The sequence below is a fragment of the Streptomyces sp. NRRL S-350 genome, from assembly GCF_000719705.1.
Classification (GTDB): Bacteria; Actinomycetota; Actinomycetes; order Streptomycetales; family Streptomycetaceae; genus Kitasatospora.
Map to the genome: position 1 here is coordinate 1 of NZ_JOHO01000060.1, position 42,649 is coordinate 42,649.

Genomic DNA, 42,649 nt, shown 5'->3' on the forward strand with positions numbered 1-42,649 from the left:
AGGCCGGGGATGTCAACATATCTGGCGTTGACTTTTGGCACGCTGTTGAGTTCTCAAGGAACGGACGCTTCCTTCGGACCGCCTTCCAGCGGACCCTCCAGGCTTCGTTCTTTCGTGTTTCCAGCTTACCAGATCCATTCGGCCGTTCTTACCGGCTTCGTTTTCCTGGATTCCCGCTGGCGGGATTTCCTGCGAACTTCGTTCCGAAGCTTATCAAAGCTTTCGGAGTGTTCTGTCCGCGGGATTTGCTTCGTCGGAGAGGGTGCATTTCGCTGAAATGCACTCGCCTCGATTCGGCGGTGTCGTAGACACTAGCGCCCGGGACCGACCGTTGTCCAGTCCGTCCCAACCGTTCAAACCTACTAGTCCGCCCCCACCACGTCAATGGTTTGGCCGGGTTGGGAGGAGACTACCAGGTCAGAGGGCTGTTGATCACATCGGCTCAGGCTGCGACCGGCTGCAGGTCCGCCCGATCGGCCGCATCCACATCGCCGAACTCTCCGTCTTCCGCCGCCTTGCGGCCCAACACCAGGGCGTACAGCAGGAAGGCCGCCTCGGCGAGCACGCCGATGGCGATCCGGGCCCAGGTCGGCAGACCGGAGGGAGTCACGAAGGCTTCTAGGACACCGGATACGGCCAGCACCGTCGCCAGCCCCATGGACATTCCGATGATCGAGCGGCCCTGTTCCGCCAGTGCCACCGCGCGGGTGCGCGGTCCCGGGTCGATGACGGTCCAGCCGAGGCGCAGTCCGAGACCGCCGGACACGAAGACGGCGGTCAGCTCCAGCAGGCCGTGCGGAATGAGCAGGCCGAGGAAGACGTCGAGGCGGCCGGCGGAGGCCATCAGCCCGACGCCGATGCCGAGGTTCACCGCGTTGGTCCACATCACGTAGATGACCGGGATGCCCAGTGCGATCCCGTACAGCAGGCACTGCACGGCGATCCAGGCGTTGTTCGTCCAGACCTGGGCGGCGAAGGAGCCGGCCGGCCGGTCCGAGTAGTACGCCTCGTACTGTCCTCCGGGGCGGGTCAGGTCCCGCAGACGGTCGGGGGCGACCAGGCTGTTGCGGACCTCGGGGTGGGTGGCCATCCACCACGCGAGCAGGGCGGTCGCGAGCAGCGAGACGATCGCGACCGGCACCCACCAGCGGCGCGCGCGGTAGAGCGCCGCGGGGAAGCTCACCGTGTAGTAGCGGGCGACGTCCTGCCAGCCGTTGGTCCGGGCGCCGGTCACCGCGCTGCGGGAGCGCGAGACCAGACCGGTCAGCCTGCTGAGGAGTGCCGGGTCCGGCGCCGCGGCCTGGACCTTTGCGAGGTGGCCGGTGGCGCGCTGGTAGAGGGCGACGAGCTCGTCCGCCTCCTCGCCGCTCAGTCGGCGCCTGCGGGCGAGGGCGTCCAGCCGGGCCCACTCCCCCTGGTGGGTGGCGACGAAGACGTCCAGGTCCATTCGGCGGCTCCATGGTCAGCGGTGGGCACTAGGTGCGTGCGCACGGGTGGGCGGCGGGCAGTTCCGGGCGGGCACTTGCGGCCGGACGGGTACGGGTCGGCAGTGACGGCCGGACAGGTACGGCCGGACAGGTACGGGTGGACAAGTACGGGCGGACAAGTACGGGCGGACAGGTGCCGACCAGCATGCCAGCAGCGGCCGAAGCCCCGGCCTCCGGGGATCTCACTTCCCGTGTGCCCACCGGGAGTCGTATGTTTGCGGCTGCGGATCAGACTGCGGAGAGCGGGTCCTGGGGGCCGATCCGGACCGAATCCCTCCCCCGGCGCTGCCGCCCTCGGCGGCCCCGGATCTCCATGGGTGAGCCGTACGGGCTCCAAGAGCGTGAACGGACAGGTGTCTTGAGCGACCTGGTGACGGGTGAGGCGGTCGTCCTCGGCCTGCAGACGGCGAAGCTTCCGAGCCGGGCGCTCGCGATCGTGCTCGACCTGCTGGTGGAGTTCGCCGCCTTCCTGGTGTTCACGCTGCTGCTGAGCGTCGCCCTGATCGACCTCGACGGCGCGGCGCTGGCCGCCACCATGATCGGCCTGATGGTGTTCTTCCTGGTCGCCGTCCCGGTGATGGTGGAGACCCTCAGCCACGGGCGCTCGCTCGGCAAGGCCGCGCTCGGCCTGCGGGTGGTGCGCACGGACGGCGGTCCGGTGCGGTTCCGGCATTCGCTGGTGCGCGGGCTGGTCGGCTTCTTCGAACTGATCGCGCTGTCCGGGTCCCCGGCCTTGATCACCTCGGCGGTGAACGCCGAGGGCAAGCGGCTGGGTGACATCTTCGCCGGGACGGTGGTGGTCCGCGAGCGCACTCCGGGCGGCTCCGGTTCCCCGCTGCCGCCGGTGCACCCGCACCTGCTGCAGGCGATGGGCCGCGAACTGGTCGCGATGGACCTGTCCGCCGTTCCGGAGCCGCTCTGGCTCGCCGTTCGCCAACTGCTCGGCCGAATCGGCCAGTTGGATCCTTCGGTGATGAACCGGATGACCGCGCGGCTGGCCGGGGACCTGTCCGACAGGATCGGCCACCCGATGCCGCCGGGGCTGCACCCGGCGGCCTACCTGGGCGCGGTGCTGACCGAGCGCCAGCGGAGGGAGTGGGTGCGGGTCCAGGAACAGCTGTGGGCGGCAGGGCCGATACCCGGGCAGGTGCCCGCGCACCGCCCGGCCTTCGGCGCGGCGCCCGGCGCGGCCCCCGGTCCCGCACCCACCGCACCCACCGTCCCCGTGCAGTCCGCCCCGGCCCCGGCCGCGCCGGCATCCCCGGTCACACCGACCGCCCCGACGGCACCGTCCCTCCACAAGCCCGCCGCCGACACCGGCTTCGCCCCGCCCGCCTGAGGACCGCCCGCCTGAGGACCGCCCGACGAAGGCGCCGCGGGCCCGCCCGCGACCGCCCCGCCGACCCCGGCCCCCGGCCCCGCCCTTCGGCCCCGCTACTCCTCGGCCCCCACCCGCCAGGCGTTCGGCGGCGACTCCAGCTCCTCCAGCTCGATCCCGCCGGCCGCGAGCACCACGTCCCCCGCCAGGTGCACCACCTGCTGCTCCCCGGTCTCCAGGTCCGCGACCTGGTACCGCTCGACGAGCAGCGGCCCCGAGTCCGTTTCGTGCGTGTCGGCGCCCTCCAGCAGCCACCCCTGGTCGAGGGTGCGCGGCGCCAGCACCGGCTCGGTGAACGCCACCAGCCGCACCCGCGCGCTCGCGCCCTCCCGCAGCCGGAGCAGCCGGGCGGTGGCGACCAGGAATCCCGGCGAGCGGCCGGTGAAGGCGTGCGCCCGGTCGTGCCCCTCCACCGTGTGCTCGCCGCCCGGGTCGGCCGCGTCGGTCCGCACCCAGGCCACCCCGTCCACCGCACCGCCGCGCACCTGCCAGCCCCCGGCCCGCAGTTCCATCCGCAGCGGCCGGGCCCGCGAGTCCAGCGTGAGGTCGACGCTGCCGAGGACCCGGCCGTCCGGCGCGTAGGTCTTGGAGACGTACCGCCAGCCGGCCGGCCCGGGCGCGCAGCTGAAGCGCTCCTCGCCGAGCAGGACGTGGTCGTGCGTGTCATGGAGCGAGTACCGGCCGTTGGGCATGCCCGAAAGCCTACGTGCGCGGCCCCGCACGACGGTCCCTGGTGGCCCGGTCGCACCGCCCGGAGCCACGCCGGTGGTCGGCACCCGCGGGCATGCCGGTGGCCGGCGCCTCCGGACACGCCGGTGGCCGGCGCCTCCGGACACGCCGGTGGCCGGCACCCCGCTCGGGTGCCGGCCACCGGTGTTCGTGCTCGCCGCTCCGGCGGCGGGTCACCGCATCAGTAGCGGTACTGCTCCGCCTTGTACGGGCCCTCGACCGGAACGCCGATGTAGTCGGCCTGCTCCTGGGTCAGGGTGGTCAGCTTCACGCCCAGCGCGTCGAGGTGCAGGCGGGCGACCTTCTCGTCGAGGTGCTTCGGCAGCACGTAGACGCCGATCGGGTACTGCTCGGTCTTCGTGAACAGCTCGATCTGCGCGATCGTCTGGTTCGCGAAGGAGTTGGACATCACGAAGGACGGGTGGCCGGTCGCGTTGCCGAGGTTCAGCAGGCGGCCCTCGGACAGCATGATGATGGTGTGGCCGTCCGCGAAGCGCCACTCGTGGACCTGCGGCTTGACCTCGGTCTTCACGATGCCGGGCAGCTTCGCCAGGCCCGCGATGTCGATCTCGTTGTCGAAGTGGCCGATATTGCCGACGATCGCCTGGTGCTTCATCTTCTCCATGTGCGAGGCAAGGATGATGTCCTTGTTGCCCGTGGTGGTGATGAAGATGTCCGCGATCGAGACGACGTCCTCCAGGGTGGTGACCTGGTAGCCGTCCATCGCCGCCTGCAGCGCGCAGATCGGGTCGATCTCGGTGACGATCACGCGGGCGCCCTGGCCGCGCAGCGACTCCGCGCAGCCCTTGCCGACGTCGCCGTAGCCGCAGACGACCGCGACCTTGCCGCCGATCAGGACGTCGGTGGCGCGGTTGATGCCGTCGATCAGCGAGTGGCGGCAGCCGTACTTGTTGTCGAACTTCGACTTGGTGACGGCGTCGTTGACGTTGATCGCCGGGAACAGCAGCTGGCCGTCACGGTGCATCTCGTACAGGCGGTGGACACCGGTGGTGGTCTCCTCGGTCACGCCCTTGATGGTGGCGGCGACCTCGGTCCACTTGTTCGGGGTGTCCTTCAGGGTGCGGTTGAGCAGCTCCAGGATGATCCGGAACTCGTCGTTGTCCGCGGTGGACGGGTCCGGCGCGGCACCGGCCTTCTCGAACTCGACGCCCTTGTGGATCAGCAGGGTGGCGTCGCCGCCGTCGTCCAGGATCATGTTCGGGGTCTTGCCGTCAGGCCAGGTCAGGGCCTGCTCGGTGCACCACCAGTACTCGTCCAGGGTCTCGCCCTTCCAGGCGAAGACCGGCACGCCCTGCGGGTTCTCCGGGGTGCCCTCCGGGCCGACGGCGATGGCGGCGGCCGCGTGGTCCTGGGTGGAGAAGATGTTGCAGGAGCACCAGCGGACCTCGGCGCCGAGCGCCGTCAGGGTCTCGATCAGGACGGCGGTCTGCACCGTCATGTGCAGCGAGCCGGTGATGCGGGCGCCGGCCAGCGGCTGCGCCTCGGCGTACTCGGCGCGGATCGCCATCAGACCGGGCATCTCGTGCTCGGCCAGCTGGATCTCCTTGCGGCCGAACGGCGCCAGGGAAAGGTCGGCGACCTTGAAGTCACCGGTGATCTCGGTCGACATGCGTCTGCTCCTCGCTGATGGGGGGTTGGGGCCGAAGGTCCGGGCGTGCGGCGTCGCGTGTGGCCGGCCGTACGGGTGCACGGCCGCGCCGGGGCAACCGGATCCCGCGTGACGGACCGGTGCCCTGCTGCGCAGCACAAACCGTCGGAGGACCTCTCTCCCTCGACCGGCGCACACCCCGCGGATGCGGACCGCCGATCGACCGCCATCAGCAGCGACGTTCTGGCTCTGGTGACGAATCTACACCGATGGCCCCGTCAGTCGTCTGTCGATGCCCGATTTCGGCTCCCGATCCGACCCCTCCTCCAGCCCTGCTCCAGCCCGGCCCGAGCCGGCTCCGGGCCGAGCCCCGGGGCCCGCGTCAGTGCGCGGCGTCGGGGCCCGGCCCGCCCGGGGTGGCGGCCGGGTCCTCGCCCGCCGCGGCCTTCTCGGCGCTGTAGACGTCGGGCTCCAGGTAGATCGCCCGGGCGATCGGGACGGCGGCCCGGACCCGCTCCTCCGCCGCGTCGATCGCCTCCGCGACCTGTGCGGCGCTGTCCTCCGCGTTGACCGCGATCTTCGCGGCGACCAGCAGTTCCTCGGGGCCGAGGTGCAGGGTCCGCATGTGGATCACCCCGGTGACCGACCGGCCGTCCACCAGCGCCTCGCGGATCCGCCGCACCGACTCCTTCCCGGCGGACTCGCCGAGCAGCAGCGACTTGGTCTCCAGGGCGAGCACCACGGCGATGACCACCAGCAGGACGCCGATGCACAGGGTGCCGATGCCGTCCCAGACGCCGTCCCCGGTGATCACGGTGAGGGAGACGCCGAACAGCGCGAGCACCAGACCGACCAGCGCGCCGGTGTCCTCCAGCAGGACCACCGGCAGCTCCGGCGCCTTGGCGGTGCGGATGAACTGCACCCAGTTCTGGGCGCCCTTGACCTTCGCCGACTCGCGCATCGCGGTGAGGAAGGACCAGCCCTCCATCGCGATGGCGAAGACCAGCACGCCGACCGCCCAGACCCAGGACTCCAGCGCCTCCGGGTGGTTGACCTTGTGCCAGCCCTCGTAGACCGCGAACAGGCCACCGACGCTGAACAGCACGATGGCCACCAGGAAGCCGTACACGTAGCGCTCGCGGCCGTACCCGAACGGGTGCTCCTCGTCGGCCGCCCGGCGCGCCCGCTTGCCGCCGACCAGCAGCAGCACCTGGTTGCCCGAGTCGGCCACCGAGTGCACGCCCTCGGCCAGCATCGAGGAGGAGCCGGTGAAGCCGAAGGCGGCGAACTTGGCCGCCGCGATCGCCAGGTTCGCGGACAGCGCCGCCACCAGTGCCTTGGTGCCGCCTTCGGTACTCATGCCAGCAGGTCCTCACGGAATCGGTCGGAGTCGGTCGGAGTCGTCGAGCGCCTACCGTACCGGCCGGGCGCCCGGGCCCGGCCCGGCCGTCTCAGGCCTGGGCCGCGGCGAGCCCCAGGTAGACGGCGGCGAAGTCGGTCAGCGCGACCAGGTCGGCCAGTGCGTGCAGCGCGTCCGGCCGGGCGCTCGCGTACTCCGTCAGCCGGACGTCGTGCGCCGCGGCCAGCCGGTGCGCCCGGGACACGCCGAAGCTGCGCGGGCCGGCGTCCTCCTCCGGCACCTCGGCCGGGCCGTCCTGCCCGTCCGGCGATCCGGCCGGGCCGGGGACGTGCCGCAGCAGCAGGACCTGCAGGTGCAACGGGTCCGGCTCGTCGACCCGGTCGCGGAAGAAGTCGTCCGGGTCCGCGCCCGCCCCCAACTGCCCGGTGAACATGCCGCGGTGGGCGGTCAGCACCTGCGGCAGCTCCCCGGCCAGGGCGGGGCGCCCGGCCCGGTCGGCCAGCTGGGCGGCGAAGCGGGCGGCGGCGGCCCCGGCGATCGGGCCCTCCGCCCACAGCAGCGGAACCGTGCCGGCCAGCCGCGCGGCCAGGCCCTTCCCGGGGTTGGTGTACGCGGCGGCGTCCGGGCGGCAGCGCACGGCGGTGTCGTCCAGGAGGTCGGCGACGCCCGGCAGCGCGTCGTACGGCAGCTGGGTGAGGCCGATCTTCTGGGCCAGCGCCAGCAGCGGGGTGAGGTGGGACCAGAGCGCGGCCGGGTCCTCGGCCGGCAGGTCCGGCTCGGCGGCCGCCACCGGCGGGGCGTCCTCGGGCGGCGCCGAGGGCACGTACGGCAGTGGCAACGCCCGGACCTGCAGCGCGGCCCCGGCGAGCGCACTGCCCGTCGGGGCGGTGACGACGATCGCGCAGCCGCGCGCGTAGGCCTGTTCGGCGAGGGTGACCAGGCCCTGCTCGCCGCCGTCGGCGGAGCTGATCACCAGCAGGTCGAGGGGGCCGACCCAGCCGGGCAGCTGCCAGCCGAGCCCGGCGGTGAACACGGGCGGGGCACCGGCCCGGTCGCCGCGCGGGGCGGCCGCCTCGGTCGGTGGCAGCGGGACGACCAGGCTCGCGGTGCCGGCCAGCGCGGCCAGCATGTCGGCCGCGGTCAGCGCACTGCCGTGCCCGGCGACCAGGACGGCGCGCGGACGGCCGTCCGGCCGCAGCCGGTCGAGCCCGGCCGTGTCGGCCTGCCGCAGCGCGGTGCGGACCCGGGCACCGGCACCGGCCAGGGCCAGCAGGGCGCGGTCCTGGTCGGCGCGCTGGAGGGCGGCCGGGTCGTCGAGCAGGGTGTCGTCGAGCATGCGGCGGGCCTCCGGCTGCTGTCCTGGGGCGGCTGGCGGGGTGGAGCGGCTGGCGGTTCGGGCGGCGGGGCGGGGCTTCGCCCCAAGGATCAGGCCGGGCGGCGCGCCTCGTCCACCAGGAGGACCGGAATGCCGTCGCGGACCGGGTACGCGAGCCCGCAGCCGGTGCCGGTGCAGACCAGCTCGGGCTGCTCCTCGGAGCCGCTCTCGGTGAGCGCGGCCCGGCACTGCGGGCAGACCAGGATCTCCAGCAGGAAGGATTCGAGCTTCATGGGGCTCTCCCAAAGTTCGGTGGTGGCACGGAGGTGCCCCGGCCGATAGGCAACCCTACCGGCCGGGGCACCGGGCGCTTCGGTCAGGCGCGGACGGCTCAGGGCCGCCCGGCTCAGGCGCGGACGATGGCGAGCACGCCGTCGCGCACCTCGGCCATCTTCGCCGGGTCCTTGGCCTCGACGTTCAGACGCAGCAGCGGCTCGGTGTTGGAGGCGCGCAGGTTGAACCACCAGTCCGGCCCGGCCACGGTCAGGCCGTCCAGCTCGTCCACGGTGGTGCCGTCCAGCTCCGCGTAGGCGGCGCGGACGGCCTGGGTGCTGGCAGCCTGGTCGGCGACGGTGCTGTTGATCTCACCGGAGGCGGCGTAGCGGTCGTACTCGGCGGTGAGCGCGGACAGCGTGCCCTCCTGCCCGCCGAGCGCGGCGAGCACGTGCAGCGCGGCCAGCATGCCGGTGTCGGCGCGCCAGAAGTCGCGGAAGTAGTAGTGGGCGGAGTGCTCGCCGCCGAAGACGGCGTCGGTGACGGCCATCTCCTGCTTGATGAAGGAGTGGCCGACCCGGGTGCGCACCGGCTTGGCGCCGAGTTCGCGGACCACCTCGGGGACGGTCCAGGAGGTGATCAGGTTGTGGATGATCGTCGGCTCGGCCTCGCCGGCGGCCTTGGCCCGGGCGATCTCGCGGGCGGCGACCAGGGCCGTGATCGCGGACGGGGAGACCGGCTCGCCGCGCTCGTCCACGACGAAGCAGCGGTCGGCGTCGCCGTCGAAGGCCAGGCCGACGTCGGCTCCGACCTCGCGCACCTTGGCCTGGAGGTCGACCAGGTTCTTCGGGTCGAGCGGGTTGGCCTCGTGGTTGGGGAAGGTGCCGTCCAGCTCGAAGTACATCGGGACGAGCTCGACCGGCAGGCCGTCGAAGACGGTCGGCACGGTGTGGCCGCCCATGCCGTTGCCGGCGTCCACCGCGACCTTGAGCGGGCGGATCGCGGTGAGGTCGACCAGGCCCAGCAGGTGGTCGGCGTAGCCGCGCAGGGTGTCCTGGGCGGAGAGCGCACCGGGCTGCACGTCCTTGGTCGGGACGGTGACGGTGCCGTCCTCGGCGCTCCAGGACTCGACCAGTTCGCGGATCTCGGCCAGGCCGGTGTCCTGGCCGACCGGGGCGGCGCCGGCCCGGCACAGCTTGATGCCGTTGTACTGGGCCGGGTTGTGGCTGGCGGTGAACATCGCGCCGGGCAGGTCGAGCTTGCCGCTGGCGTAGTAGAGCTGGTCGGTCGAGCAGAGCCCGATCTGCACCACGTCGGCGCCGTAGGCCGCGGCGCCCTCGGCGAAGGCCAGGCTCAGCGACGGGGAGGAGGGCCGCATGTCGTGGCCGACCACGATCGCGGTCGCGCCGGTGACCTGAACGAACGCGGCACCGAAGGCCCGGGACAGGCTCTCGTCCCACTGGTCCGGGACGACGCCTCGGACGTCGTACGCCTTCACGAGCTGCTTGAGGTCGCGCACTGCGGCTCCACCCTGGTCTCTGGACTGGTCACGATACGTCGGAGCCACCGCCCGTCCGGTGGACGGGTGGCGGCGGTAGACGGGCAGCGTACCTGGGCCGGACGAACGCCCCGTGCCGGGTGCGGCGTCAGTTGTCGGGCGAGCGCAGGACCCGCAGGTGGCCGCGGCGGCCGGCCTCGGTGGACTCGCCCTCGGGCGCGCGGCCCTGACGGGGGGTCTGCGGGCGGGCGGCCTCGCGCACGGCGTTGGCGAGCGCCTCCAGGTCGTCGCTGCTGCGGCGCAGCGGCCCGGCCTCGGCGGCGAGCCGGACGACCTCCCAGCCTCGCGGGGCGGTGAGGCGCTCGGCGTGCTCGGCGCACAGGTCGTAGCAGTGCGGCTCGGCGTAGGTGGCGAGCGGGCCCAGGACTGCGGTGGAGTCGGCGTAGACGTACGTCAGCGTTGCGACGGCCGGCCGGCCGCACGCGGTCCGCGAACAACGACGTACAGAGCTCACGAGGGTGGACGGTACAGCACTCCTCCCCGGGGAGCGAAGACCGCCTGCCCGGAGGGTGTGCCGTGTCGGTCTCCGGGCGCCGGGGGCGCGTCCCGGCCGCCCCGGGCGATTCCCCGCCGGAGTGGTCCACTTCCGACCGTCCAAGGACTACTCTCGGCAGTGATATGGACAGCTCCGCACCGCAGTCATCGACAGGCCCCGCGCGCCGCCCCCGGCACCGCGACCGGCACGGCAGGGGGCTGCGCGGCCCGCTGGCACCGCCGCAGGTGCCGATCTCGCTCACCCGCTCCGAGCTCTTCGACGACTACGTCCGCGAGTCGGTGGAGCGGCTGGAGCGGCGGTGGCCGCAGCTGATCGAGGTGGAGTTCGCCGTCCAGGAGGTGCCGCTGCACGAGCCGGACGGCGCCGACGCGGAGGACGGCGTGCCGCTGGGCCGGGTGTCGCCGGGCAAGCAGGGGCGCAAGAGCCAGATCGTGGTGTACCGGCGGCCGGTGGAGATCCGGGCGAAGACCCGGGAGGACCGGGCGGCGCTGGTGCACGAGATCCTGATCGAGCAGGTCGCCGAGCTGCTGGGGCTCTCGCCGGACGCCATCGACCCGCGCTACGACGAGGACTGAGGCCGGGGCCGCGGCGAGCGGTCGAGTGGTCGAGCGGTCGGGGGCGGTGCCCGGAGAGGCGCCGCCCCCGTCGGCTGCTCAGCGCAGGACGACGCCCGGGTCCTGGGCGGCCTGCGGGACCTTGACGGTGCTGTGGTCGTCGCGCAGCGCCTGGACGGTGAACATCGGCACGTCCTTGGCGGGGATGGAGAGCATCCGGGCGGCGACCACCGGGCCGCCGGAGACGGTCTCCACGGTGAGCGCGAAGACGCCGTTCAGCCCGGCGGGCTCGGGTGCCGGGAGGGCGACCGTCCCGCCGGCCGGGAGCTGGACCTCCTTGGTGGCCGGGGTGCCGCCGCCGCTGCCGGCCGAGGCGGTGACCCGCACGGTGGCGGCGTCGCCGGTCGAGGTCAGGTAGAGCGTGGAGGCGCCGGCCCGGTTGTCGGCGACGCTGGCCCGGGCGCCGACCGGGGCGCTGCCGGTGAGCCAGGCCGCGTCGGACTTGCCGTTGCCGCCCGCCCGGTCGACCCGCAGCCCGGCCACGATCGGCGTGGGGTGCTTGTCGTCGCTGGGCGACAGCCGCAGCCCGGCGACCTCGTCCCGGGTGATCTTGCCGAGGTCGACGGCGGCCACCATGCCGGCCTTGACGTGGATGGACTCGTTGCCGGCCGGGGAGAACCAGCCGTTCTTGCCGGAGAGCTGGATCTTCAGGTCGGCGTCGTCCTCCGGCGGCGCCCAGACCACCAGGCGGGCGGCGGAGGTGTCGGCGGGAAGGCCGGGCATCACCTGGGTGGCGGCCGGGGCGGCCGAGGCGGGGATCCAGTCGGCGCCCTTGCTGCCGTCGGCGGCGTGCAGCGCGGCACCGATCCGGCCGGAGCGGACCACCACGTGGACGGCGAGATCGGTCACCGCGCCCTTGGTGAGGGTCGACAGCAGGACGGACTGGGAGCTGCCGGGGGCGACGGTGAGGCCGTTGGCGGCGTCGTTCTCGATCAGGCCCTTGTCGCCGTACATCTTGATGTCGACCACGGCGGCGGAGGACTCGGTGTTGACCAGGCTCAGGTAGTCGACCCGGTCGCCGGCCGTGCTGGCCCCGGCGAACCAGAAGCCGGTGCCGGCCGGGGTGCAGGTGAGGCCGGACAGGCCGAGACCGCGCTGCTCGGTGACCACGGTGGTCTGGGTGACGGTGAAGCCGGGGGCGAGGGCGCCGGTGGCGACGGCCCCGGTGCCGGACGCGGTGTCCCCGTTGGCCGCCGGGCCGGTGGCCGGGGTACCGGGCTTGGCCACGGTCAGCCGGGCGTCCGGCGGCGCCGCGTTCTTGTCCTGCACCGGGGCGGCCGGGCCCGTTGCCGCCGGGGTCGCGGGCGCGCTCGCCGGCGGCGGCGCGGGCGTACCGGACGGCTGCGCGGCGGGCACGGCGGGCGCGGCCGCGTCGGACAGCCAGCCGGCGCCGCCGGTGGCGGAGCCGGTGCCGGGCGGGGTGTAGGCGCTGAGCGTGGTGGAGCCGGTCAGGCCCTGCAGCGGCTGCGGGCAGACCGCCGCCGTCCGTTCGACCTGCGCGGTGGTCGGGGCCGCTGCCCCGTCCGCGTCGGCCGGGGAGGCCGGCGGGCGCGACTGGGCGATCCCGAACACCGCCGCGAGCACCACGGCGGCGGCCAGCAGCGACTGGGTGGTCTTCGTTCCGCCGGCCTTCCCGGCGGCCGGGGCGGGCGCGGCGGCCGGGGCGGGCGCGGCCGGATCGGCCCCGAAGGCGGCCTCGACCGGCTCGGGGGCCTCGTCGGCGCCGGACTTCTTCCTGAATGCGGGCTTCTTCATCGCGGGTCAGCTCCCCGATCCGGGCTGGTGCGGGTACCGGCCGGTGCCGTTGGGGTCGTTCGGGTCGTAGTAGGGCTGCTCGGCCTGCTGTTGTCCCGGCACCCAGGGCTGCTGGTGCTCCGGCTGCCGGTACGGGTCGTAGCCGTACGGCTGCTGCTCCGGCTGGTACGGCTGTTCGTAGCCCTGCTGTGCCTGGCCCTGTTGCTCGTGGCCCTGCTGGTCGTATCCCTGCTGGGGGTAGGCCTGCTGGTGACCGTCGTACCCCTGGCCGTCGTACCCCTGGCCGCCGTACGGCGTACTTGCCGGCTGCTGGGCCGCGTACTGGTCGTAGCTGTACGGGTCGCCCTGCTGGTACGCCTGGTACGGGTCGGTGTACGGCTCGGCCTCCTGGACGGCGGCGGCCGCCTCGACCGCCTCGGTCGCCGGCTCGCCGGCCGGCTGCGCCGGGACGGCGCCCGGGCGGCCCTCGTAGACCCCGGCCTCGTCGGTGCCGGGCTCGCCGCCCTCGCCGCGTTCGGCCATCCGGCGGGCCCGGCGGCTGCCGGGGAGGGGGGCCTGTGCCTGGGCGGCGGCGGCCAGCGCGGCGGCGGCGACCACCTCCTCCGGCAGGTCGTCGTCCTTGTGGCTGCGGCGGCCGGGCAGGGCCAGCACCAGGACGGTCAGGCCGAGCAGCACCTGGGCCCAGATCCAGCCGGTGTGGGCGAGGCTGCCCTCACGGGTGACGGTCACCTTGCCGCCCCCGGCCGGGAGCTTGAAGCCCTGCGCCCAGCCGTCGACGGTGGTGGGCTCCAGCGCGGCGCCGTCCACGGTGGCCTTCCACTCGGGGGCCGCGGACTCGGCGAGCCGCAGCACCCGGCCGTCCGGGCCGGCCGGGACGGTGGCGGTGAGGTCGCGGGTGCCGGACGGCACGGCCACCGGGTTGGCGCCCGGCGCGGTGATCACCGCGCGGACCGCGGGGGCCCCGTTGACCTGCCAGAGCGCGGTGCCGTTGTCCTGGTTGGCCTTGACCAGGCCGGGGGTGGTGTCCAGGACGTCCTTGTAGGTGTCGATCACCGGCTGCCGGACCAGCACGTAGGCGATGCCGTAGCCGGCCAGGGCGTCGGCCTGGTCCGCGCCGGAGCCCGCCAGCAGGCTGCCGACCATCCGGTTCAGGCCGTCCTGGGTGCCGGTCGCCGGGTCGACGGTGGACTCGGCCTGGCCGAGCGTCAGGCCGGCGCCGCGCAGCACGGTGTAGCGGACGGCGCCGCCGCCCTTCTCCCCCGTGACGACGAGGGTGCGGGCCCGGTCGGTGGTGCCGGCCTCCTCCGCGATGAACGCGGGCACCTGGCCGGCCGCGGCGCGGTGCAGCGGCTTGCCGGCGCCGGTCAGCGCCCACCACAGGCCGGTGCCCAGCGGCGCCAGCACGGCGGAGACCACCACCAGGGCGGCGACCGGCTGGCGCCAGCCGAAGGCGATCCCGGCCACGCGGGCGTTCGCGCCGTCGGCGCCGATCGCGGCCGCGGCCAGCAGGGCGATCCCGGCGATCAGGGTGGCCGGGCCGGCCCAGGCGGGCACCGTCGGGCCGCCGGAGGCGGGGGTGACGGCGGTGCCCGCCACCACGACCGCGAAGACCAGGCCGGCGGCGGCCGCGCCCCACGCGACGAGCACCGCGCGGCGGCGGTCGGCGCGCAGCAGCGCGGCGAGCGCGGCGAGGACGACACCGGCCGACAGCCAGACCGGCGGCACTCCGGCGCCACCGGGGTTGACCAGCAGCAGGCCGGCCGCGCTCGCGCCGGTGCCGTGCAGGCCGGGCAGCCCGGCCTCCAGCAGCAGCGACTGCGGGTGCGAGAGGACCTTGAGCGACCACGGGGCGAGGACGCCGATCGGGGCCGCGAGGATCACCAGGACGCGCAGGCCGAGCAGCCGCAGCGCGGTGGCGCCGGTGCCGAAGGCGCCGCCGCGCAGCACCGCCACGACCAGCATCGCCAGGCCGAGGGGCACCGCGAGGGCCCAGGTCAGCGGAACGAAGGCGGTGGCCAGGGTGAGCAGCAGGACGGCCATCCAGACCGGCCGCCAGCCGGGGCGGGCGCCCTTGGCGGCGCTCTCGTCCCGGATGCCGAGGCCGGCCGCGATCGCGGCGGCGCGGGCCAGCGGCGGCAGCAGGACGGCGAGGACGGCGGTGCCGATCCGGCCCTGGGCGAGCGCACCGGTGGCGGCGGGCAGCAGCGCGTAGGTGGCGCTGGCCCAGGCGCGGACCAGCTTGGAGTCCAGCAGTGGCCGGGACACCAGGTAGGCGCTGACGGCGGCGAGCGGGACGGTGAGCACGACGAGCAGGGTGAGCGCGAAGTCGGCGTTGCCGAACAGCAGCCAGGACAGCACGGCGAGCACGCCGAGGTACGGCGGTCCGGCGGCGGCCGAGCCGGTGCCGACCGGGTGCCAGGCGTCCGCGTACATCGACCAGAGGCCGCCGGCGCCGTCGGAGGCGGGCAGCAGGGCGCCGCCGAACAGCTCGCCGCTGCCGAACAGGCCGCGGCAGGCGACCAGGGCGAACACCAGCAGGGCCGCGAACAGCACCGGCGCCGGGCGTCGGGCGAGCTTCTTGATCAGCGCGAACTGCTCGACGACCAGGTCCTCGGAGTCCTCGTCGCCGCCGGCCTCGACGGTGCCGTGCCGGCCGCCGGTGTCGTCGCCGCCCCCTATGCCGAGCGAGCCGATGACGCCCTCGACGGCCAGCCGGGTGGTGGCACCGGGCGCGGGGAAGAGCGTGCGGTCGTCCAGGGCGTCCGCCGCCCTGGTCCGGGCGCGGTGTTTGCGCGCGGCCAACAGCCGCGGGAACCGGACGAGTTCGTGGCCGAGGCCGGCGAGTTCGTCGAAGGCCTGGCGCGGGTCCTTGCCGAGCAGGTTGGTGACGGCCCGCACCAGGGTGCCGAGCACCAGCCGCAACAGGACGTAGGGGAAGAGCAGGCCGCGGCAGTTGGCGAGCAGGGTGTAGACGGCGCCGGCCTTGTCCACCCGGTGCGGGTGGGAGGGGCCGCAGTCGATGGCCCGGCGCTCGCGGGCGGCCGCCTCGGCGTGCCGCAGCACGGCGTCGGGGGCGATCACCACGCGGTGGCCGGCGGCGTTGACCCGCCAGCAGAAGTCGGTGTCGTCCCGCATCAGCGGGAGGGCCTTGTCGAACCCGCCGAGTTCCTCGAAGACGTCCCGGCGCACCAGCATGCCGGCGCTGGAGACGGCGAGCACCGGACGGACCTGGTCGTGCTGGCCCTGGTCCTGCTCCCGGCGGTCCAGGCCGGTCCAGCGGCGGCCGGAGCGGGCGATGGTGACGCCGACCTCCAACAGCTGGCGGCGGTCGTACCAGCTGCGCAGCTTGGGGCCGACCACGGCGGCGCTGGGGGTGGAGTCGGCGACCTGGAGCAGTCGGCGCAGCGCGTCGGTCTGCGGCTCGCAGTCGTCGTGCAACAGCCAGAGCCACTCGACCGGCTGGGTCTCGCGCGGGCCGCCGCGGCCGAGGTCGTCCTCCTGGGCGAGCGGGTCGCCGAAGTCGTCCCAGCCGCCGGTGACCGGGTCGTAGCCGGAGGGGTCGAGCCGGTAGGGCAGGTCTTCGGGGCGCAGCGGCGGGCTGTTGAAGACGGCTTCGGCGACGGCGGTGCCGAAGCCGGCCCGGCGGCCGAGGATCAGGGGGCCGCTCTCGGGCATCCCGTCGGCGAGGCCGAAGTCTTCGAGTGCCTTGGCCAGCAGTTGCGGGGAGTTGTCGGTGGAACCGGTGTCGACCGCGAGGACGCGCTGGACCTGGCGGTCCTGTCCGAGCAGGCCGGCCAGCGCCTGCGGGAGCCAGCGGGCACCGTCGTGGGAGACGATCACCGCGGTGACCAGGTGGCGCGGATAGGCGGGCGGCCTGGAAGCGGTGAAGCCGCTCTGGTGGCTGTAGACGGTCATCGAGTGCGCGGGCCCCAGTTCTCGGTGGACACAGCCGGTGAACGGCAACCGGATGGCGCACCACACTAACGGCTCCGGGTGGACGCTTCGTCCGGGGTGCCGTGCGGAGGGGGTGAAGGAGGGCCCGGGAACACGAAAGCGCCCCACCACCGCGGTGAGGCGCCCGTACAGCTGTGCGGTTGTCCGTCGTTGTCGAGAAGTCAGCGGGGGCCGGGGCCGCCGCTCAGACCGCGCTCTTCTTGAGCCGACGGCGCTCGCGCTCGGAGAGGCCGCCCCAGATGCCGAAACGCTCGTCATTGGCGAGGGCGTACTCCAGGCACTCCGAACGGACCTCGCAGGCGAGGCAGACCTTCTTGGCCTCGCGAGTCGAGCCGCCCTTCTCGGGGAAGAAGGACTCGGGGTCGGTCTGGGCGCACAACGCGCGCTCCTGCCAACCGAGTTCCTCCTCGTCCTCCGCGATGCCGTCCCCGATCAACAGCTCAAAGAGCTCGCTCATGTGGCGCGCCTCCTCTGCCCCTACTTGGCGTCCCCGTGGTTGCCGTTGCCTCGTGCGGCCGACGACACGAGTGAAATTACAGTTGCGTCACTCTGGCCCCGTCAAGCCGAGCTCTGGTATTGGGGCCAGGATTCACTCCCCGGCACCAAGCCGTTACGAATAGTGTGCATATCCGGACACATCGGACCATTCGCCTCAAGGCCCTGAACCGTGCCCAACCATCCGCAACCAATCGCCGCGTGACGCGCGGTCACCGGAACAGGCCGGTCATCGGGCTCCCTTCCCGGCGATCTTCCCATCGAAACGTAGAGAGTGATGAATCACCCCATCCGGGAAAGATCCGGCTCCAACCCACTCGAATGCCGCATCCTCCGGTTTGACACCGGCCCTGCGGATGCGGTGTCCTTTTCCCTATGTCAGAGTTCGCCAGCCCCCGGAGCGGTTCCACGTTCCGCCGTGCCGTGAACTTCTGTTGTCGCCTCTGTTCCTGCTGTATCTAGGCGCCCGCGTCCCACCGCGCGCCGCCCCAGGAAGCACAGAGGCCGCCCGCGAGTCCCGTCCCAGGACATCCCGGATCCGGCTGATCCCACGAACCGGCCGACTCATCCGAGGACGACTCCCGTGCGCATGATCCGCATCCGCAAGCGGAACCGCGACCGCAACAAGCTCACCCGCCGCGGCCTCGCCACCGCCGCCCACCCCGTGGGCGCCCGCACCACCGCCGGGGCCGCCCGCTGGGCCGACGGCCTCAGCGACGTCTCCATCGCCGGCGACCCGCTCGCCTTCCCGCACCTGGCCCGCACCGACCTGCCGCGCCACCCCGCCACCGTCGCCGAGTACGCCCGGCTGGTCCGCGAGATCGCCGCCGACCGCGCGCGCTGGGAGCCGCTGGTCCGCTACGACGCGCTGACCCGCTGGTACGCCCGGCTGGAGACCGGCCCCGGCTACGAGGTCTGGCTGCTCAGCTGGCTGCCCGGCCAGAGCAGCGGCTTCCACGACCACGGCGGGTCCTCCGGCGTGATGACCGTCGTCAAGGGCGAGCTCGTCGAGCGCTCCCTCACGCGCGCGGGCGAGGGTGCCCGGGCCCTGAAGCCCGGCGGGCAGCGCGTGTTCTCGTCCGGCTACCTGCACGAGGTGGTCAACGGCGCGCTCGAACCCGCCGTGTCCATCCACCTCTACACCCCCGGCCTCACCGAGATGAACCAGTACGGTGCGAGCGCCGTCCCCAGGCAGCACCCGGAACCGCACGCGGAGCAGCACCAGGGGCGGCACCGGCACGCGCAGGCCGAGACGCACTGAGCCGGGCCCGGCCCGGCCGGACCGCGCTGACGGGCAGTCGGGCCGTGGCAGGATGAACCCCATGCGCATCGTGGCACTGGCAGGCGGAATCGGCGGAGCGCGCTTCCTGCGCGGACTCCGCGCGGCGGTCGGCCCGCAGGACGAGATCACCGTCATCGGCAACACCGGCGACGACATCCACCTGTACGGCCTCAAGGTCTGTCCCGACCTCGACACCGTGATGTACACCCTCGGCGGCGGCATCCACGAGGAGCAGGGCTGGGGCCGGGCCGACGAGACCTGGTCGATCAAGGCCGAGATGAAGGAGTACGGCGTCGGCCCCGAGTGGTTCGGCCTCGGCGACCGCGACTTCGCCACCCACCTCGTCCGCAGCCAGATGCTCACCGCCGGGTACAGCCTCAGCCAGGTGACGGAAGCGCTGTGCGTGCGCTGGCAGCCCGGCGTGCGGCTGCTGCCGATGAGCGACGACCGGGTCGAGACGCACGTGCGGATCACCGACGAGCAGGGCACCCGGGCGGTGCACTTCCAGGAGTACTGGGTCAGGCTGCACGCCGCCGTGGACGCCGAGGCGGTCATCCCGGTCGGCGCGGACACCGCGAAGCCCGCACCCGGGGTGCTGGAAGCGATCGCCGAGGCCGACGTCATCCTCTTCCCGCCGTCCAACCCGGTCGTCTCGATCGGCACCATCCTCGCCGTCCCCGGCATCCGGGAGGCCGTCGCCGCCGCCCCGGCGCCGGTCGTCGGGCTCTCGCCGATCATCGGCGGGGCGCCGGTGCGCGGCATGGCCGACAAGGTGCTCGCCGCCGTCGGCGTCGAGGCGACGGCCGAGGCGGTGGCGCTGGACTACGGCGGCCGGGCCGCGCTGCGGAGCGGCTCGGACGAGGGCGACGCCGGGCGGCGAGCGGGCCTGCTCGACGGGTGGCTGGTCGACACCGCCGACGAGGCCTCGGTGGCCGCGGTCGAGGCCGGCGGGATCGCCTGCCGGGCCGTCCCGCTGCTGATGACCGACGTCGAGGCCACCGCCGCGATGGCCCGGGCGGCACTGGACCTGGCGGAACAGGTCCGCAGGTGACGGCGCGACTGGAGGTCCTCGGCGTCGCGGGGATCCCGGAGGTCGAGGCCGGAGCGGACCTCGCCGAGCTCATCGCCAAGGCCGGGACCTACCAGGACGGCGACGTCCTGCTCGTCACCTCGAAGATCGTCAGCAAGGCCGAGGGCCGGCTGCTGCACGCCGCCGACCGCGAGGCCGCGATCGACGCCGAGACCGTCCGGCTGGTCGCCCGGCGGGGCGCGACCCGGATCGTGGAGAACCGCAACGGCTTCGTCATGGCCGCCGCCGGGGTCGACGCCTCCAACACCGCCCCCGGCACCGTGCTGCTGCTGCCCGAGGACCCGGACGCCTCGGCCCGCGCGCTACGGGCCCGGCTGCAGCAGCTCACCGGCCGCCGGCTCGCCGTCGTCGTCACCGACACCTTCGGGCGGCCCTGGCGCAACGGGCTGACCGACGTGGCGATCGGCGCCGCCGGGCTCCGCGTCCTGGAGGACCACCGCGGGCGCACCGACGGCCACGGCAACGAGCTGGCGATGACCGTCACCGCGACGGCCGACGAACTCGCCGCCGCCGCCGACCTGGTGAAGGGCAAGGCCACCGGCGTCCCGGTGGCCGTCGTACGCGGGCTCGGGCACCTGGTCACCGTCGAGGACGGCGAAGGCGTCCGGCCGCTGGTCCGGCCGTCCGCCGACGACATGTTCCGGCTCGGCACCTCGGAGGCACTGCGGCAGGCCGTCACCCTGCGGCGCACCGTCCGCTCCTTCACCGCCGAACCGGTCGACCCGGCCGCCGTCCGCCGCGCGGTCGCGGCCGCCGTCACCGCGCCCGCCCCGCACCACACCACGCCGTGGCGGTTCGTCCTGCTGGAGTCGGCCGACACCCGCACCCGGCTGCTCGACGCGATGCTCGACGCCTGGCGGCGCGACCTGCGCGACCTCGACGGCTGGGACGAGGCCCGGATCGCCCTCCGCACCGCCCGGGGCGACGTGCTGCGCGACGCGCCGTACCTGGTGGTGCCCTGCCGGGTGATGGACGGCTCCCACGACTACCCCGACGCCCGGCGCGCCACCGCCGAGCGGGAGATGTTCACCGTCGCCGCCGGCGCCGCGGTGCAGAACCTGCTGGTCGCCCTCACCGGCGAGGGCTACGGCTCCGCCTGGGTCTCGTCCACCATGTTCTGCCGCGACACCGTCCGCGCCGCCCTGGACCTGCCCGACAGCTGGGACCCGATGGGTGCCGTCGCCGTCGGCCGGCCCGCAGAGGCACCGAGGGAGCGGCCGGAACGCGGCGCCGACGCCTTCATCGAGGTGCGGTAGGGGATCCGAGTCCCGGTCGCCCGGGCGTGCGCGGGTCCGGGTCCGTCCGGGTCCGTTCGCGGTCAGCGGTGGCGGTGGTCGTTGGGGGTGAGGCGGGGGCCGTAGCGGGGGGCGTGGCCGGCGGTGGCCAGCAGGAGACGGCAGATCCGGTGGCGGTGCGGGCGGTAGGGCTCCAGCAGGGCGAGCATCTGGGCGTCGTCGCTGCGGGGGCGGCCGGCCAGGGCCCAGCCGACCAGGTTGGGCAGGTGGAAGTCGCCGACCGAGACCGCGTCCGGGTCGCCGTTGCTGCGCTGAAGGGTCTCGGCCGCCGTCCAGACGCCGATGCCCGGGACGGCGGTGAGGCGGTCGAACGCCTCCTCGTGGCCCATCGCCGAGGCCTCCTCCAGCCGCGGCGCCAGCCGGACGGCCCGCAGGACGGTGGCCGAACGCTTGGGGTCCACGCCCGCCCGGTGCCACTCCCAGCTCGGTATCAGCGCCCACTCGCGGGCCGACGGCGCCACCCGCAGCCCCTCGGCGGGGCCCGGCGCCGGGGTGCCGAAGTCCCGCAGCAGGATGCGCCACGCCCGGTAGGCCTCGTCGGTGGTGACCTTCTGCTCCAGGACCGCCGGGACCAGGGACTCCAGCACCAGGCCGGTCCGGACCAGCCGCACCCCGGCGGTACGGCGCTGGGCGTCCCGCAGCGGGCCGGGCGGCAGCACCAGCGCCTGCGGCTCGTCCTCCGCGCCCAGCAGCGCGGGGAGGCGGTCGAGCAGCCAGTCCGCGCCCGGGCCCCAGGCCGTCGCCTCGACCTCGCCCGCACCGGGGCGCGGCAGCACCCGCAGGGTGCCGATGCCCGCAGGCGTGCGGGAGGCGCGCCAGACGGCGCCGTCACCGGTGGTGCGGTACGCCGGATCGGCGGGGCCGCGGCGCAGCGGCAGCAGGGTCCGGGCCGTGTCCAGCGGGAAGTCCGGCCGCCAGCGCCGTACCGAGCCGCTGCCGCTCGTCCCGTTCGTCCCGCCCGTCACTGCCGTCGCCTCCTTCGCTGCTGTCACCGACCATGGGGATATGAACGATACGCGGCTGCCGGAGCTGTCCTCCGAGGACGAGATCGCGGTGCGGGGGCTGTACCACCGGGTGCTGGAGGGGTGGAACCGGCGGGACGGGTCGGCCTTCGCCGGGCCGTTCGCGACCGACGGGGAGGTGATCGGCTTCGACGGCACCGGGCACCGGGGGCGGTCGGCGATCGCCGCCGAGCTGGGGCGGATCTTCGTGGACCACGCGACGCCCCGGTACGTGGCCGCGGTGCGGCGGGTGCGGGCGCTGGGCGCGGGGGCGGCGCAGCTGGAGGCCGTCGCCGGGATGGTGCCGGACGGCGCGCGGGAGCCGGACCCGGGGCTCAACGCGGTGCAGACGGTGATCGCGGTGAACGCCGGGGCGGGGTGGCGGGTCGCGCTGCTGCAGAGCACCCCGGCTCGCTTCGACCTCCGGCCGGACCTGGGGGCGGCGCTGACGGAGGAGCTGCGGGGGCTGGCGGAGCGGGGTCTGGTCGTGGGGTGAGCCGGGGCAGGGCGCCGGCCGGGCCCGCCGGCCCCCGCACGTGGGTCCCCGCGCCCCGGGGAGGGCGCGGGGAGCGGGCGTCAGGAGTTCTGGAGCCGGGTGGCCGCCGCGCGGAGGTCGGGGAGCCGGGCGTAGAGGGCGTTGCCGGGGCATTCGGTGTTGAAGCCGTCGCGGTGGCCGGAGACCGCGTCGAAGTCGACGACGGTGCCCTTGGGGTAGCGGCTGGCGTCCGAGCCGGAGGTGAGCTTGGTGCGGCCGTCCGCGGGCTGGCCGGTGAGGCCGAGCTTCCAGGCGGCGATGGCGGCGAGGCCGTCGAGGAGGGGCTGGGGCGGCTGGTCGTTGACGAAGGTGCCGATCGCCGCGACGCCGGAGGAGTCGGTGTTGAAGCCGAGGGTGTGGGCGCCGTGGACGGGCAGGTCGACGCCGCCCGCGCGGCCCTCGTAGATCGTGCCGCAGCGGTCGACCAGGAAGTTGTAGCCGATGTCGCGCCAGCCGCTGGTCTTGACGTGGTACTGGTAGATCGCCCGGATCACCTGGGGGGCGTCGCCGCAGGCGTAGTCGGTGGCGGTGGCGGTGTGGTGGACGAAGACCACGCGGACCGGGCCGGTGTACTCGAAGGACTGGTCGCGCAGCGACTCGTCGGCTCCCCAGCCGGCCCGGGTGACGATGGCCGGGCGCGGGGCCTGGTTGCCGTCGGCGGGCCGGGCGGGTTCGGCGGGCCGGGTCCGGTCGGCCGGTGCGGCGACGCCCCGGCCGGGGTCGACGAGGTGGAGCCGCAGTCCGGGCGGCGGTCCGGCCGGGCCGGGCCGGACGTCGACCGCGACGCCGTCGCTGCGGCCGGTCCACAGGGGTGCGGTGGCGCCGTGCGGAGCGTGGTCGGGGCCGTCCTCGCCGCCGGTCTCCAGCAGGTGCCAGGCACCCCAGCGGCCGGTGGCGGCGTCCCGGGTCCGGACCCGGGCGACGGCGCCGGCGAGCGCGTCGGGCGGGCCGTCCCAGCCGAGGCCCAGGAGCTCGAACGGCCGGGTGCCGCGCGCGGCGAGGCCCGGGCCGGAGCCGGTGGCGAGGTGGCCCGCGACGAGCGGGATCGAGGTGGTCGAGCCGCCGCCGGCGAAGTCGCGGCGCTCCGAGCCCGGGGGGTCGGCGGCGGAGGCCGCGGTCGCCACGGCGGCGACGGAGGCGGGTTGGAGGAGCAGGACAGCGGTGCAGCCGGCGAGCAGCGCGGCCGGTAGTGAGAAGCGCATAAACCGGATCGTCGCCGCAAACCGGACCGCTCGCCACGCCGCCCCGCACCCGTTCGGCCGCCCCTCCCGACCTGCCACCCGAAGGCCGTAGGCTGGGGCGCACCATGACTGCGCCTTTCGCTGCCGATGCCCGCACCCCCGTCGAGCTGCTGCACGCATTCCTGCGCGGCGGCACCCCTTCGGTCGATCCCGCGGCCCCGCTGGTCACCTTCTACGACGACGCCACCGGCGAACGGGTGGAGCTGTCCGCCCGGACCTTCGACAACTGGGTGGCCAAGACCGCCAACCTCCTGCAGGACGAGCTGAACGCCGGCCCGGGCGACCGCGCGGCGCTGCTGCTGCCCGCCCACTGGCAGAGCGCCGTCTGGCTGCTCGCCTGCTGGTCGGTCGGGGTGACGGCGGTGCCGGGCGGCGACCCGGCCGCCGCCGACCTGGTGGTCAGCGGCCCGGACGGGCTGGCGGCCGCCCAGGCGTGCGAGGGCGAGCGGGTCGCGCTCGCCCTGCGCCCGCTCGGCGGCCGCTTCCCGCAACGCCCCGACGGCTTCCTCGACTACGCCGCCGAGGTGCCCGGCCAGGGCGACCGCTTCGCGCCGTACTCCCCCGTCGCCCCGGACGGGCAGGCGCTGGAGACCGCGGTGGACGGGCTGCCGCTGAAGCTGACGGGCGAGCAGACCGTCGCGCTGGCCCGGGAGGGGGCCGTCCGCCTCGGCCTGAAGCCCGGGGACCGGGTGATGTCCGCCCTCTCGTACGACGACTGGGCGGGCCTGGAGGCCGGCCTGCTGGCGCCGCTGGCGGCCGGCGCCTCGGTGGTGCTGTGCCGCAACTCGCAGGGGCTGGACGCCGGGCAGTGGGAGAAGCGGGTCGAGTCCGAACGGGTGACACTGCGCCTCGGGTAACCCCCGGCCCGGGCCCGGCGGGTAGGGATCCCCGCCATGGCCGAGGACGACACCGAGCACCCCCCGACCGAAGTTCCTCCGACGAACCGTCCCCCGAAGGACGTTCCCCCGAACGAGCCCGGACGCCCGCACCGGCGCCGGCGGTGGCTGATGATCACCGCCGGCGCCGTCGCGTTCCTGCTGGTCGCGTCGGGGGCGCTGCTCTGGATCGCCTACCGCAAGCTGGACGGCAACATCCGGACCGACTCGGCCACCGACCGGCTGCTCGCCAAGCTGGAGGCCGACCGGCCCAGCCGTACCGCCGGTGCGAAGGGCGCCGAGAACATCCTGCTGATCGGCAGCGACGACCGCTCGGGCGCGAACGGCTCCTACGGCGGCGAGGCGGGCACCCAGCGCTCCGACACCACGATCCTGCTGCACCTGTCGGCCGACCGCCGGCACGCGACGGCGGTCTCCGTCCCGCGGGACGTCATGGTCACCGTCCCCGCTTGCGAGAAGCCGGACGGCACCCGCAGCAAACCGGGACTGGAGCAGTTCAACGCCGCCTTCGAGACGGGCGGCCCGGCCTGCTCGATCCGCACCGTCGAGCAGCTGAGCGGGATCCGGATCGACCACTACGTGATCCTCGACTTCAGCGGGTTCAAGACGATGGTGGACGCGATCGGCGGGGTCGAGGTGTGCGTGCCCCAGCCCGTCCACGACAAGGACGCCAAGCTGGACCTGGCCGCCGGCCGGCAGACCCTGCACGGCGAGCAGGCGCTCGGCTACGTCCGGGCCAGGGAGACCCTGGGCGACGGCAGCGACACCCAGCGGATGGGCCGTCAGCAGCAGTTCCTGGCCGCGCTGGTCCGCAAGGTGGAATCGCAGGGGGTGCTGCTGAACCCGACCCGGCTGTGGCCGGTGCTGAACGCGGCGACCTCGTCCGTCCGGGCGGACGGCGGGCTGTCCTCGCTCGGCGCGCTGTACGACCTCACCCAGGACCTGCGCGGCGTCCCCGCGGCGGACGTGGTCCTGCTGACCGCGCCGCGCCGCCCCTACCGCTACGACTCGGACCGGGACGAGTTCGTGCAGCCGCAGACCACCCAGCTGTTCACGGCGCTGCGGGACGACCGGGCGGTCGCGGTCCGACCGCCCGGATCGGCGCCCTCGCCGAGCGCGGGGGCGGGCCCGGGCGACGCGGGTGCGGGCCCGGGTGCCGGGTCGGCCGAGGCGGCGATCGCGGCGGCGTCACCCTCGGCGGGCGGCTCGCCCACCTTCGAGGGACGCACCGCCGACGTGGACGCCTGCGCGCAGCACTGAGCGGGCCGCACGGGGCCGCACGACGCCGCACGGGGCGCACCGAGGCCGCACGAAGCCGCACGAAGCCGCCCGGACCGCGCCGCAGATCGGCGTGGGGGCTTGCGACAATGAACGCCATTCAACGGAATTTGCCTGCGCTTTGTCCGGACATGGCAGATGTCACACCCGGCACGATTACTCCGTTCGGCTCGTTTACTGTGTCCGGATCGGCCCGTCAGTACGGGTGGGCCGGATCCGTGACGGTCGAAGGCAGGGGATCCCCGTGCACGAGGAGCAACCGGAAACCGGCCGGTCCCGGGTGGAGTCGGCTCCGGGTGTCCCGCGACAGCACGGCCGCCGGGCCGCCGAGGCAGCCGGGGCCCCGGCCGGGGAGGGCCGCGGGGAGGGCCGCGGGGAGACCCGCGGGGAAGGCCGCGGGGAGACCCGCCGCCGGGCGGCCGCCCTCGCCAAACGGCACCGGCGCCGACGGGTGCTCAAGTGGACGGCCGGGACCGGTGCCCTGGTCATGGTCGCGGGCTGCGGCGGGGCGTACTACCTGTACCGGCACTTCAACGACAACCTGACCTCCGTCAAGGTCCAGCTGGGCGACGAGGCACAACGCCCCCGGGCCGCCGGGGACGCGCTGAACGTCCTGGTGATCGGCACCGACAGCCGGGAGGGCCTCGGGCGCGAGTACGGCGACGAGGGCAGTGCCGGGCACGCCGACACCACGCTGCTCTTCCACATCGCCAAGGACCGGTCCAACGCGACGGTGGTCAGCCTCCCGCGGGACCTGATGGTGCCGATCCCGGAGTGCCAGACTCCCCAGGGGAAGAAGATCCCGGGCTCGTCGCGGGACATGTTCAACAACAGCCTCGGCCAGGACGGGCGCGACGCGGGCTGCACCTGGAAGACCCTCGAGAAGGCCACGGGGATCCGGGTCGACCACTTCGTGCAGGTCAACTTCGAGGCGGTGAAGACCCTCTCCTCCGCGGTCGGCGGCGTCGAGGTCTGCGCGGCCAAGAACATCGACGACGAGGGCTCCCACCTCAAGATGACCAAGGGCCGGCACGTCGTCCAGGGTGAGGAGGCGCTGGCCTTCGTCCGTACCCGGCACGCCGTCGGGCAGGGCGGTGACCTCACCCGGATCCCGCTGCAGCAGCAGTTCATCAGCTCGATGATCCGCAAGATCAAGAGCGACGACACCCTGACCAGCCCGACCAAGCTCTACAAGCTCGCGGACGCGGCCACCAAGGCGCTCACCGTGGACTCCGGCATCGGCAGCGTGGACAAGCTCAAGGACCTCGCACTGGACATCAGCAAGGTGGACACCAAGAACATCACCTTCACCACCGTGCCCGTCCTGGACGACCCCAAGGACGTCAACCGGCTCGTGCTCAAGCAGCCGGACGCCGGGCAGCTGTTCGCGATGATCGCGGGCGACCGCTCGCTGACCGGGACGGCCACCCCGCCCGCGCCCGAGGGCTCCGCCGCGGCCACCCCCGCCCCGGCCGCACCTGCCCCGGCCACCCCCGGCGCCACCACCCCGGCGGTGGACGCCAAGGGCGTCCAGGTGACGGTGCGCAACGGCAGCGGCAGGCGCGGGCAGTCCGGGCCGACCGTGGACAAGCTCAAGGCGAAGGGCTTCGCCCTGGCCGCGGTCGGCAGCGACGCACCGGTCGCGGCGGCCACCACGGTGTCCTACCCGGCCGGGCAGGAGGCCGCGGCCGACGCGCTGGCCGCCGCCCTCGCGCTGCCGGGCGGCGCCGTCCGGCCGGGCGCGAGGACGGACCCGAAGGGCGGGCTGCTGCTGGTGCTCGGCAAGGACGTCCTGGCTGCGCCCACCGCCCCGGCGGCGGCGCCGACGGAGGCACCCGAGGACCTCCAGCGGGTGCAGGCGGACGACACCGACGTCTGCGCCAAGTGACCACCGCGATACCGGGGTTCCGTCCGCCTCGCGGTACCGCCCGCCGGTCCGGGGACCGCCGGTGGCCGTCCCCCTCGGCCGTCCCGATGCGCGCCGACGACAGCGGGCGGGCGGGCGCGGCGGGCCGGCTCCGGGAGCACGGCCCCGCGCGTCAGCCGGCCTTCGAGAGCACGTCCTTCGAGGACGGGCCGATGCTGCCGATCACCCTGCGCGCCAGCGAGCGCGGCGAGGTGAGGAAGCCGAAGCCCCAGCTGAGGTGCATGGTCGCGAACGCCACCGGCAGCATCGCCCGCGCCTTGAACGACAGGCCGCGGCCCTCGGAGACGGCACCGCCGACGATGCCCAGCAGGTAGGCGGCGGGCACGGCGAGGAAGGCCGGGTGGACGGCGGCGCCGAGCACCAGCCCGAGGGTGACCGCCAGCAGGGCCGTCGGCGGGGCGAGGTAGCGCAGGTTGACCGAGCCCCGGTGGTAGCGGGTGACCACCCGGCGCCAGCGGCCGTAGTCCTTGTACTGCTTGGCCAGCGCCCGCACCGAGGGCCGGGGCCGGTACGTCACCTTGAGCTGGGGGGTGAACCAGACCAGGCCGCCGTCCTGGCGGATCCGGTAGTTGAGCTCCCAGTCCTGGGCGCGGATGAACTCCTCGTTGTAGCCGCCGAGCTTCTCCAGCACCTCCCGCCGGAAGACCCCGAGGTAGACGGTGTCCGCCGGTCCGGCCAGGCCGCCGGTGTGGAAGGCCGCGTTGCCGACGCCGATCTTGGAGGTCATCGCGGCGGCGACCGCGTGCTCCCACTCGGTCTCGCCCTCGGCGTGCATGATGCCGCCGACGTTGGCCGCCTCCATCTCGCCGAGCAGCCGGACCGCCGTCACGATGTAGCCGGGGGTCAGCAGGCCGTGGCCGTCCACGCGCACCACTATCGGGTGGCGGGAACCCCGGATCGCGGCGTTCAGCCCGGCGGGCGTCCGGCCGGTGGGGTTGCCCACCGTCCGCACCCGCGGGTCCTCGGCCGTCAGTTCGGCCGCGATCTCGTCGGTGCGGTCGGTCGACGGGCCGAGGGCGATCACCACCTCCATCGGGCCGGGGTATTCCTGGTCCAGGATGCGGCGGACCGCCGTGCGCAGGTGACGTTCCTCATTGAGCACCGGCATGATCACGGAAACAGCCGGCAGCTCCTCAGCAGCCTTGGTGTTCATCGGGGCCAACCGTACCGGTGCGGACGTGCCTCCGTCTCGTCCCGGTCCGGGCGCCGGAGTGCACCTCGGGGCTCGTCGGCGGCTCTGTGATCAAGAACACCGGCCTCCCCCGGCGGGGCGGGCCCGGCTCGGGTGGATCCGGTGTCGGTCCGGGGTGGATTCGGAGTGCGTCGCGGGCCACCGTGACCACCGCGGCTCCGGGCAGGGCGAGCCGGTTCACCAGGTCACCGGGTGCCGGCCGGACCGGACCGGACCGGACCGGGCACGTGACGCCGCAGGGGGGGCCGGGTGCTGTGCGCACCCGGCCCCCTGCTCCCCCGGTCTCCCGGCCCGACGCCCCCCGGCGCCGGGTCAGTCCGTCGCGATGGCCCCGAGGACGTTCATCCGTCCGGCCCGGAAGGCCGGGACGAGGGCGGCGACCAGGCCGATCACCACCGAGGAGACCAGGGTGACCGCGATCGTGGTGGTGGGGACGGAGAGCGTCCCGAGGCCCTGGTCCCGCAGGACCCCCTGGGCGGTGACGCCCCAGGCGAGGCCCAGACCGGTGCCGAGGACGGCGCCGAACACCGCGATCACCACGGACTCCAGCCGGACCATCCGGCGCAGCTGGCGGCGGGAGAGCCCGATCGCCCGCAGCAGGCCGATCTCCCGGGTCCGCTCGACCACCGACAGCGCCAGCGTGTTGACCACGCCCAGCACGGCGACCGTGATCGACAGGGCGACCAGGCCGTAGATCAGGTAGAGCAGCGTGTCGATCTGGGACCGCACCAGTTCCTTGTAGCCGGCCTGGTCCTTGATGGTCAGCTGCGGGTACTCCTTGAGCCCGTCCTGGAGGGCGCTGAGCGTCTTGGCGACGTCGGTGCCGGAGGAGGCCTTCGCGAAGAACGTCCACACCGGCGGCTGCTCGGCGGCGGGGACCGCCGCAGCCATGGTGTCCATGCCGACGAAGGAGGCGTCGCCGAACAGCCCGCCCTTGGCGAGGACCGCGCCGACCGGCAGCACCTGGGTGCGGCCCCTGCCGTAGTCGACGGTGACTCGGTCGCCGGTCTTCAGGCCGTGGTCCTTGGCGAAGGCCGCGCCGATCGCCAGCGAACCGTGCCCGACCGAGTCCACCGCGCCGGAGTCGACGGTCGGCCGGAAGTCGGTGCCGAAGAAGGCGGGCGGCACGGCGACCAGGCGCGTCTTCGCCGCCTGCCCGTCCGCCGTCCCGACCTTGGCGCCCGGGAAGCCCCGCTGGACGGTGACGTGGTCGATGCCCGGGGTCCGGCGCACGATGTCCAGCACCTCCGGGGTCACGTCGGTGCGGCCGCCGTCGACGATGTAGTCCACGCCCACCGACCTGTCGATCTGCGAACCGGCCGAGGTGACCGCGGAGGAGCTGAACACCGCGGAGGCGATCACCAGTGCCAGGCCGATCATCAGCGCGGCAGCGGTGGCGCCGGTACGGCGGGGGTTGCGCATCGCGTTGCGCTGGGCGAGCTTGCCGGACGGGCCGAACGCCGCCGGCAGCACCGCGCCGAGCACCCGGACGACGGCCGAGGCCAGCAGCGGGCCGAGCACCACGAAGCCGACCAGGGTGAGCACCACGCCCAGCCCCAGGTACTCGCCGCCGGTGGCCGCCTTCTGCGACCGGGCGCCGAGCACCAGCAGGGCGCCGCCGGCCGCCGTCAGCAGCACGCCGACGGCCGTACGGACCAGGTTGGCGCGGCCTTCGGCCGGGGTGCCGTGGTCGCGCAGGGCGGCCATCGGCGAGATCCGGCTCGCCCGGCGGGCCGGGAACCACGCCGCGACCAGGGTGACCACGATGCCGAGCGCGTAGCCGGCGACGAACACGTCCGGCCCGATCCGCAGGTCGGCCGCCTTGAGGTCCATGCCGATCGCGTTCATCAGTCTGATCAGGCCGACCGCGACGCCCAGCCCGGCGGCGACCCCGAGGGTCGAGCCGAGCACGCCCAGGATCAGCGCCTCGGCCAGCACCGAGCCGTTGACCTGCCGGCGGCTGCCGCCGATGGCGCGCAGCAGGCCGATCTCCCGGGTGCGCTGGGCCACCAGCATGGAGAAGGTGTTGATGATCAGGAAGCCGCCGACGATCGCCGAGACGAAGGCGAAGCCGAGCATCGCGTACTTCATGAAGTCCAGGCCGCTGCCGATCTGCTTGGTGTTCTCGGCCTTCTGCTCGGCCGCGGTCTTGACCTGGTAGCCGCCGCCGACCGCGGCCACCGCCTCGGCCTTGAGCCGGTCGTTGCTGCGGCTGCCGTCGCCGAACGCCTCGATCGAGGTGTAGGCGGGCTCGCCGAGCAGCAGCTGCTGGGCGGTGGCGGTGTCCAGGAAGCCGAGCGCCGCGCCCGGGTTGGTGGTGGTGAAGGTGGCGATGCCGGCGACGGTGAAGTCGTGCCTGCCGGCGGAGTTCTCGACCCGGATCCTGGCGCCGAGGCCGAGCTTGGCCTTCTTCGCGGTGTCCGCGTCCAGCACCAGTTCGCCGGAGTCCTGCGGCGCGTGGCCGGAGGTGATGGCGACCGGGCTGCGCGGGGTGTCGGTCCAGTTGCCGAGCAGGGTGGGGGCGCCGCTGGTGGGGCCGACCAGCTTGTTGGTCGCCGGGTCGACCAGGATCGCGTTGCCGACCATGACCTGGCCGACGGCCTTCTTCACGCCCGGCACGGCGGCGACCCGGTCGGCGAGCGCGACCGGGACGGTCGGCGGCTTGACGGCGGCCTGCTGCTCCTCGTCCTCGGCCGGCTTGGGCGGCTGGACCGAGACGTCGGAGGCGGTCGCGGCGAAGAGTCTGTCGAAGGTGCCGGTGGCGGTGTCGGAGAACACCAGGGTGCCGGAGACGAAGGCCACCGACAGCACGACGGCGACGAGCGAGAGCACCATCCGGCCCTTGTGGGCGAAGAAGCTCCGCAGTGAGGTCTTGAGCAGCATGGTCGCGTGGTCCCGTCGCTCAGCTGGTCCGCTTGCCGTCGAAACGGCGCATGCGTTCGAGGACGGAGTCGGCGGTGGGGGCGTGCATCTCGTCGACGATCACGCCGTCGGCGAGGAAGAGCACGCGGTCCGCGTAGCCGGCAGCGACCGGGTCGTGGGTCACCATCACCATGGTCTGGCCCAGTTCGTCCACCGAGCGGCGCAGGAAGGTCAGCACCTCGGCGCCGGCCCGGGAGTCCAGGTTCCCGGTGGGCTCGTCGCCGAAGATGATCTCGGGGCGGGCGGCCAGCGCCCGGGCCACCGCGACGCGCTGCTGCTGGCCGCCGGAGAGCTGGGTCGGGCGGTGCTTGAGCCGGCCGGCCAGGCCGACGGTCTCCACCACCTGGTCCAGCCAGGCCTGGTCGGGCTTGCGGCCCGCGATGTCCATCGGCAGCGTGATGTTCTCCAGCGCGTTCAGGGTCGGCAGCAGGTTGAACGCCTGGAAGATGAACCCGATCTTGTCCCGGCGCAGTCTGGTCAGCTGCTTGTCCTTGAGGCCGGTGATCTCGGTGTCGCCGATCCGGATGCGTCCGGCGCTGACCGTGTCGAGCCCGGCCAGGCAGTGCATCAGGGTGGACTTGCCGGAGCCCGAGGGGCCCATGATCGCGGTGAACCGGCCGCGCTGGATGTCGACGTCGACCGCGTCGAGCGCGGTGACCCTGGTCTCGCCCGAGCCGTACGCCTTGGTGACCTGACGGGCCGAAGCGGCGACGGCGGAGGCTCCGCCGGGAAGCTGGGGGTCGTACACGGCTGCTGCTGCCGTCGTCACTGGAGTCTCCTAAGGAAGATGCACTCACCCGTCGCCCCCGGCCTCGCGGGACCGCCCGCCCCGCCGCATGGCGCAGGAGGCGGTCCTCGACCGGGAGTCGGCTCCACCCTCCCGGTGGACGTGGCCACCGGACCCGACGGAACCGGGCCGCTTCCTGGCGGGCGGGGATGTGTGAACCACGTTAGGAGCGGCCGGCGGACGGCTCGTCATCCGCCGGAATGAAGCCGCTCAACCAGGGTCGTACGGGGTGCGGGGCGTCTTCCCCTAGGGGTGGCCGCGGCCCGCCTCGGGGACGCCCCGTACGGGCCGCGGCGCCGTTCGCTCAGCCGGTCAGCGCCGGTGCGGACACCCGCTCCAGCGCGGTGGCGAAGCCCTCCACGACCGGGGACAGCAGGGTTTCCGTCCCGCGCTCCAGCACCGTCGTCCCGTCCTCCCGGGCGGCCACGTCACGGTCGAGCACGAACCAGCCCTGGGTGATGTGGCCGGCGCCCATCGAGCTGAGCACCGGGCGCAGCGCGTAGTCCACCGCGAGGACGTGCGCGGGCGAGCCGCCGGTGGCCAGCGGCAGGACGACCTTGCCCGCGAGGGCGTACTGCGGAAGGACGTCCAGCAGGGCCTTCAACAGGCCCGAGTAGGCGGCCTTGTAGACGGGGGTGCCGATGACCACGCCGTCGGCGCGGGCGAACAGCTCGGTGGCGGCGACGATCCCGGGGTGGTCGAAGTCGCCCGACAGCAGCGCGTGCGCGGGCAGGCTGCGGGCCTCGAGGGGCACGACGTGGTGGCCGCGCTCCGCCAGCAGCGCGTCGACGTGGCGCAGCAGGCGGGTGGTGCGGGAGGTGGGGGACGGGGAGCCGGAAACGGACAGGACGACGGCCATGGGTTCACCTCTGGCTGGAAGCGGGGCGGCGCTGCGCAGCGGGGGAGGCGCTGCGGTGGGTTGCCGGGGCCCGACGGGGGGCGCTGCGTCCACGGGACGTGCGGGCTCCGAGGGGCGTGCGTCAGCCGCGACAGAGCGAACAGGCCACACCGCTGCGCAGGTCGACGTGCCGCCGACGCGTGAGTGCCCGACTCCGGTCCATGCCCGGAATGCAAACACGCTGTGTTCGAGCCGGTCAAGAAACGTTTCGGCAGCCGGAACGCGGAGTGTCGGGACGTTACGGCGGAACGATCCGGTGCGTGCATCAAAACGGCTACAAGAGGCCTGGTGGGGCCCCCGGGGGGAGTCAGCACGACCGGGGTCGGGCATCCTCGACGGCATGAACACGTGGCAGGAAGGCCGCCCGGGGGGCGGCGGGAACCCGTACGGCGGCAGCGGCGGAGGCGGCGCGGCGGCCGAGCCGCCGCTGCCGGCCTCGCTGAACCCTCGTGGGGCCGGGGCGGCCACGCCGCAGCAGCCGGGGCAGCCGGGCCCGTCCCGGCTCGGTGGCGTCCCCCCGCAGGGGGCCGGCGCGCCCGGCATCCGCCCTGGCGGGGCCGGGGGCCCCGGCGGCCCTGGCGGCCCCGGCGGTTTCGGTGACTCCGGGGGCCAGGGCGGTCCGGGCGGTCCCGGGGGGCCGGGCGGCGCCTGGTCGACCGCGCCGCAGGCCAAGAGCTGGCCCCCGCGGCGGATCGTCAAGTGGTCGGTCTTCGGGCTGCTGATCGCCGTCATGGTGACCGCCGTCTCCACCTGGTTCTGGGCGGACTCCAAGCTCAACCACGAGAACGTGCTCGCCGACTACCCCGGCCGCCCAGCCGCGGGCAAGGGCACCAACTGGCTGATCGTCGGCTCCGACAGCCGCCAGGGCCTCACCGACTCCGAGCAGGACGACCTGCACACCGGGCACGACACCGAGGGCAAGCGCAGCGACTCGATGATGATCCTGCACATCGGGGACAACGGGAACACCCTGATGAGCATCCCGCGCGACTCCTGGGTGCCGATCCCCGAGCACGCCGGCAGCAACGGCAAGCCGGTCAAGGGCACCACCGCGAAGATCAACTCGGCCTTCGGCGCCGGCGGCGGACGCCTGCTCGCCCAGACCGTCGAACTCAACACCGGCATCCGCATCGACCACTACGCCGAGATCGGCTTCGCCGGCTTCGTCGGCATCGTCGACTCCATCGGCGGCGTCGAGATGAAGATCGACCAGCCCGTCAAGGACAAGGACTCCGGCCTCGACCTCCAGGCCGGCGACCAGGTCCTCACCGGCAAGCAGGCCCTGGCCTTCGTCCGCCAACGCCACCAGATGGCCGACCAGGACCTCGGCCGGATGCGCAACCAGCAGAAGTTCCTCGGCGCCCTCGCCCACCAGGCCGCCTCCCCGGGCAACGTGCTCAACCCGTTCACCTTCTACCCGCTGGTCGACTCCGCGCTCGGCACCCTGATCGTGGACGACGACTGCGGACTGACCGACCTCGGCTCGCTCTTCCTCGCCATGAAGGACGTCAACGGCGGCAACGGCAAGTCCCTGACCGTCCCGATCGGCAACCCGGACTACCGGACCAAGACCGGCGAATCCGCGGTGCTGTGGGACGCCACCAAGTCCAAGCAGCTCTTCGACGCCTTCAAGAACGACACCGCGGTGCCCGACACCAAGTGACCGCCACCCGCCTCCTGGGCCGCCCGGTCCAGGAGGCGGTCGGTCGCGCTCCACGGCCCGGAGGTGCCGGCCGCCCGCGAGCTGCCGGGCCCGTCGGCGTTGGGCCTCCGGAGCAGGGCCCCCGGCGTCAGGGCCGCCGGGTCAGGACCCCGGCATCAGGGCCCCGGGGATCAGGGCTGTCCTGCGTCGGCCTGGCCGGCGGACGGCAGCAGGCCCGTGCCGCACTCCGGGAAGCGGACCAGCCACTCCCCCTCGTCGCCCCCGGCCTCGGTGGCGCCCGAGTAGCCGTAGTGGATCGGCTGCCGCTCGCCACCCAGCCAGCGAGCGTGCGCCAGCTGCACCGACAGGGCGGCCGGGCGGTGCGGGGCGGGCTGCTCCAGCACCAGTTCGTGCTCGGTCTCGCCGGGGCGGAAGGTCACCACGGTCTCCGTGCTCAGACGGCGGGAGAAGGCGCGGACGCCGTCCCCCCAGGAGGCGGCGACCGTCACGGCGAGCGTGCCGTCCAGACTGCCGGTGCCCGGCCGGACGTACTCCTCGTCGCCCACCCAGCGGGCGTGGTGGCGGACCTCCTCCCCGCCCCACCGCTCGTCCCAGCGCACCCAGTAGCCCGCCACCCGCTTGACGGTCATGCCCTCGCGGACGACGCGGACCGCGAACCGCGCCGGGCCGACCGGCTCGCAGGAGTCCAGGGAGACCACCGTCACCTGCTCGTACGTCACCTCGCCGTCGTCGGCGCTCTGCTCGATCATCGGTGAACCACCTTGCCGGAAAGTCGAGTCGGACCGCGGCTTCGGCCGCGTCCGTGGAGAGCCTAGGGCGGGGCCGTTCAGGGGCGGGGGGAATGCGCGGTTCCGGCCCGGGCGGCAGCCGGCCCGGCTACCCTGCCCTTCGGCCGTCCCGGCCTCCGGCTGTTCCGGCCTCCGGCGGTGCCGCCGCTCCCGTGACCTGGCCGGGCAGCCGGTCGAGCGTGATGCCGAAGTGCTCGCGGTACGCGGCCGGTGCCTCGGCGTCGGTGAGCTGCCGCTCGGTGCGGGTGCCGTCGGGGGCGGTGCCGATGAGCCGGTTTCCGGCGAGCGTGATCCGGCCGCCGTCCGCGGTGGGCAGGGAGCAGGTGGTGGAGCGGGTGAAGTGCGAGTCCGGCGACGTGCTCTGCCACCAGCAGGTCGGGGCGAAGTCGGCGAGCGGGTACGGCCTCGGGTCGAGGCGGTACTGCGGGGCGCCGTCCAGCAGGACGTCCAGCTCTCCGTGCGGGCCGTACGGGACGACGGTGAAGGTGCCGTCCGGGTCGGGCTGGGGGCCGCGGGCGTCCAGGCGCAGCGGGAGCCGGCTGAACCGGCCGAAACCGACGTCGACCAGCCAGGGCTCGTCCAGGTCGACCCGCAGCGCGAGGTGGTCGAACGGCGGCCCGGGGCACTCCCCGTCGAAGACGCGGCCGGCCAGCAGGCTCACCCGGTAGCCCAGGGAGCGCAGCAACTCGGCGAAGGCGCCGTTCAGTTCGTAGCAGAAGCCGCCGCGCCGCCGGTCCACCAGCTTCGCCACCAGGGCCGCCGGGTCCAGGACGACGGGCTCGCCGAGGTGGACGCTCAGGTTCTCGAAGGGGACGGTCCGCAGGTGCGCCTGCTGCAGCCGCGCCAACGCCAGCGCCGAGGGTTCGCCGGGATCCGGCACCCCGATGCGTGCCAGGTACGCCGCCCGCGCGGCGGGCGTCAGGCCCTCGTACGCCGTGTCGCGGCCCTCGTACACCGTGTCGCGGCCCTCGTACGCCGTGTCGTGGTCCATCCGCCCATTCCATCCGGGCCGGGGGCGCCCGGCCATCGGACCTTCGGCTTAGGACCCGTCGCCGGGAACACCGCCGCCCCGGAGTGGGAGGTCGGCCGGGCCGACTCTCCGCTCCGGGGCGGTACGCGTGCCGCGGGCAGGAGCGACTACTCCACCACGCCGGACTTGGCGATGCTGATCTTGGCCGAGGTGCGGCCGCTCTGCGAGCCGAGCGACTCGACCTTCTTCACCACGTCCATGCCCTCGACGACCTCGCCGAAGACGACGTGCTTGCCGTCCAGCCAGTCGGTGACGATCGTGGTGATGAAGAACTGCGAGCCGTTGGTGTTGCGGCCGGCGTTCGCCATCGAGAGCAGGCCCGGGCGGTCGTGCTTGAGCTGGAAGTTCTCGTCCGCGAACTTCTCGCCGTAGATGCTCTTGCCGCCGGTGCCGTTGTGGTTGGTGAAGTCACCGCCCTGCAGCATGAAGGACGGGATCACGCGGTGGAAGCCGGAGCCCTCGTAGCCGAAGCCGTTCTGGCCGGTGGCCAGCTCGCGGAAGTTGCGGGCGGTCTTCGGGACGACGTCGTCGTACAGCTTGAAGACGATCCGGCCGGCCGGCTCGTCGTTGATCGTGATGTCGAAGAAAACGTTGGAAGCCATGCAGGGATCATGGCATGTGCGGCAGGGCCCCGCGCGTCGCCCCCCGGGCGGCCGGGCCCGGGGCCGCTGTGTCGGCGGCGTCCCCGTTCACCCTCCGGCCGGAACCCCGGAAGCTAACATCGGTGCCAGGTCCGAGGCCAGGGCAGCAGGGACGGGCCGGATCGGGAGGACGGGGTGGACGGCATGCGGATCGGCGAACTGGCCCGGCGGACGGGCGTGAGCGAGCGCTCGCTGCGCTACTACGAGCAGCAGGGACTGCTCGTCGCCCGCCGCACCCAGGGCGGCCACCGGGAGTACCCGGAAGCGGCGGTCGACCGCGTCGTGCACATCCAGGAACTGTTCGCGGCCGGACTGCACAGCCGCACGATCCACCGGCTCCTCCCCTGCATGCGGGACTCCGACGGTAGCCCGAACGAGGTCGCGACCCCCCTGCTGGTCGAGGAACTCACCGCCGAGCGCGAGCGGATCGACCGGATGATCGACGACCTGCTGCGCTCGCGCGAGGTGCTGGACGAGGTGATCGCGACCGCCTCCGGGCAGCCGCAGCAGCAGCCGTCGCCCGAGGCCGCCTAGGCCTTCGGCTTGCGGGCCAGGACGTAGGCCTGCTGGGTCTTCTCCTCGCCGTCCGGCTCACGGACCGTCCGGCTGGTGACCGGCAAGCCGGCCTCGCGGGCCAACTCCTCGACGCGCTCCGGCCGCAGTCGGCGGAAGTCCAGCGAGACCGGGTGGCCGAAGGGCTGGTCCAGGCGCAGGGGCTCGTCGCCGACCTGGAAGGCGAGCAGCAGGTAACCGCCCGGGGCGAGCACCCGCGCGAACTCGGCGAACACCTCCGGAAGGCGCTCCGCCGGGGTGTGGATGATCGAGTACCAGGCCACCGCGCCGGTCAACTCGCCGTCCCGGAAGGGGAGGTCGAAGAGCGTACCGACGCTGAACGGCACCCCCGGGCAGGCCTCCCGGGCCAGCTCGACCATCCGCGGCGAGAGGTCGATCCCGCACACGTCCAGGCCGAGCCGGTGCAGGTGTCCCGTCACCCGGCCGGGGCCGCAACCGAGTTCGGCCGTCCTGGCGTCCGCGCGCTCGGCGCGGACCAGGTCGGCGAAGAGCGCGAGAATCGCCCGGTCCGTCGGCATGCTGTCCATCGCGTCCCGGAAACGGTCGGTGTAGTCGGTGGCGATGGCGTCGTAGAACGCCCTGGTGGCGGTGAGGAATTCCGGCTCGCTCATGGTCCGGCACCCTACCCGGCGCCCGCCCCGACCACCCCGCCTCACTAGCATTGCCGACGCCAACGAGCCGAAGGGGGACGGACCATGAGCGGCACGATCGGGGTCTACCTGGCGCATCCGCGACCGGGCAGCTTCAACCACGCGCTGTACGAAGCCGTGGTGGACGAACTGCGGGGGCGCGGCTGCGAGGTCCGGGCGCACGACCTCTACGCGGAGGGCTTCGACCCGATGCTGACCACCGAGGAGACCGGCACGGTGGCCGCGGCGGACCAGTCCTCGGACCTCCGACTCGCCCTGCACCGCGCCGAGGTGGCCACCCTGGACGGGCTCGTGCTGATCCACCCCAACTGGTGGGGCATGCCGCCGGCCGTCCTGGCCGGCTGGGTGCAGCGGGTGCTGGTCCCCGGCGTCGCCTACAAGCTCGGCACGGCCGACGGCGAACCGGCCGGGCTGCTACGGGCCGGGCGCGCCCTGGTGCTGAACACCTCGGACACCCCCGAGGCCCGGGAGCGCGAGGAGTTCCACGACCCGCTGGAACGGATCTGGGGGGCCTGCGTGCTGCCGTACGTCGGCGTCACCGACGTCCGGCGGACGGTGTTCCGCACGGTCACCGACGCCTCCGCCGCCGAGCGCGCCGAGTGGCTTCGCCAGGCGCGGGAGCAGGCGGCGGCGCTGATCGGCTGAGGCCCGGACTCCGGGCCAGGCCTGCGGGCGCACGGGTGTAAGGGCTCACGGGCTCACGGGCTCACGGGCTCACGGGCCCACGGATCGCCGGGCCTACAGCTCCAGCTCCGCCACGGCCTGGTCGCCGCTCAGCTCGCCGGTCGGGCGGAAGCCGAGGCGGGCGTAGAACCCCGCCGGGCCGTCCGGGCCCGGGACGTGGGTGACCGTGGCGCGGGTGCCGCCCCGGCGGCGGATCTCCGCGCAGACCTGCTCGACGGCGAAGCGGCCGTAGCCGCCGCCCTGGCACCCGGCGTCGACCAGCAGGCGCCAGAGGCCGGAGCGGGGGCGGTCGTCCGGCTGCCCGGGGTGGAAGCGGAAGTCGAAGAAGGCCATCACGAAGCCGACCGGCCGCTCGCCGTCCAGGATCAGCCGGGGCCAGGCCGCCTCCCCGTGCGCATAGGCCTCGGCCAGCGACTTGACCACCGGCGCGACCAGGCCCTCCTGGTCGGGGCGCACCCGCAGGGCGAGGGCGGCGTCGAGGTTCTCGGGGGTGATGGCGGCCAGGCTGAGCTCGGATGGCATGACGGGCAGCCTACGAAGCGCCGCCGCCCGCCGTCGCCCGGTTTTCCCCGGGCCTGCGGGGCGGCCCCGCAGCCCCGGGGAGCGCCCCTCGCTCAGGCCCCGGCCGGGAAGTCGGTGCCGCGGCCGACCTCCGCCCAGGCCTCGGCTTCCTGTCGCGCGCCGTCGAGGTGGGCCAGGACGGCGTCCACGGCGTCGCTGCCGAGCGCGAGCCGCAGCGGGGTCGGCTCGGCGTCCAGGGCGGCCAGGATCGCCGCCGCGGCCTTCGCCGGGTCGCCGGGCTGCTTGCCGTCGGAGTCCGGCAGGCCGGTGCGGACCGGGCCGACCACCGGCTCGTACGCCTCGATCGGGGTGGTCCGGGCGAGTGCGCCGCCGCCCGCGAACCCGGTCCGGAACGCGCCCGGTTCGACGACCAGCACCTTGATCCCGAACCCGGCGACCTCCTGGGCCAGCGCCTCGGACAGCCCCTCCAGCGCGAACTTGGTGGCCGAGTAGGCCCCCACGCCGGGGAAGGAGAACCGGCCGCCCATGCTGCTCATCTGCACCACCGCTCCCGAGCCCTGGGCCCGCATGTGCGGCAGGACGGCCCGGGTCAGTGCGGCCGGGCCGAAGAAGTGCAGGTCCATCAGGTCCCTCAGCTCGCCGTCGGTGTACTCCTCGACGGCGCCGATCAGGCCGCGCCCGGCGTTGTTCACCAGGACGTCGATCCGCCCGTGCCGCTGCACGGCCTCGGCGACCACGGTGGCCGCCCGTTCCTGGTCGGTCACGTCCAGCCGGACCGGGAACAGCCGCTCCGGGTGCGCGGCGGCCGACTCCGCCAGCGCCTCGGGGCGGCGGGCGGCCGCGACGACGGTGTCGCCGGCCGCCAGGGCGGCCTCGGTGATCGCCTGGCCGAAACCGGAGTTGGCGCCGGTGACCAGCCAGACCCGGCCGGCGGGCTGCTGCTCGGGCGTGCTGCTGCTCATGATCCGTGGTCTCCCGTGATCGTCTTGCGGTGCTTGCCAGTTGACGATCATTTATGACACCGGGCGAGCGGATCCGTCCAGGATCGTTCGGCGCCGGGCGGCAAAACGGCACCCGTCCGCGGAGGTCGCGGCCTGAGGTCGGGACGGGTCGCGCGAGGTCCGCGAGTGTGCGCGAGGTGCACGTGGTCCGCGAGGCTCGCGAGGGATCCCTCACCCCCACCGCGGCGAACCGGTCGGCCCCCGTCAGGCCCGGGGCCGGCTACCGCTCGGTAGCAGCCCTGGGGTACCGACCTGCGACCGCCCGGAAGTCCCGCGCGCGCGGGTGATCCCTGCACGCCAGGACGGGACGGATAGCATCAGGGACGTCCGTACCGGTCGAGTCCGCATCCAGGGAGCACCCGTGACCCTCCGCATCTCCGTGATCGGCACCGGCTACCTCGGCGCCACGCATGCCGCGGCGATGGCCGAATTCGGCTTCGAGGTGCTGGGCCTGGACATCGACCCCGACAAGATCGCCATGCTCACCGCCGGCCGCGTCCCGATGTACGAGCCGGGGCTGTCCGAGCTGCTGCTCAAGCACGTGGCCGGCCACGAGGGCTCCACCGGGCGGCTGCGCTTCACCACCTCCGCGCAGGAGGCCGCCGAGTTCGGCGACGTGCACTTCGTCTGCGTCAACACCCCGCAGCGCAAGGGCGAGTTCGCCGCCGACATGTCGTACGTCGACACCGCGATCGACGACCTCGCGCCGTACCTGACCAGGCCCGTCCTGGTGGTCGGCAAGTCGACCGTCCCGGTCGGCTCGGCGGGGCGGCTGGCCGAGCGGCTGGCCGCGCTGGCGCCGGTCGGCGAGGGCGCCGAACTCGCCTGGAACCCGGAGTTCCTGCGGGAGGGCTTCGCCGTCCAGGACACCCTGCGGCCGGACCGGATCGTGGTCGGCGCCCAGAGCGAGCGGTCGGAGCGGCTGCTGCGCGAGGTGTACGCCGAGCCGATCGCGGCGGGCGTGCCGTTCATGGTCACCGACTACGCGACCGCCGAACTGGTCAAGGCCGCCGCCAACTCCTTCCTCGCCACGAAGATCTCCTTCATCAACGCGATGGCAGAGGTCTGCGAGGCGGCGGGCGCGGACGTCACCCAGCTCAGCAAGGCGCTCGCCTACGACGAGCGGATCGGCGGCAAGTTCCTCAACTCCGGTCTCGGCTTCGGCGGCGGCTGCCTGCCCAAGGACATCCGCGCGTTCATGGCCCGGGCCGGCGAACTCGGCGCGGACCAGGCGCTGACCTTCCTGCGCGAGGTCGACTCGATCAACATGCGCCGCCGCTCCAGGATGGTCGAGCTGGCCCGCGAGCAGTGCGGCGGCGGCTTCCTGGGCCGCCGGGTCGCCGTCCTCGGCGCCGCCTTCAAGCCCAACTCGGACGACATCCGGGACTCCCCCGCGCTCAACGTCGCCGCCCAGATCCAGTTGCAGGGCGCCCAGGTCACGGTCTACGACCCGAAGGCCGTGGACAACGCCCGCAAGATGTTCCCCTCCCTCACCTACGCCGGCTCCGCCCTGGAGGCCGCCGAGGGCGCCCACGTCGTACTGCACCTCACCGAGTGGGCCGAGTTCCGCGAGCTGGACCCGGCGGAGCTGGGCGCCGTGGTCGCCGAACGCCGTCTCCTCGACGGCCGCAACGTCCTCGACGCCGACGCCTGGCGCGCCGCCGGCTGGACCTACCGGGCCCTCGGCCGCCCCGCAGCTCGTACCGATCACCGTCGAAGGCCGTGCGCAC

At 74.1% G+C, this 42,649-nt stretch carries 36 protein-coding genes; 13 read left to right on the forward strand and 23 right to left on the reverse strand.

All coding sequences use genetic code 11. The features are described from left to right. Positions 1-442: 442 nt before the first annotated feature. Positions 443-1,447 carry a stage II sporulation protein M gene (locus IF30_RS0133305; protein ID WP_030245484.1) on the reverse strand — a complete coding sequence of 335 codons (1,005 nt, stop codon included), beginning with the start codon at positions 1,445-1,447 and terminating at the stop codon, positions 443-445. Between the two features lie 398 nt (positions 1,448-1,845). On the opposite strand from IF30_RS0133305, the gene IF30_RS0133310 reads away from it, so the two are divergent. Then, positions 1,846-2,826 (forward strand): RDD family protein, encoded by a 981-nt coding sequence (locus IF30_RS0133310; protein ID WP_030245486.1) that lies wholly within the window; start codon positions 1,846-1,848, stop codon positions 2,824-2,826. A gap of 95 nt (positions 2,827-2,921) precedes the next feature. On the opposite strand, the gene IF30_RS0133315 is transcribed toward IF30_RS0133310, so the two are convergent. From IF30_RS0133315 to IF30_RS0133345, 7 genes are all read right to left on the reverse strand, one after another. Next, positions 2,922-3,557 (reverse strand): hypothetical protein, encoded by a 636-nt coding sequence (locus IF30_RS0133315; RefSeq protein ID WP_030245488.1) that lies wholly within the window; start codon positions 3,555-3,557, stop codon positions 2,922-2,924. 218 nt (positions 3,558-3,775) lie between these two features. After that, a complete protein-coding gene (gene ahcY / locus IF30_RS0133320) occupies positions 3,776-5,224 on the reverse strand; it encodes an adenosylhomocysteinase (protein ID WP_030245490.1) in 1,449 nt (482 codons plus the stop codon). 361 nt (positions 5,225-5,585) lie between these two features. Beyond that, positions 5,586-6,563: a cation diffusion facilitator family transporter gene (locus IF30_RS0133325; protein ID WP_030245491.1), complete on the reverse strand. Its 978-nt coding sequence runs from the start codon at positions 6,561-6,563 to the stop codon at positions 5,586-5,588. 91 nt (positions 6,564-6,654) lie between these two features. Continuing rightward, complete coding sequence (locus IF30_RS0133330) at positions 6,655-7,899, reverse strand: SIS domain-containing protein (protein ID WP_030245492.1); 1,245 nt, start codon at positions 7,897-7,899, stop codon at positions 6,655-6,657. An 89-nt stretch (positions 7,900-7,988) separates the two neighbouring features. After that, positions 7,989-8,171: a Trm112 family protein gene (locus IF30_RS0133335; protein ID WP_030245494.1), complete on the reverse strand. Its 183-nt coding sequence runs from the start codon at positions 8,169-8,171 to the stop codon at positions 7,989-7,991. A 113-nt stretch (positions 8,172-8,284) separates the two neighbouring features. Beyond that, positions 8,285-9,670 (reverse strand): phosphomannomutase/phosphoglucomutase, encoded by a 1,386-nt coding sequence (locus IF30_RS0133340; RefSeq protein WP_030245495.1) that lies wholly within the window; start codon positions 9,668-9,670, stop codon positions 8,285-8,287. Between the two features lie 127 nt (positions 9,671-9,797). Next, positions 9,798-10,163 (reverse strand): DUF3499 domain-containing protein, encoded by a 366-nt coding sequence (locus tag IF30_RS0133345; protein WP_030245497.1) that lies wholly within the window; start codon positions 10,161-10,163, stop codon positions 9,798-9,800. Positions 10,164-10,327: 164 nt separating this feature from the next. Between IF30_RS0133345 and IF30_RS0133350 the strand changes: the two genes are divergently transcribed. Then, positions 10,328-10,780 carry a metallopeptidase family protein gene (locus IF30_RS0133350; protein WP_030245500.1) on the forward strand — a complete coding sequence of 151 codons (453 nt, stop codon included), beginning with the start codon at positions 10,328-10,330 and terminating at the stop codon, positions 10,778-10,780. 78 nt (positions 10,781-10,858) lie between these two features. On the opposite strand, the gene IF30_RS0133355 is transcribed toward IF30_RS0133350, so the two are convergent. The 3 genes from IF30_RS0133355 to IF30_RS0133365 all read right to left on the reverse strand — a co-directional run bounded on the left by IF30_RS0133355 (position 10,859) and on the right by IF30_RS0133365 (position 16,985). Continuing rightward, entirely contained in the window at positions 10,859-12,574 is a 1,716-nt protein-coding gene (locus tag IF30_RS0133355) for a DUF5719 family protein (protein WP_078891897.1), read from the reverse strand. A 6-nt stretch (positions 12,575-12,580) separates the two neighbouring features. Next, complete coding sequence (locus IF30_RS50435; RefSeq protein WP_030245504.1) at positions 12,581-16,489, reverse strand: glycosyltransferase family 2 protein; 3,909 nt, start codon at positions 16,487-16,489, stop codon at positions 12,581-12,583. A 223-nt stretch (positions 16,490-16,712) separates the two neighbouring features. Then, complete coding sequence (locus tag IF30_RS0133365; RefSeq protein WP_030062195.1) at positions 16,713-16,985, reverse strand: WhiB family transcriptional regulator; 273 nt, start codon at positions 16,983-16,985, stop codon at positions 16,713-16,715. Positions 16,986-17,687: 702 nt separating this feature from the next. On the opposite strand from IF30_RS0133365, the gene IF30_RS0133370 reads away from it, so the two are divergent. The 3 genes from IF30_RS0133370 to IF30_RS0133380 all read left to right on the forward strand — a co-directional run bounded on the left by IF30_RS0133370 (position 17,688) and on the right by IF30_RS0133380 (position 20,651). Beyond that, positions 17,688-18,284, forward strand: coding sequence for a cysteine dioxygenase (locus IF30_RS0133370; protein WP_107054579.1), 597 nt, complete (start codon positions 17,688-17,690; stop codon positions 18,282-18,284). A 61-nt stretch (positions 18,285-18,345) separates the two neighbouring features. Then, positions 18,346-19,356: a 2-phospho-L-lactate transferase gene (cofD, locus tag IF30_RS0133375; RefSeq protein WP_030245508.1), complete on the forward strand. Its 1,011-nt coding sequence runs from the start codon at positions 18,346-18,348 to the stop codon at positions 19,354-19,356. Next, complete coding sequence (locus IF30_RS0133380; RefSeq protein ID WP_030245509.1) at positions 19,353-20,651, forward strand: coenzyme F420-0:L-glutamate ligase; 1,299 nt, start codon at positions 19,353-19,355, stop codon at positions 20,649-20,651. The genes cofD and IF30_RS0133380 overlap by 4 nt, the downstream gene beginning before the upstream one ends. 62 nt (positions 20,652-20,713) lie before the next feature. On the opposite strand, the gene IF30_RS0133385 is transcribed toward IF30_RS0133380, so the two are convergent. Next, positions 20,714-21,655, reverse strand: a complete 942-nt coding sequence (locus tag IF30_RS0133385) for a DNA-3-methyladenine glycosylase family protein (protein WP_078891898.1) — start codon at positions 21,653-21,655, stop codon at positions 20,714-20,716. A 40-nt stretch (positions 21,656-21,695) separates the two neighbouring features. Here IF30_RS0133385 and IF30_RS0133390 point away from each other — a divergent pair, with 40 nt between their 5' ends. After that, positions 21,696-22,187 carry an SgcJ/EcaC family oxidoreductase gene (locus IF30_RS0133390; protein WP_051711751.1) on the forward strand — a complete coding sequence of 164 codons (492 nt, stop codon included), beginning with the start codon at positions 21,696-21,698 and terminating at the stop codon, positions 22,185-22,187. Positions 22,188-22,267: 80 nt separating this feature from the next. On the opposite strand, the gene IF30_RS0133395 is transcribed toward IF30_RS0133390, so the two are convergent. Next, complete coding sequence (locus tag IF30_RS0133395) at positions 22,268-23,428, reverse strand: peptidoglycan recognition protein (RefSeq protein WP_030245513.1); 1,161 nt, start codon at positions 23,426-23,428, stop codon at positions 22,268-22,270. A 104-nt stretch (positions 23,429-23,532) separates the two neighbouring features. Here IF30_RS0133395 and IF30_RS0133400 point away from each other — a divergent pair, with 104 nt between their 5' ends. The 3 genes from IF30_RS0133400 (at position 23,533) to IF30_RS0133410 (ending at position 27,529) form a co-directional block, all read left to right on the forward strand. Then, positions 23,533-24,324 (forward strand): TIGR03089 family protein, encoded by a 792-nt coding sequence (locus IF30_RS0133400; protein WP_030245515.1) that lies wholly within the window; start codon positions 23,533-23,535, stop codon positions 24,322-24,324. A gap of 150 nt (positions 24,325-24,474) precedes the next feature. Further along, a complete protein-coding gene (locus tag IF30_RS0133405; protein ID WP_234322935.1) occupies positions 24,475-25,623 on the forward strand; it encodes an LCP family protein in 1,149 nt (382 codons plus the stop codon). Between the two features lie 262 nt (positions 25,624-25,885). After that, positions 25,886-27,529 carry an LCP family protein gene (locus IF30_RS0133410; protein WP_234322936.1) on the forward strand — a complete coding sequence of 548 codons (1,644 nt, stop codon included), beginning with the start codon at positions 25,886-25,888 and terminating at the stop codon, positions 27,527-27,529. A 151-nt stretch (positions 27,530-27,680) separates the two neighbouring features. On the opposite strand, the gene IF30_RS0133415 is transcribed toward IF30_RS0133410, so the two are convergent. From IF30_RS0133415 to ssuE, 4 genes are all read right to left on the reverse strand, one after another. Further along, entirely contained in the window at positions 27,681-28,721 is a 1,041-nt protein-coding gene (locus IF30_RS0133415; RefSeq protein ID WP_030245521.1) for a glycosyltransferase family 2 protein, read from the reverse strand. A gap of 351 nt (positions 28,722-29,072) precedes the next feature. Further along, entirely contained in the window at positions 29,073-31,643 is a 2,571-nt protein-coding gene (locus tag IF30_RS0133420) for an ABC transporter permease (protein ID WP_030245523.1), read from the reverse strand. Positions 31,644-31,662: 19 nt separating this feature from the next. Then, positions 31,663-32,451, reverse strand: a complete 789-nt coding sequence (locus IF30_RS0133425; protein WP_078891899.1) for an ABC transporter ATP-binding protein — start codon at positions 32,449-32,451, stop codon at positions 31,663-31,665. 322 nt (positions 32,452-32,773) lie between these two features. After that, positions 32,774-33,328: an NADPH-dependent FMN reductase gene (ssuE, locus tag IF30_RS0133430; RefSeq protein ID WP_030245526.1), complete on the reverse strand. Its 555-nt coding sequence runs from the start codon at positions 33,326-33,328 to the stop codon at positions 32,774-32,776. A 379-nt stretch (positions 33,329-33,707) separates the two neighbouring features. Between ssuE and IF30_RS0133435 the strand changes: the two genes are divergently transcribed. Continuing rightward, positions 33,708-35,030 (forward strand): LCP family protein, encoded by a 1,323-nt coding sequence (locus IF30_RS0133435; protein ID WP_030245528.1) that lies wholly within the window; start codon positions 33,708-33,710, stop codon positions 35,028-35,030. Positions 35,031-35,200: 170 nt separating this feature from the next. Here IF30_RS0133435 and IF30_RS0133440 read toward each other — a convergent pair whose 3' ends face one another. The 3 genes from IF30_RS0133440 to IF30_RS0133450 all read right to left on the reverse strand — a co-directional run bounded on the left by IF30_RS0133440 (position 35,201) and on the right by IF30_RS0133450 (position 37,450). Continuing rightward, positions 35,201-35,779, reverse strand: a complete 579-nt coding sequence (locus IF30_RS0133440; protein WP_030245531.1) for a hypothetical protein — start codon at positions 35,777-35,779, stop codon at positions 35,201-35,203. A 127-nt stretch (positions 35,780-35,906) separates the two neighbouring features. Continuing rightward, positions 35,907-36,809, reverse strand: a complete 903-nt coding sequence (locus tag IF30_RS0133445; RefSeq protein ID WP_078891900.1) for an arylamine N-acetyltransferase family protein — start codon at positions 36,807-36,809, stop codon at positions 35,907-35,909. Positions 36,810-36,955: 146 nt separating this feature from the next. After that, positions 36,956-37,450 (reverse strand): peptidylprolyl isomerase, encoded by a 495-nt coding sequence (locus IF30_RS0133450; protein WP_030245535.1) that lies wholly within the window; start codon positions 37,448-37,450, stop codon positions 36,956-36,958. Between the two features lie 183 nt (positions 37,451-37,633). Here IF30_RS0133450 and IF30_RS0133455 point away from each other — a divergent pair, with 183 nt between their 5' ends. Continuing rightward, entirely contained in the window at positions 37,634-38,023 is a 390-nt protein-coding gene (locus IF30_RS0133455) for a MerR family transcriptional regulator (protein WP_030245536.1), read from the forward strand. Here the strand turns inward: IF30_RS0133455 and IF30_RS0133460 are convergent. Then, positions 38,020-38,673, reverse strand: coding sequence for a class I SAM-dependent DNA methyltransferase (locus IF30_RS0133460; RefSeq protein ID WP_030245538.1), 654 nt, complete (start codon positions 38,671-38,673; stop codon positions 38,020-38,022). The genes IF30_RS0133455 and IF30_RS0133460 overlap by 4 nt on opposite strands. Positions 38,674-38,757: 84 nt before the next feature. Between IF30_RS0133460 and IF30_RS0133465 the strand changes: the two genes are divergently transcribed. Continuing rightward, positions 38,758-39,357 carry an NAD(P)H-dependent oxidoreductase gene (locus IF30_RS0133465; protein WP_030245540.1) on the forward strand — a complete coding sequence of 200 codons (600 nt, stop codon included), beginning with the start codon at positions 38,758-38,760 and terminating at the stop codon, positions 39,355-39,357. A gap of 93 nt (positions 39,358-39,450) precedes the next feature. On the opposite strand, the gene IF30_RS0133470 is transcribed toward IF30_RS0133465, so the two are convergent. Next, the gene (locus IF30_RS0133470; RefSeq protein WP_030245542.1) at positions 39,451-39,918 is read right to left on the reverse strand and encodes a GNAT family N-acetyltransferase; all 468 of its coding nucleotides are present in this window, start codon (positions 39,916-39,918) and stop codon (positions 39,451-39,453) included. Positions 39,919-40,010: 92 nt separating this feature from the next. Beyond that, positions 40,011-40,880, reverse strand: coding sequence for an oxidoreductase (locus tag IF30_RS0133475; RefSeq protein ID WP_030245544.1), 870 nt, complete (start codon positions 40,878-40,880; stop codon positions 40,011-40,013). Positions 40,881-41,280: 400 nt separating this feature from the next. Here IF30_RS0133475 and IF30_RS0133480 point away from each other — a divergent pair. Continuing rightward, a partial coding sequence (locus tag IF30_RS0133480; protein ID WP_063752894.1) for a UDP-glucose dehydrogenase family protein occupies positions 41,281-42,649 on the forward strand: 1,369 nt, incomplete at its 3' end.

Bases quoted from the DNA above. Each gene is read 5' to 3' on its own strand.
- IF30_RS0133445 (WP_078891900.1), bottom strand. From the start codon at position 36,809: ATGGACCACGACACGGCGTACGAGGGCCGCGACACGGTGTACGAGGGC.
- IF30_RS0133435 (WP_030245528.1), top strand. From the start codon at position 33,708: ATGAACACGTGGCAGGAAGGCCGCCCGGGGGGCGGCGGGAACCCGTAC.
- IF30_RS0133390 (WP_051711751.1), top strand. From the start codon at position 21,696: ATGAACGATACGCGGCTGCCGGAGCTGTCCTCCGAGGACGAGATCGCG.
- IF30_RS0133405 (WP_234322935.1), top strand. From the start codon at position 24,475: ATGATCACCGCCGGCGCCGTCGCGTTCCTGCTGGTCGCGTCGGGGGCG.
- IF30_RS0133365 (WP_030062195.1), bottom strand. From the start codon at position 16,985: ATGAGCGAGCTCTTTGAGCTGTTGATCGGGGACGGCATCGCGGAGGAC.
- IF30_RS50435 (WP_030245504.1), bottom strand. From the start codon at position 16,489: ATGACCGTCTACAGCCACCAGAGCGGCTTCACCGCTTCCAGGCCGCCC.
- cofD (WP_030245508.1), top strand. From the start codon at position 18,346: ATGCGCATCGTGGCACTGGCAGGCGGAATCGGCGGAGCGCGCTTCCTG.
- IF30_RS0133325 (WP_030245491.1), bottom strand. From the start codon at position 6,563: ATGAGTACCGAAGGCGGCACCAAGGCACTGGTGGCGGCGCTGTCCGCG.
- IF30_RS0133400 (WP_030245515.1), top strand. From the start codon at position 23,533: ATGACTGCGCCTTTCGCTGCCGATGCCCGCACCCCCGTCGAGCTGCTG.
- IF30_RS0133350 (WP_030245500.1), top strand. From the start codon at position 10,328: ATGGACAGCTCCGCACCGCAGTCATCGACAGGCCCCGCGCGCCGCCCC.
- IF30_RS0133440 (WP_030245531.1), bottom strand. From the start codon at position 35,779: ATGATCGAGCAGAGCGCCGACGACGGCGAGGTGACGTACGAGCAGGTG.
- IF30_RS0133395 (WP_030245513.1), bottom strand. From the start codon at position 23,428: ATGCGCTTCTCACTACCGGCCGCGCTGCTCGCCGGCTGCACCGCTGTC.
- IF30_RS0133355 (WP_078891897.1), bottom strand. From the start codon at position 12,574: ATGAAGAAGCCCGCATTCAGGAAGAAGTCCGGCGCCGACGAGGCCCCC.
- IF30_RS0133465 (WP_030245540.1), top strand. From the start codon at position 38,758: ATGAGCGGCACGATCGGGGTCTACCTGGCGCATCCGCGACCGGGCAGC.
- IF30_RS0133470 (WP_030245542.1), bottom strand. From the start codon at position 39,918: ATGCCATCCGAGCTCAGCCTGGCCGCCATCACCCCCGAGAACCTCGAC.
- ssuE (WP_030245526.1), bottom strand. From the start codon at position 33,328: ATGGCCGTCGTCCTGTCCGTTTCCGGCTCCCCGTCCCCCACCTCCCGC.
- IF30_RS0133305 (WP_030245484.1), bottom strand. From the start codon at position 1,447: ATGGACCTGGACGTCTTCGTCGCCACCCACCAGGGGGAGTGGGCCCGG.
- IF30_RS0133420 (WP_030245523.1), bottom strand. From the start codon at position 31,643: ATGCTGCTCAAGACCTCACTGCGGAGCTTCTTCGCCCACAAGGGCCGG.
- IF30_RS0133455 (WP_030245536.1), top strand. From the start codon at position 37,634: ATGCGGATCGGCGAACTGGCCCGGCGGACGGGCGTGAGCGAGCGCTCG.
- IF30_RS0133330 (WP_030245492.1), bottom strand. From the start codon at position 7,899: ATGCTCGACGACACCCTGCTCGACGACCCGGCCGCCCTCCAGCGCGCC.
- IF30_RS0133315 (WP_030245488.1), bottom strand. From the start codon at position 3,557: ATGCCCAACGGCCGGTACTCGCTCCATGACACGCACGACCACGTCCTG.
- IF30_RS0133475 (WP_030245544.1), bottom strand. From the start codon at position 40,880: ATGAGCAGCAGCACGCCCGAGCAGCAGCCCGCCGGCCGGGTCTGGCTG.
- IF30_RS0133460 (WP_030245538.1), bottom strand. From the start codon at position 38,673: ATGAGCGAGCCGGAATTCCTCACCGCCACCAGGGCGTTCTACGACGCC.
- IF30_RS0133335 (WP_030245494.1), bottom strand. From the start codon at position 8,171: ATGAAGCTCGAATCCTTCCTGCTGGAGATCCTGGTCTGCCCGCAGTGC.
- ahcY (WP_030245490.1), bottom strand. From the start codon at position 5,224: ATGTCGACCGAGATCACCGGTGACTTCAAGGTCGCCGACCTTTCCCTG.
- IF30_RS0133450 (WP_030245535.1), bottom strand. From the start codon at position 37,450: ATGGCTTCCAACGTTTTCTTCGACATCACGATCAACGACGAGCCGGCC.
- IF30_RS0133415 (WP_030245521.1), bottom strand. From the start codon at position 28,721: ATGAACACCAAGGCTGCTGAGGAGCTGCCGGCTGTTTCCGTGATCATG.